This is a genomic window from Rothia nasisuis (assembly GCF_928381405.1).
Classification (GTDB): Bacteria; Actinomycetota; Actinomycetes; order Actinomycetales; family Micrococcaceae; genus Rothia; species Rothia nasisuis.
Genome location: NZ_CAKMSB010000008.1, coordinates 1 through 56,422 on the forward strand (window position 1 = coordinate 1; position 56,422 = coordinate 56,422).

The 56,422-nt window shown below is 58.7% G+C and carries 59 protein-coding genes (1 of these 59 cut by a window edge); 12 read left to right on the forward strand and 47 right to left on the reverse strand.

The genetic code is table 11. The features are described from left to right. The 3 genes from L6966_RS07650 to L6966_RS07660 form a co-directional block, all read left to right on the forward strand. The coding region (locus tag L6966_RS07650) for a hypothetical protein (RefSeq protein WP_237233157.1) at window positions 1-947 on the forward strand (947 nt) is incomplete at its 5' end. Next, window positions 940-1,485 carry a hypothetical protein gene (locus L6966_RS07655; protein WP_083090774.1) on the forward strand — a complete coding sequence of 182 codons (546 nt, stop codon included), beginning with the start codon at window positions 940-942 and terminating at the stop codon, window positions 1,483-1,485. The genes L6966_RS07650 and L6966_RS07655, both read left to right, overlap by 8 nt. 187 nt (window positions 1,486-1,672) lie before the next feature. After that, window positions 1,673-2,617: a hypothetical protein gene (locus tag L6966_RS07660; RefSeq protein ID WP_083090773.1), complete on the forward strand. Its 945-nt coding sequence runs from the start codon at window positions 1,673-1,675 to the stop codon at window positions 2,615-2,617. Window positions 2,618-3,102: 485 nt separating this feature from the next. On the opposite strand, the gene L6966_RS12240 is transcribed toward L6966_RS07660, so the two are convergent. The 9 genes from L6966_RS12240 to groES form a co-directional block, all read right to left on the reverse strand. After that, entirely contained in the window at window positions 3,103-3,480 is a 378-nt protein-coding gene (locus L6966_RS12240; protein WP_083090772.1) for a transposase family protein, read from the reverse strand. Between the two features lie 518 nt (window positions 3,481-3,998). Next, window positions 3,999-5,591, reverse strand: a complete 1,593-nt coding sequence (guaA, locus tag L6966_RS07665) for a glutamine-hydrolyzing GMP synthase (RefSeq protein ID WP_237233158.1) — start codon at window positions 5,589-5,591, stop codon at window positions 3,999-4,001. Window positions 5,592-5,701: 110 nt separating this feature from the next. Continuing rightward, the gene (locus tag L6966_RS07670) at window positions 5,702-6,253 is read right to left on the reverse strand and encodes a DUF3817 domain-containing protein (protein ID WP_237233159.1); all 552 of its coding nucleotides are present in this window, start codon (window positions 6,251-6,253) and stop codon (window positions 5,702-5,704) included. A 60-nt stretch (window positions 6,254-6,313) separates the two neighbouring features. Continuing rightward, the gene (locus L6966_RS07675; protein ID WP_237233160.1) at window positions 6,314-7,270 is read right to left on the reverse strand and encodes an SURF1 family protein; all 957 of its coding nucleotides are present in this window, start codon (window positions 7,268-7,270) and stop codon (window positions 6,314-6,316) included. 9 nt (window positions 7,271-7,279) lie between these two features. Further along, a complete protein-coding gene (locus L6966_RS07680) occupies window positions 7,280-8,407 on the reverse strand; it encodes a GuaB3 family IMP dehydrogenase-related protein (protein WP_083090768.1) in 1,128 nt (375 codons plus the stop codon). A 23-nt stretch (window positions 8,408-8,430) separates the two neighbouring features. Beyond that, the gene (gene guaB, locus L6966_RS07685) at window positions 8,431-9,948 is read right to left on the reverse strand and encodes an IMP dehydrogenase (RefSeq protein WP_237224773.1); all 1,518 of its coding nucleotides are present in this window, start codon (window positions 9,946-9,948) and stop codon (window positions 8,431-8,433) included. Between the two features lie 74 nt (window positions 9,949-10,022). Further along, entirely contained in the window at window positions 10,023-12,143 is a 2,121-nt protein-coding gene (locus L6966_RS07690; protein ID WP_237233161.1) for an acyltransferase family protein, read from the reverse strand. Between the two features lie 257 nt (window positions 12,144-12,400). Continuing rightward, on the reverse strand, window positions 12,401-13,996 hold the full coding sequence (groL, locus tag L6966_RS07695; RefSeq protein WP_083090765.1) for a chaperonin GroEL: 1,596 nt from the start codon (window positions 13,994-13,996) through the stop codon (window positions 12,401-12,403). A gap of 56 nt (window positions 13,997-14,052) precedes the next feature. Beyond that, window positions 14,053-14,340, reverse strand: coding sequence for a co-chaperone GroES (gene groES / locus L6966_RS07700; protein ID WP_083090764.1), 288 nt, complete (start codon window positions 14,338-14,340; stop codon window positions 14,053-14,055). Window positions 14,341-14,593: 253 nt separating this feature from the next. Between groES and L6966_RS07705 the strand changes: the two genes are divergently transcribed. Together L6966_RS07705 and L6966_RS07710 are read left to right on the forward strand one after the other, a co-directional pair. Further along, window positions 14,594-15,796: an MFS transporter gene (locus L6966_RS07705; RefSeq protein WP_083090763.1), complete on the forward strand. Its 1,203-nt coding sequence runs from the start codon at window positions 14,594-14,596 to the stop codon at window positions 15,794-15,796. Between the two features lie 71 nt (window positions 15,797-15,867). After that, complete coding sequence (locus tag L6966_RS07710; protein ID WP_237224778.1) at window positions 15,868-17,181, forward strand: class I SAM-dependent methyltransferase; 1,314 nt, start codon at window positions 15,868-15,870, stop codon at window positions 17,179-17,181. A gap of 172 nt (window positions 17,182-17,353) precedes the next feature. Here L6966_RS07710 and L6966_RS07715 read toward each other — a convergent pair whose 3' ends face one another. Beyond that, window positions 17,354-19,003 carry a DUF5979 domain-containing protein gene (locus L6966_RS07715; protein ID WP_083090761.1) on the reverse strand — a complete coding sequence of 550 codons (1,650 nt, stop codon included), beginning with the start codon at window positions 19,001-19,003 and terminating at the stop codon, window positions 17,354-17,356. Between the two features lie 258 nt (window positions 19,004-19,261). Between L6966_RS07715 and L6966_RS07720 the strand changes: the two genes are divergently transcribed. Next, window positions 19,262-20,410 carry a glutamate--cysteine ligase gene (locus L6966_RS07720; RefSeq protein WP_083090760.1) on the forward strand — a complete coding sequence of 383 codons (1,149 nt, stop codon included), beginning with the start codon at window positions 19,262-19,264 and terminating at the stop codon, window positions 20,408-20,410. Between the two features lie 37 nt (window positions 20,411-20,447). On the opposite strand, the gene tsaD is transcribed toward L6966_RS07720, so the two are convergent. The 5 genes from tsaD to alr are packed head-to-tail and all read right to left on the reverse strand — an operon-like array spanning window position 20,448 to window position 24,654. Next, a complete protein-coding gene (gene tsaD / locus L6966_RS07725) occupies window positions 20,448-21,554 on the reverse strand; it encodes a tRNA (adenosine(37)-N6)-threonylcarbamoyltransferase complex transferase subunit TsaD (protein WP_083090759.1) in 1,107 nt (368 codons plus the stop codon). After that, window positions 21,544-22,068 (reverse strand): ribosomal protein S18-alanine N-acetyltransferase, encoded by a 525-nt coding sequence (gene rimI / locus L6966_RS07730; protein WP_237233162.1) that lies wholly within the window; start codon window positions 22,066-22,068, stop codon window positions 21,544-21,546. Before rimI ends, tsaD begins: the two co-directional genes overlap by 11 nt. Next, entirely contained in the window at window positions 22,068-22,769 is a 702-nt protein-coding gene (gene tsaB, locus L6966_RS07735) for a tRNA (adenosine(37)-N6)-threonylcarbamoyltransferase complex dimerization subunit type 1 TsaB (protein WP_083090757.1), read from the reverse strand. The genes rimI and tsaB overlap by 1 nt, the downstream gene beginning before the upstream one ends. Window positions 22,770-22,778: 9 nt before the next feature. After that, on the reverse strand, window positions 22,779-23,372 hold the full coding sequence (tsaE, locus tag L6966_RS07740; protein ID WP_083090756.1) for a tRNA (adenosine(37)-N6)-threonylcarbamoyltransferase complex ATPase subunit type 1 TsaE: 594 nt from the start codon (window positions 23,370-23,372) through the stop codon (window positions 22,779-22,781). A gap of 4 nt (window positions 23,373-23,376) precedes the next feature. Next, window positions 23,377-24,654 (reverse strand): alanine racemase, encoded by a 1,278-nt coding sequence (gene alr / locus L6966_RS07745; RefSeq protein WP_237233163.1) that lies wholly within the window; start codon window positions 24,652-24,654, stop codon window positions 23,377-23,379. A 125-nt stretch (window positions 24,655-24,779) separates the two neighbouring features. Here alr and L6966_RS07750 point away from each other — a divergent pair, with 125 nt between their 5' ends. The 3 genes from L6966_RS07750 to L6966_RS07760 all read left to right on the forward strand — a co-directional run bounded on the left by L6966_RS07750 (window position 24,780) and on the right by L6966_RS07760 (window position 28,448). After that, entirely contained in the window at window positions 24,780-25,985 is a 1,206-nt protein-coding gene (locus L6966_RS07750; protein ID WP_237233164.1) for a glycosyltransferase, read from the forward strand. A gap of 14 nt (window positions 25,986-25,999) precedes the next feature. Next, entirely contained in the window at window positions 26,000-26,782 is a 783-nt protein-coding gene (locus tag L6966_RS07755) for a phosphatase (protein ID WP_237233165.1), read from the forward strand. A 193-nt stretch (window positions 26,783-26,975) separates the two neighbouring features. Beyond that, complete coding sequence (locus tag L6966_RS07760; RefSeq protein ID WP_237224783.1) at window positions 26,976-28,448, forward strand: sugar transferase; 1,473 nt, start codon at window positions 26,976-26,978, stop codon at window positions 28,446-28,448. Between the two features lie 75 nt (window positions 28,449-28,523). On the opposite strand, the gene L6966_RS07765 is transcribed toward L6966_RS07760, so the two are convergent. The 3 genes from L6966_RS07765 to glmS form a co-directional block, all read right to left on the reverse strand. After that, a complete protein-coding gene (locus L6966_RS07765) occupies window positions 28,524-29,447 on the reverse strand; it encodes an ADP-dependent NAD(P)H-hydrate dehydratase (RefSeq protein ID WP_237224784.1) in 924 nt (307 codons plus the stop codon). Between the two features lie 6 nt (window positions 29,448-29,453). Continuing rightward, window positions 29,454-29,888 carry a holo-ACP synthase gene (locus tag L6966_RS07770; protein ID WP_237233166.1) on the reverse strand — a complete coding sequence of 145 codons (435 nt, stop codon included), beginning with the start codon at window positions 29,886-29,888 and terminating at the stop codon, window positions 29,454-29,456. An 84-nt stretch (window positions 29,889-29,972) separates the two neighbouring features. Beyond that, the gene (gene glmS, locus L6966_RS07775; RefSeq protein ID WP_237224785.1) at window positions 29,973-31,856 is read right to left on the reverse strand and encodes a glutamine--fructose-6-phosphate transaminase (isomerizing); all 1,884 of its coding nucleotides are present in this window, start codon (window positions 31,854-31,856) and stop codon (window positions 29,973-29,975) included. A 125-nt stretch (window positions 31,857-31,981) separates the two neighbouring features. On the opposite strand from glmS, the gene coaA reads away from it, so the two are divergent. The 3 genes from coaA to mscL all read left to right on the forward strand — a co-directional run bounded on the left by coaA (window position 31,982) and on the right by mscL (window position 34,275). Next, window positions 31,982-32,938, forward strand: a complete 957-nt coding sequence (coaA, locus tag L6966_RS07780) for a type I pantothenate kinase (RefSeq protein WP_237224786.1) — start codon at window positions 31,982-31,984, stop codon at window positions 32,936-32,938. Between the two features lies 1 nt (window position 32,939). Beyond that, window positions 32,940-33,752 (forward strand): M15 family metallopeptidase, encoded by an 813-nt coding sequence (locus tag L6966_RS07785; RefSeq protein WP_237233167.1) that lies wholly within the window; start codon window positions 32,940-32,942, stop codon window positions 33,750-33,752. 145 nt (window positions 33,753-33,897) lie between these two features. Further along, the gene (gene mscL / locus L6966_RS07790) at window positions 33,898-34,275 is read left to right on the forward strand and encodes a large conductance mechanosensitive channel protein MscL (RefSeq protein ID WP_237224788.1); all 378 of its coding nucleotides are present in this window, start codon (window positions 33,898-33,900) and stop codon (window positions 34,273-34,275) included. An 87-nt stretch (window positions 34,276-34,362) separates the two neighbouring features. Here mscL and L6966_RS07795 read toward each other — a convergent pair whose 3' ends face one another. The 29 genes from L6966_RS07795 to rplP form a co-directional block, all read right to left on the reverse strand. Beyond that, the gene (locus tag L6966_RS07795) at window positions 34,363-35,514 is read right to left on the reverse strand and encodes a mannitol-1-phosphate 5-dehydrogenase (protein ID WP_237233186.1); all 1,152 of its coding nucleotides are present in this window, start codon (window positions 35,512-35,514) and stop codon (window positions 34,363-34,365) included. Then, a complete protein-coding gene (locus tag L6966_RS07800; protein WP_237233168.1) occupies window positions 35,514-37,499 on the reverse strand; it encodes a PTS mannitol transporter subunit IICBA in 1,986 nt (661 codons plus the stop codon). Before L6966_RS07800 ends, L6966_RS07795 begins: the two co-directional genes overlap by 1 nt. A gap of 240 nt (window positions 37,500-37,739) precedes the next feature. Beyond that, window positions 37,740-39,095: a phosphoglucosamine mutase gene (gene glmM, locus L6966_RS07805; protein WP_237224790.1), complete on the reverse strand. Its 1,356-nt coding sequence runs from the start codon at window positions 39,093-39,095 to the stop codon at window positions 37,740-37,742. Window positions 39,096-39,120: 25 nt separating this feature from the next. Continuing rightward, window positions 39,121-40,197, reverse strand: coding sequence for a polyphosphate kinase 2 (gene ppk2, locus L6966_RS07810; RefSeq protein WP_083090744.1), 1,077 nt, complete (start codon window positions 40,195-40,197; stop codon window positions 39,121-39,123). A gap of 228 nt (window positions 40,198-40,425) precedes the next feature. Then, window positions 40,426-40,914 (reverse strand): 30S ribosomal protein S9, encoded by a 489-nt coding sequence (gene rpsI / locus L6966_RS07815; RefSeq protein WP_083090743.1) that lies wholly within the window; start codon window positions 40,912-40,914, stop codon window positions 40,426-40,428. A 35-nt stretch (window positions 40,915-40,949) separates the two neighbouring features. Further along, window positions 40,950-41,393 (reverse strand): 50S ribosomal protein L13, encoded by a 444-nt coding sequence (rplM, locus tag L6966_RS07820; RefSeq protein WP_237224792.1) that lies wholly within the window; start codon window positions 41,391-41,393, stop codon window positions 40,950-40,952. A 292-nt stretch (window positions 41,394-41,685) separates the two neighbouring features. Further along, on the reverse strand, window positions 41,686-42,618 hold the full coding sequence (gene truA / locus L6966_RS07825; RefSeq protein ID WP_237233169.1) for a tRNA pseudouridine(38-40) synthase TruA: 933 nt from the start codon (window positions 42,616-42,618) through the stop codon (window positions 41,686-41,688). Between the two features lie 117 nt (window positions 42,619-42,735). Beyond that, on the reverse strand, window positions 42,736-43,455 hold the full coding sequence (gene rplQ, locus L6966_RS07830; RefSeq protein ID WP_237233170.1) for a 50S ribosomal protein L17, sunset domain variant: 720 nt from the start codon (window positions 43,453-43,455) through the stop codon (window positions 42,736-42,738). Window positions 43,456-43,554: 99 nt separating this feature from the next. Then, window positions 43,555-44,550 (reverse strand): DNA-directed RNA polymerase subunit alpha, encoded by a 996-nt coding sequence (locus tag L6966_RS07835; RefSeq protein WP_237224795.1) that lies wholly within the window; start codon window positions 44,548-44,550, stop codon window positions 43,555-43,557. 146 nt (window positions 44,551-44,696) lie between these two features. After that, a complete protein-coding gene (gene rpsK / locus L6966_RS07840) occupies window positions 44,697-45,101 on the reverse strand; it encodes a 30S ribosomal protein S11 (RefSeq protein WP_083090739.1) in 405 nt (134 codons plus the stop codon). A 72-nt stretch (window positions 45,102-45,173) separates the two neighbouring features. Next, a complete protein-coding gene (rpsM, locus tag L6966_RS07845) occupies window positions 45,174-45,542 on the reverse strand; it encodes a 30S ribosomal protein S13 (RefSeq protein WP_083090738.1) in 369 nt (122 codons plus the stop codon). Window positions 45,543-45,704: 162 nt separating this feature from the next. Then, complete coding sequence (rpmJ, locus tag L6966_RS07850; protein ID WP_004005257.1) at window positions 45,705-45,818, reverse strand: 50S ribosomal protein L36; 114 nt, start codon at window positions 45,816-45,818, stop codon at window positions 45,705-45,707. A 144-nt stretch (window positions 45,819-45,962) separates the two neighbouring features. After that, window positions 45,963-46,184, reverse strand: a complete 222-nt coding sequence (infA, locus tag L6966_RS07855; RefSeq protein WP_083090737.1) for a translation initiation factor IF-1 — start codon at window positions 46,182-46,184, stop codon at window positions 45,963-45,965. A gap of 637 nt (window positions 46,185-46,821) precedes the next feature. Beyond that, the gene (gene rlmN / locus L6966_RS07860; protein WP_237233171.1) at window positions 46,822-48,003 is read right to left on the reverse strand and encodes a 23S rRNA (adenine(2503)-C(2))-methyltransferase RlmN; all 1,182 of its coding nucleotides are present in this window, start codon (window positions 48,001-48,003) and stop codon (window positions 46,822-46,824) included. A gap of 54 nt (window positions 48,004-48,057) precedes the next feature. Further along, the gene (gene map / locus L6966_RS07865) at window positions 48,058-48,891 is read right to left on the reverse strand and encodes a type I methionyl aminopeptidase (RefSeq protein ID WP_237224797.1); all 834 of its coding nucleotides are present in this window, start codon (window positions 48,889-48,891) and stop codon (window positions 48,058-48,060) included. A gap of 116 nt (window positions 48,892-49,007) precedes the next feature. Continuing rightward, window positions 49,008-49,571 carry an adenylate kinase gene (locus L6966_RS07870; protein WP_083090734.1) on the reverse strand — a complete coding sequence of 188 codons (564 nt, stop codon included), beginning with the start codon at window positions 49,569-49,571 and terminating at the stop codon, window positions 49,008-49,010. Beyond that, entirely contained in the window at window positions 49,568-50,878 is a 1,311-nt protein-coding gene (secY, locus tag L6966_RS07875; protein ID WP_083090733.1) for a preprotein translocase subunit SecY, read from the reverse strand. The genes L6966_RS07870 and secY overlap by 4 nt, the downstream gene beginning before the upstream one ends. Before the next feature lie 294 nt (window positions 50,879-51,172). Next, a complete protein-coding gene (gene rplO / locus L6966_RS07880) occupies window positions 51,173-51,631 on the reverse strand; it encodes a 50S ribosomal protein L15 (RefSeq protein WP_083090732.1) in 459 nt (152 codons plus the stop codon). Window positions 51,632-51,633: 2 nt separating this feature from the next. Beyond that, window positions 51,634-51,843, reverse strand: a complete 210-nt coding sequence (rpmD, locus tag L6966_RS07885; RefSeq protein ID WP_180377785.1) for a 50S ribosomal protein L30 — start codon at window positions 51,841-51,843, stop codon at window positions 51,634-51,636. Next, a complete protein-coding gene (gene rpsE, locus L6966_RS07890) occupies window positions 51,843-52,526 on the reverse strand; it encodes a 30S ribosomal protein S5 (RefSeq protein WP_083090731.1) in 684 nt (227 codons plus the stop codon). Before rpsE ends, rpmD begins: the two co-directional genes overlap by 1 nt. Then, a complete protein-coding gene (gene rplR / locus L6966_RS07895; RefSeq protein ID WP_083090730.1) occupies window positions 52,526-52,885 on the reverse strand; it encodes a 50S ribosomal protein L18 in 360 nt (119 codons plus the stop codon). The genes rpsE and rplR overlap by 1 nt, the downstream gene beginning before the upstream one ends. A gap of 2 nt (window positions 52,886-52,887) precedes the next feature. Beyond that, window positions 52,888-53,424, reverse strand: a complete 537-nt coding sequence (gene rplF, locus L6966_RS07900) for a 50S ribosomal protein L6 (protein ID WP_083090729.1) — start codon at window positions 53,422-53,424, stop codon at window positions 52,888-52,890. A 24-nt stretch (window positions 53,425-53,448) separates the two neighbouring features. Beyond that, complete coding sequence (gene rpsH / locus L6966_RS07905) at window positions 53,449-53,847, reverse strand: 30S ribosomal protein S8 (RefSeq protein WP_083090728.1); 399 nt, start codon at window positions 53,845-53,847, stop codon at window positions 53,449-53,451. A gap of 68 nt (window positions 53,848-53,915) precedes the next feature. Further along, on the reverse strand, window positions 53,916-54,476 hold the full coding sequence (gene rplE / locus L6966_RS07910) for a 50S ribosomal protein L5 (RefSeq protein ID WP_083090727.1): 561 nt from the start codon (window positions 54,474-54,476) through the stop codon (window positions 53,916-53,918). Beyond that, window positions 54,476-54,811 carry a 50S ribosomal protein L24 gene (gene rplX / locus L6966_RS07915; protein ID WP_083090726.1) on the reverse strand — a complete coding sequence of 112 codons (336 nt, stop codon included), beginning with the start codon at window positions 54,809-54,811 and terminating at the stop codon, window positions 54,476-54,478. Before rplX ends, rplE begins: the two co-directional genes overlap by 1 nt. 3 nt (window positions 54,812-54,814) lie before the next feature. After that, entirely contained in the window at window positions 54,815-55,186 is a 372-nt protein-coding gene (gene rplN / locus L6966_RS07920; protein ID WP_083090725.1) for a 50S ribosomal protein L14, read from the reverse strand. Between the two features lie 423 nt (window positions 55,187-55,609). Next, the gene (gene rpsQ / locus L6966_RS07925; protein ID WP_083090724.1) at window positions 55,610-55,882 is read right to left on the reverse strand and encodes a 30S ribosomal protein S17; all 273 of its coding nucleotides are present in this window, start codon (window positions 55,880-55,882) and stop codon (window positions 55,610-55,612) included. Between the two features lie 5 nt (window positions 55,883-55,887). Further along, the gene (gene rpmC / locus L6966_RS07930) at window positions 55,888-56,121 is read right to left on the reverse strand and encodes a 50S ribosomal protein L29 (RefSeq protein ID WP_083090723.1); all 234 of its coding nucleotides are present in this window, start codon (window positions 56,119-56,121) and stop codon (window positions 55,888-55,890) included. Between the two features lie 2 nt (window positions 56,122-56,123). Then, window positions 56,124-56,422, reverse strand: partial view of a 50S ribosomal protein L16 gene (gene rplP, locus L6966_RS07935; protein ID WP_083090722.1) — the 3' portion only. The gene runs 118 nt beyond the window's last position; the window shows 299 of its 417 coding nt (coding positions 119-417); the start codon falls outside the window, past its right edge — the gene reads right to left on this strand; its stop codon occupies window positions 56,124-56,126.

Genomic DNA, 56,422 nt, shown 5'->3' on the forward strand with positions numbered 1-56,422 from the left:
GTGATCCGTGGGGGTTGCGGCCTGCTACGGATGCTGATTTGGCTGCTTATCGTGAGGCTAATCAGGGCGCGCTTGCTGATGCTGGTGATTGGGTTGCTGATAACTGGGAGTATGTTGCTGCTGGGGCGATGGTGGTTGCTGGTGTGGCGTTGATGGCTACGGGTGTGGGTGGGCCGGTTGGTGGCATGCTGGTCTCTGGTGGTATTTCCATGGGGATGCAGAAGGCGTCGACGGGGTCGGTGGATCCGGTGCAGTTGGCTTTGGATATGGTTCCTGGTGGGCTTCTTGTGCAGGGTTTGGTTGCTTCTGGGTCTGCTGCGTATTCGTATGTGAGGTCTCCTGGGCCGCATAATGTGGCTGGGTTTGTGGGGGATGTTGCGGTTGCTGGTGTGGGGGGTGTGTTGCCGGGGCCGTCGGTGGTGGGTCGGCGTGCGGTGGGTGGTGTTGCTGATGCAGCTGCTGATTCCGGGGGTAGGAGTGCTACTCGGGCTCTGAATGATAGGGTTTTGGAAGGTGAGGTTCTACCGCCTTCTGGTGCTGTTGTTTCGGTGGGTCAGCGGGCGATTGGGCCTGGGGTGTATGGAACTTTGCCGGAATTGATGCCTGCTGAGCAGAAATTACAGAACCTGTCTCCTAGCCCTCTTACGTCCTCCCAGATTGATGATTATTTGGGTGGGATGAAGGAGCGTGGGGTTTTCCATAAATCTAGTAAGTATGAACAATGGAATATGCCTGGTGGAAGTGAAACACTCGATAAAGATTTTACCCACCTAGCTCAGGGCCTAGAATATAGAGAAATATCAATTAAGGGGCAGAACTCTAGAATCGCTCAATTATCAGATGATACAAAAATAATTCAGAGGCCAAGCAGTGAAGGTAGCCCAACTCTAGAGCTGCAGCGACCTTCTGGAAGTAAAAATCTTAAATTTAGGTACCCAGATGAATAAATATTTTAAATACCAATTTGACCCCCAAGCTATAATCGAAGATTTTAACACCCTCAATAAAAACTATCTTCTGAAAAACAATTTATTCTGTATACCACAGGTAGCAGACGAATTCCATATAGATGAGAATTTTCTTAAGGGGATGGCCAGAGTTCTTACTTCCAACCCAACTAAATGTTTCACTGTCATACCATTTTTTGGAGATGGGTTTGAACATGCCGCAGACCCCCTAACTCTAAGCCGCGATGATGTGGACAAACTTGAAAAGATATTCAGAGAACTTTTTGGGGCGGCAATTTTAATTGTCAACACCGAAAAGGACTTTATACTATTTACTACGTATAATGACTATAGGCTAGTGGCAGGCAGTTTAAGAAATCTCAAATATTATTTTGAGGGAATTGATTCTGGAGTAAGTAATTTCGAAAACCATTTATCCAAAACCTGCGAGTTAGCCAAAAATGACATAGGCGCCGCTAATTTTCTAAAACTATTAGAGGTTGCCAAAAGTCAATACATTCTCCCAGAAGAACCGTGAAGGGCTCCTAACATGACTGAAGTAGACGGCAGTGTATGGAATAGGTAAACTGCTAACCCCGCAGCTAGACCCTTTGACGTGGAAACAAGTACAAATACCGCGAGACTTCGCTCCCGATTACCCGGGGCAGACTAGGAGTCAGTATGCGTCAAGTAGGAGCCACATATTATTTGAAGAGGAATAGTAAATGAAGAATACTTTGAACCAGAAAATAATTCTTGAGAGTTTCCCTTTCACAGTTAAGAAAGTCTTTACTCATCTAAAATCTCGTGTGTTCTATATCAATCTCACCAATCACCATGGCGATATCCTCACCTTGTCCTCAAATGATTTGTGGCAAATAGTCACTCCATCCCAAGCTTTTGGGTCCGAATACCATCGCGAGAACCAGGATGACCCTAGAATTGCAAGCTACATAGAAGCATTAGGGGATGCTTGTGATCAACTAGTAGGTACGCAAATTACTAATATTTGTGGCTACCATAATCTTTACGACAATACCTTTATCTTCAGCAACGGGTTTATCGTACGATTCATGACAGCAGGCGATGACTGGGTTGGTGAATTAGGAACTAGTGTAAAACTGGAAACTGCTTCTGGCGTAGTGCAAACAGAATATAGCTCCCCAAGATACCAACGCTTAGAATACTTTCCTCAGCCTTTAATTACCTCCCCCGAGAACAACCCCTTCGATAGACCACTTAGCCTTATTAATCAAGTATTAATTTATGCGATAGGTTCAACCATTACAAATGTTCTTTGTATGCAGAACGATAAACTAGCAGCTGCAGCATATAGCCTATTGATAACATTACAAAATGGTTCAGAAATTGTTATTAGTAATGCGTGGACAGTCAACAGTTCCACTGGAGTATGGTGTTCACAACAGGAGTTTCACGAAATTGAGGGGTTAAAATACAAAATATGCGCTAAAGAGTACGAGCAAATGGCACGAGAGATGGAAGGGAGAAGCCTTATCGGCTTTGCTGGTCCTGATGACTTATCCCAGCCAACTTTACTTTTCAGTGATGGTTTAAAAATCGATCAGATAGCTGAGCATTCAATTCAGGGTGCAAAGTTTGCCTATGGTGAGTGGTTAGTTGCGAACGAAGTTGGCACCTTCAAACGATAAAGAACCACCAGCCTATCCACCCAGGGAAACCACGCTTATTTCTGCCTCCTCTTTGTAAGAAGCTCTATAGCTAACTGCCCCAAACACATATCACTAGATCCAGAGTTTGGCGGCCTTGCCTTTAGACCCAGGACAGGGAAAGGGCTGCAGGTTGTGTCCTGATACAGATACTGAGCTTCGGCTGGTTAATCGTTCCAATACTCTTTTAGGGAGATTGATGAGAAACTTAAAATTAACCCATGACTTCCTCGATACCCATGGGCCTTTTTGGGTTACAGATGTACAAAGCTCCATATTTGCAAGTATTGAGATAACCCTCAAAAATAAACAAAGACAGCTTCTGCGATGGTCGTCAACGAATGATTGGGAATTTATTGCACCTCACAAAGTTTATACATGGGGTGATGAAGAATGCAATCACGAAATTGAAGAAATTCTAATAGGGACAAAACTAACTGGCGTAAGCGGCTTTCAAAGAGGGTTATTCATAAGGTCCCACCAGCCACCAAAAACAGCAACCCCCCGCACCAGAAGAAAACACCTGCCCATACGAGCTCAACGGCCGCCTGAACCCAGTATGCAGAACCCGCCAGCTTTTCACCTGAGCTTTTCCCCCGCTCCACCACCGACCGCAACCGATTGAGCACCCGGTTATTCTTCTTCTGCTCCCGACTAAGCCGCTGCCCCGGCCTGCGTTTGGTAGGGGTAGCTAGGTTCAAGCCAACATAACCCTTATCAGCCAGAGTCGAAACATCTAGCAGTTGATCTAACCCGTGAGCTTTGAAGGCATGGGCATCATGTCTGACAGTCCCGTGGTTAAACCCTGCGCGTTTGTGCCTTTCAGAAAAGTTTGTTTTGCCCAGTAAATGTCAGTTTCAGGTCGGCACTAGGGTGCCATCGACGACGAGGGGTCCAGGTGCTTTCAGGCTCTCTTTCAGGGGTTGGGCCATTGGGGTAAGTACTTTTTCTAGGGCTTTTTCGATGGTGCTGATGGTTCGTGAGATCGTCGGTTGTGAGACTTCAAAAAAGTGGGCTAGGGTTTCTTGGGTCATAGTTATAGCCAACCATGCCGCTCGCAAGCTCCTCGCCTCAACGCTTCGCTATGCTCGGCGAATAACTTGATTTTCTATTCCGCCCTTTGGCGGAAAATCAGGAAAGGAGCGAGCAAGCTCGCCCCCTCCCCCGAGACCCGCAAGCGGCAGCCGCACTGAGTCAACCAGCCGCTCGCAGGCTCGCGGACTAACAAAACGAGGAGCTCGCTACGCTCGCAAGCTCCTCGCCCGAGGCCCGCAAGCGGCAGCCACACTAAGTCAACTAAACCGCTCGCAGGCTCGCGGAATAAACCAAATTTTTATTTCCTCGCTCGCTCGGAAAATTTGGTTTATTCCCACTCAATCGTTCCCGGAGGCTTTGAAGTTACGTCCAGAACCACTCGGTTCACCTCAGCAACCTCATTGGTAATCCGGTTAGAAATCTTCGCCAGCAGGTCATAGGGCAAGCGTGACCAGTCAGCAGTCATCGCGTCCTCAGAAGAGACCGGGCGCAACACAATCGGGTGGCCATAAGTGCGGCCATCCCCCTGCACACCAACGGAACGGACGTCCGCCAGCAACACCACGGGGCACTGCCAGATCTCCTCGTCCATACCGGCTGCCCTCAGCTCCTCACGCACAATCGCATCAGCTACACGCAAGGTGCCCAAGTTACGCTCGGTAACCTCACCAATCACACGAATACCCAAGCCAGGGCCTGGGAAGGGCTGGCGGGCAACAATCTTCTCAGGAACCCCCAGCTCACGGCCAATAGCGCGAACCTCGTCCTTAAAAAGAGTGCGCAGGGGCTCAACCAGCTCAAACTGCAGGTCATCAGGCAGGCCACCCACATTATGGTGAGACTTAATATTGGCAGCGCCCTCGCCGCCGCCTGACTCAACCACGTCCGGATAAAGGGTTCCCTGCACCAAGAACTTAATATCAGCGCCGTCAGCACCAGCCTCTTCAATCAGCTTGCGCTGGGCAGCCTCAAAGGAGCGAATAAACTCGCGGCCAATAGCCTTACGCTTGGCCTCAGGCTCGGTGATACCCGCCAGAGCACCCAGGAAGCGCTCTGACTCGTCAATAGTCACAACCTTGATACCCATGGTTGAGGCGTAATCCTGCTCCACTTGCTCACGCTCACCCTCTCGCAGTAGACCGTGGTCAATGAAGAAGCAGGTCAGCTGGTCGCCCACAGCCTTGTGCACCAGGGCCGCAGCAACAGAGGAGTCTACACCGCCAGAGAGCGCGCAAATCACCTGGTCGTCACCGACCTGCTCACGGATCTTAGCGACCTGCTCATCGATGATATTGCCGGTGGACCAGGTCTTCTCAAGCCCTGCCACACCGAACAAAAAGTTCTCCAGGGCAACCTGGCCGTAGTCGGAGTGCTTGACCTCGGGGTGCCACTGCACGCCACCAAACTTACGCTTCTCATCCACAAAAGCGGCAACCGCCGCACCGGGAGTCTGGGCCAGAACCTCAAAGCCTTCGGGAGCCTGCGAAACAGAGTCACCGTGACTCATCCAGACCTTCTGGGTAGCCGGGGTGCCGGTGAGAAAGGATGAGTTCTCTGCACAAACCACTGCATCGGTCGCACCGTACTCACGCAGGCCAGTTTGAGCCACGGTACCGCCCAGGGTCTGAGCCATCACCTGAAACCCGTAGCAGATCCCGAATACGGGCACACCTGCCTCAAACAGGGCTGGATCCCCCTTGGGGGCGCCGTCCTCGTATACGGAAGAGGGGCCACCAGACAGGATAATGGCGGCAGGGTTCTTAGCCAGCATTTTATCGGTGGGCATAGTGTGAGGTACTAGCTCCGAGTAAACGCCGGCTTCTCGGACGCGGCGGGCGATGAGCTGGGCATACTGGGCACCATAGTCAACGACCAGGACGGGGCGCTCTTCGAGCTCCTCGACGGGGGTGTGAGTAGTCACAGGTATTTACCTTTTCGTTGGGTCACGTACCCGGTAGCAGGTCACAAGGACGCTGCCACCCGGGCCTGGAGGGGATTTTGAGTTCTATTCTAGTGGAGTCTCTCACGGCTTTAATAGCGTTTGGTGGCCTGAGGGTTAGCTTCAAGCAGGGCCAGGGTTTCGGCGTAGATACGACGCTCGACGATGAAGGAAAGGAAGGGCACAACACCGCCCAGGGCCATGACAATGAGCTGGGGTAGGCGCCAGCGCATGAGCAGCCACAGGCGGAAGCAGGAGAAGAGGTAAACCACGTAGAACCAGCCGTGAATAATCAGAATCCAGGTGGAGATGTTCACACCACCGTGCAGGTTGCCGGTTTCACGGTTGAGCCAGCCCAGGGCTACGGTATGACCGGTTTGTGCATCAGTACCGCCAGCGACCAGGTCGTGGCCAAAGATATAGCGGGTCACCATTTCGGTCACGAGCAGGAGCAGGAAGGTACCCGAAATCCAGGCGCACCACTTGTAAAAGGTCAGAGCGCCACGAATTTGGGCTTCGGTTCCGCCAAATTTTTTTCGCACAGTGAAGCCGGTCTGGGTCTTAGTTTCATCAGTACCGCTAGCTAGCGTGACCTTTTTACCGTCGGTTCGTTCGGTGGGGCGGGGGGTTATGTTCTCACTCACTGTTAGGGTTCTCTTTTCAGGGGTTGCTGGTGGATGTTCTACAAGGACGCTACTGTACGCCTAGGTGCCGGGCGGCAAGCGGCTGCCGCTAGCGTCCTTAATCTCATCAAAAAAATAGTAGGCCTGGTCAGCTGGGTCAAAGTAATAGGGGCGGCCGGTGGCTTCATCAACCCAGTACTCACCCTCGTATTCAAAGTAGAGGGTGGGGTCTTCTGCCTTCTCAACTGAGTCTTTGAGCATACGCCACCAGAGGTAGAGCGCAAATCCTGCGAAGACCAGCCACTCTAGCGCGTAGAAGATATTGAGCCAGTCGACAGAGTCGTCAGTGTACTGGGTAGCACGAATGGGCTGCAGGGTGCCGCTCTGCTCCAGCAGGCTGGCGTTCTCGGCAATGGTTCCTTGACCGGTGAGGGGGGTTGCTCCGTGGGTTTCTGAGTCGGCAGTGAGTATACCGTTGTAGAGGGCGGCGTTCCAGGTGTTGGTCAGGTAGGAGGAGTTAGCCGAGGCCAGCATGCGGTCATGGTTACGGTTCTCGTCCGTGATCAGGTCGGAGGTCAAAGGTGGGTCATTACCCACCAGCCGCCCGGCGACCGTCACGGTGCCCCCGGGCTCGGCGGGTAGCTCGGGGGTGGGAGTCCAGCCGCGGACCACAGCAATACCTCGCGGCCCCTCCCCCAGATTGGTCACTACGGTGCTCTCGCCGTCGGGAACGAAAAGGGAGATAACCCAAAACCCCTCCTGCCCGCCGTGGAGTTTCTCCTGCACCAGGTAGGAGGAGCCAGGGAGGTAGGAGCCGGTTGCCTCAATCACCGTGTCAACCTCAGTGGCGTCGAGGCTGTCATGAGCCTTGAGCACCTGGCTGTAGGGGCGCACCACGTCCTTAGCAGGGTCAGCAGTCAGCTGCCCCAGAGTAGAGGCGTTGAGTTGCCACTTGCTGAGCGCCACAAAACCACTGGCCAGGGCCAGCACCAGCAGGAGCCCTAGCAGCCAGCGGGGGGTGAGAGCGGTTTTCAGCACTGAAGCGACCTACTTGACGTAGGGGGTGATATTGACGTCGATGCGCTGGAAGGATTTCAAATCGGTGTACCCGCAGGTAGCTAGCGCACGTTTAAGGGCGCCCACGAGGTTAGCTGAACCGTTGGTGTCAGCGGAGGGGCCGTGCATGACTTCTTGCAGGGTGCCCACGGTGCCCTGGTAGGTACGAATCCCGCGGGGAAAGTCAGCTGAGTGAGCCTCATTGCCCCAGTACCAGCCCGCTCCGGGGGCTTCGGCCGCGCGGGCTAGGGGCGCGCCTATCATCACGGCATCCGCCCCCATAGCCAGGGCCTTAACCATATCGCCGGAGCGGCCCAGAGAGCCGTCCGCGATGACGTGCACGTAGCGGCCACCGGACTCGTCCAAGTAGTCGGATCGGGCGGCGGCCACATCAGAAATCGCGGTAGCCATGGCGGCCTGAATCCCCAGACCGCGGCGGGTGGTCAGGGTGGCACCGCCGCCAAAACCGACCAGCACACCGGCAGCACCGGTGCGCATCAGGTGCATGGCGGGGGTGTACCCGGTGACACCACCGACCATGACCGGCACGTCCAGCTCGTAAATGAACTTCTTGAGGTCAAGGGGCTCACGGCGGGATGAAACGTGTTGAGCTGAGACAGCGGCACCGCGGATTACGAAGAGGTCAACACCTGCTTTGACCACGGTCTCGTAGAACTCCTGGGTGTTTTGCGGGGTCAGCGACCCGGCAACGATGACGCCCGATTCCCGGATTTCTGCCAGGCGGGCGGTAATCAGCTCAGCCTTGATGGGCTCAGCGTAAATCTGCTGCATGCGGCGGGTTGCGGCCGGCGCGTCGTCAGCGCTCAGAGAAGTGATTTCGTCGAGGTAGGGTGCCGGGTCCTCGTAACGGGTCCATAAGCCCTCAAGGTTGAGTACCCCCAGGCCGCCGAGCTTGCCCAGGGCGATAACGGTCGCCGGTGACATGACCGAGTCCATAGGAGCACCGATGATGGGGGTGTCAAACTTGAAGGCGTCAATCTGCCAGCTCAGGTTTACGTCGTGAGCATCACGGGTGCGGCGGGTGGGCACCAGTGCGATTTCGTCGAGCGAATAGGTACGGCGGGCCCGCTTGGACATACCAATCTGGATGTCAGTCATAGTAATCCTTTATGTCTGCAGGGTTAGCGGCGGTAGTTAGGGGCTTCAACGGTCATGGTGATGTCGTGCGGGTGTGACTCCTTCAGCCCTGCCGAGGTGATACGCACGAATCGGCCCTTGTTCTTGAGCTCTTCAACGGTGTGAGCACCCACGTAGAACATGGTCTGACGCAGGCCGCCCTCAAGCTGATGTAGTACAGAGGAAAGGGGCCCGCGGTAGGGAACCTGCCCCTCAATGCCCTCGGGAATCAGCTTCTCCTCAGAAGAAACATCGGCCTGGAAGTAGCGGTCCTTTGAGAAGGACTTCTTACCGCCGCGGGACTGCATAGCGCCCAGTGAGCCCATGCCACGGTAGGCCTTGAACTGCTTACCGTTCACAAAAATCAGATCGCCGGGTGACTCAGCGGTACCGGCCAGCAGGGAGCCCAGCATAACAGAATCGGCACCCGCTACCAGGGCCTTACCAATTTCACCGGAGTGCTGCATACCGCCGTCCGCGATCAGGGGAACGCCTGCGGGAATGGCCGCCTTAGCGGATTCGTTGATGGCGGTAATCTGGGGCACGCCCACGCCAGCGATAATGCGGGTGGTGCAGATAGAGCCGGGGCCAACGCCCACCTTCACAGCGTCTGCGCCAGCGTCAATAATAGCCTGGGCGCCGACGCGGGTAGCCGCCTGGCCGCCTACCACATCAACGTGGGTGGCAGCGGGATCTTTCTTCAAGCGGGCGATCATATCGAGCACCCCCTGAGAGTGGCCGTTAGCAGTGTCAACGAAGAGGGCGTCAACTCCCGCCTCAACCAAGGTCATGGCCCGCTCGTAGCCGTCGCCAAAGAAGCCGATAGCGGCACCCACGCGCAGGCGGCCGTCATCGTCCTTGGTAGCGCGGGGGTACTGCTCACTCTTGGTGAAGTCCTTAACGGTAATCAGACCGGTCAGCTTACCCGCTTCGTCAATCAGGGGCAGCTTTTCAATCTTGTTTTCTGCCAGCAGGGCGAAGGCTTCGTCCTTGCTCATGCCCTCGTGGCCGGTGATGAGCGGCATCTTGGTCATGATGTCGCGCACGTAGGTGGTTTCAAACGCTGACTCGGGCAAGTAGCGGGTGTCGCGGTTAGTGATGATACCTACCAGCACCTTATCTTCGTCCACCACGGGCAGGCCAGAAACCTTGTAGTGGCCGCAGAGGGCATCGAGCTCGGCGATAGTGGCATCGGGGCCCACGGTCACGGGGTTGGTAATCATGCCGGACTCGGAACGTTTAACGCGGTCAACATGGTCGGCCTGATCTGCGACGGAAAGGTTGCGGTGGATGACGCCCATGCCACCCAGGCGAGCCATGGCAATGGCTAAGGCTGACTCGGTGACGGTATCCATGGCCGCCGAGATAATCGGTGAGGAGATGGAAATTCGCTTGGTTAGGCGGGTGGTGGTATCTGCATCTGACGGAATCACATTCGTGTTGCCGGGGAGCAACAGCACATCGTCATAGGTCAGGCCGGTGAAGCCGAAAGGGTCTTCGCTCAGTGCAGTGGGCGTAGTCATAAAGGGGTCGCTACCTTTCGAGGGGTTCAAGTGGGTGTGGAGCACGCTGTTCTTAATCTTAGTCGGGTTAGGCGCTAGTTGCGAGTGGCTGAAACGGTAGCCCCGGCGTCAGCCCGCTGAACTGCATCCAGCAGGCGGGGGTTGAAGTAGGAGCCCAAGGTCTCGATGTAGGTAGCTGTGATGTGGTCGTAGTCAAAGTAGGTGTAAATATTGCCAATAGCCGGTGGGCACTCATTGTCTGGGCAGATCAAATCGGAAAGATTCAGCGCCGAATAGCCGGGGTAGGCGCTTTCAAGATTGGTGAGCGGGTTGGTGTAGACGTCCTGGCCGGACTCCATCACGCAGTCGTCTGCTCCGGCCAGGGAGTCCAGGCAGTCCTTATGCATGGTTTCCATGCGCGGGGTGTCACGCAAGCCCACCACACCGACCCCGGCACCGGTCAGCTGCTCCGTGCGGGTCGTGGCATTCGGTAGCTGAACGTCGGGGACGCCCGGCTGCGACTTGGTGCCGTGAAGCAGGACGGTATCGGGGTGGAGGTCCTGAATGAAGGCAGCGCTATCTGCTGCCCAGGTATCGCAGTCGTAGCCCGTGGCGTAAGCGGCGTTATCGTCAGGGCCTAAGAAACACCCGGGGCGGATGATGGCGTAGACCGTCCAGCCCTGTTCCTCAGCGAGTGGCCGTAGAGCCGTCATCCACATCTGCATGTGTGAGTTTCCCCAGGCCACCACGACGCGGGTGGGCTTATCGCTGTGGGTCACCGCGGTACAGTTGCCCGCGAGAGTATCAGGGAGGTTCAGGGTCGGCTCGGCATCAGCGCAGCTGGCGCCCAGGTCAGCCCAGTCCGCGTCAAGTACAGCACGCATGGGAATGACGGTGGGGTCGCTCTCCCCCTGGTACTGGAAGTTGGGGTCAAAAACAGCGGCACCCACGTTGTTGAGGGAACGATTCGCTTCTGCCGCCTGCGCCTGCCGGTAGATGGTCTGCTTCCAGGCGTAGGAGGGTGCCAGGGCCAGAGCCGCACAGAGACCGCCGGTGGCAAGACCGGTGAGCAGGGAACGATTGGGCAGGGCCCAGTCGCGGAGGGGCTTCTCAACCAGCTGGTTCAAGGCCCAGGCAATCACACCAGAAACCAGCAGGAGACCCACCCCGGCAAGAAACCCGGCTTTCTCTTGCTTAGTTTGTGCCAGGTAGAAAACTAGAATCGGCCAGTGCACCAGGTAGAGGGCGTACGAAAATCCTCCCAGGGCCAGGAGCGGACGCGCGGTCAGTAGTTTTTCGGGGCCCCAACGTGTTTGTGTATCCCCTGCGATGATCACGAGGGAGGCCGCTAGGGTCGGCCAGAGCGCCACATAGCCGGGGAAGGTGCCGTTGACATCAAGCACAAAGCCGCAGGCCACTATTGCAACGATACCTGCCCACCCCAGCACGGCTCGCAGGTACCGGGGCAGGCGCAGAGCAGGGAGCCACAGGGCAACGATGGAACCCAGCGCAAACTCCCACAGCCTAGCTTCCGTATCAAAATAGGCGGTCTGCTGATGGGCGGCGGTGGCGGTGATTGAGTAGTGAAGCGAGTAGACAAAAATATAGCCGAACACAGCGGTCAGCGCCCAGCGCGCCAGGCCGCGTAATCTGCGTCCTAGGAGTAGCGCCACCCCCGCAAAGACCAGCGGCCACAGCATGTACATCTGCCCCTGCACCGACAGGGACCAGAAATGTCTGAACGGTGAGGCCTGCGAGGTATCTGCCGCATAGTAATCCACAGTGTTTTCGATAGACCACCAGTTGTGCTGGTAAAGGACCACGCTCTTGGCCTCGTCCAGAATCACCAGCCAGCGCTCCGCCGGGATAAAGAAATAGGTGCCCGCCAATGTCAGGGCTACGGTCAGCGAAGCCAGCGGTAGCAACCGTTTAAAGACGTGCACCCAGTAGGCCACCAGGGTTTTGGTACCCAACCAGGTGCCGGGGCCTGTAATCCTCCCCTGCTCCAGCCTGCGCACAAACGAACCCGTGAGGAGGAAGGCTGATACCAACAGGAAAACATCTACACCGCCGGAGACCCTGCCAAACCAGAGGTGGTAGGCGGCCACCAGTAGCAGGGCGAGCGCTCGCAACCCCTGAATCTCAGGGCGCCAGGTACGCTCAGCCATGAGCGTCACAGTTCTCACGGTACCGGTTTTGGGCCGTTTTTGATCCATGTGCTCACCTCCTGCCTACTTTTAACGTCGGGGATGCCGTTGAAACCCCCTCAATAGGTTAACCACAAGTAAGGTATGATACCGGCATCCGCTGGATATTTGCTCACAAAACTGAAATCTTTACCGGCGAGGGTAGCCGTGCGCCCAGGCTTTACCGCCTGCTACGAGTTGACCTTGTCTTTGAAAATGGGAGGCGCCCGCCTCCCCGGTACGGGGAAGGCGGGCGCCTGTGGGTTGGGATGAGCGAGGTTTTGACCCTAGTCGGTCTCGTTCTCGTCTTCCTCCGCGGGCTTTTCGACCACCAGGGTCTCGGTGGTCAGCACCAGGGCAGCGATGGAGGCTGCGTTTTCAAGGGCTGAGCGAGTCACCTTGACGGGGTCAATGATGCCGCGGGCAATCAGATCCTCGTACTCGCCGGTCGCTGCGTTGAAGCCGTGGCCGAGGGGCATTTCAGCAACACGAGAGGTGACCACGTAGCCGTCCTCACCGGCGTTTTCAGCGATCCAGCGCAGGGGCTGAACCAGGGAACGGCGCACGATCTCTACACCGACCGAAGCGTCACGAGAGTCGAGCTCCACACCGTCAAGAGCGGCCAGAGCGTGCACTAGAGCGGTGCCGCCACCTGCAACAATGCCCTCCTCGAGAGCGGCACGGGTGGATGATACGGCGTCCTCAATACGGTGCTTGCGTTCCTTGGCCTCAACCTCGGTAGCGGCACCGACCTTGATGACGCCGACGCCGCCGGCCAGCTTGGCCAGGCGTTCCTTGAGTTTCTCGCGGTCCCATTCAGAATCCACACGCTCAATTTCGGCGCGAATCTGGTCAACACGCTCGGCTACGGCCTCAGAAGTTCCGCCGCCATCAACGATGGTGGTGTTGTTCTTGGTGACGGTCACGCGGCGGGCCGAGCCAAGCTGGTCCAGGGTCACGGAATCGAGGGTAATACCGAGTTCGCCGGTGATGACGGTTCCACCGGTCAAGATAGCCAGGTCTTGGAAGATTGCCTTGCGGCGGTCGCCAAAACCGGGTGCCTTCAGCGCTACAACGTCAAGGTTGCCGCGCAGCTTGTTGACTACCAGGGTTGAGAGGGCCTCGCCGTCAACGTCCTCAGCGATGACGGTAATCGGTTTCTTAGCCTGAACAACCTTCTCAAGCACGGGCATAATCTCGGCAACGGTTGAAATCTTGCCCTGGTAGAGCAGAATCAGTGTGTTTTCGAGAACAGCTTCGGCGCGCTCAGGGTCGGTGACAAAGGAGGGTGAAAGGTAGCCCTTATCGAACTGCATACCCTCGGTCACTTCGAGTTCAATTTCGGTGGTGGAGCCGTCTTCGATGGTGATAACACCGTCCTGCCCCACCTTCGAAAAGGCCTCAGAGAGCAGATCACCGATGTGGGGTGACTGCGCCGAAATGGCTGCCACGTGCGCAACCTCGTCGCCGGAGACCTCACGGGCGTTCGCCAGCAGACGCTCGGAGACCAGCTTGGTAGCGATCTCGATACCGCGCTTGACTTCGCCGGGGGCAGCACCGGAGGTCACGTTGCGCAGGCCCTCAGAGACGAGTGCCTGGGCCAGTACGGTTGCGGTGGTGGTGCCGTCACCGGCAACGTCGTTGGTCTTGGTCGCTACTTCTTTGGCGAGCTGGGCACCCAAATTTTCGTAGGGGTTCTCCAACTCGATTTCGCGGGCGATGGAGACTCCGTCGTTGGTGATGATGGGGGCACCCCACTGCTTGTCAAGTACCACGTTGCGGCCGCGGGGGCCCAGAGTGACCTTGACGGCGTTGGCCAGCTTATCGACGCCGGTCTGCAGGTGCTTACGCGCATCATCGTTGAATTCAAGCTGTTTTGCCATGAATCCTTACTTCTTTCGTTGCTTGCTAACGGGTTGGGTCGGTGAGCCGTTAGAACCTAGGAGACAACAGCCAGTACGTCGCGGGCCGAGAGAATCAGGTATTCGGTGCCGCCGTACTTAACCTCAGTGCCGCCGTACTTGGAGAAAATTACCATGTCTCCCTCAGTGACGTCGACGGGTACGCGGTTGCCCTTGTCGTCGATACGGCCGGGGCCAACAGCAATGACCTTTGCCTCCTGCGGCTTTTCTTTGGCGGTGTCGGGAATAGCCAGGCCGGAGGCGGTAACCTGCTCCGCTTCAATAATCTGGACGACGATGCGGTCTTCAAGGGGCTTGATAGCCATGGTGAGGTACTCCTTCTAGTGAGTGCTCGGTGTACATTCAAGGGTGACCGTGTGCTGCCTGCGAGCCTGTGAACGGTATCGTCGCGGTGCTACCGACAGACCCCCATTTAGCACTGTAGGCGGTCAAGTGCTAACTCAAACTTTAGGCCCCTTGCAGGGGTGGGGGCAAGGCCGTGGACCAGTTTCGCACTCAGCGCACCCCAATTTGTGAACTACAATACAAAAGGTAGCGTCATGTAAGAGAGGGGAGCCCTTGCTTAAACTCATTTTCTGGCCGGTGCTCGTCCCCTCCTTTCTTTTCGCCGCAGGTTTCGGCGCTGTAGTTCCTATCCAGCTGCTGGCGGCTATCAGGCTGGGGGCTTCCCCGGAACTTGCCTCACTGCTGGTTGCCGCTACAGGGCTTCTCGCTATCGTGTGCACCGTCCCGGTCGGGGCTGCCATTGACCGCATCGGTGATAAACGTTCCATGACCGTAGCGACCACCTTTGCGGCAGCTGCCCTCACCGCCAGCGCCCTCTCCCTCGCCCTGCCACTTACCTGGGCTCTCGGCCTTTACGTGACAGCCCACATCGCCCGGGTACCCTCAACCGTAGCCTGGGGGCTGGCTCGCCAGTCCGTCCTGGCAGAAACCGTGGCCGCGGACGACCGCGGCAAGGCCATGACGGCCCTTGGCGGTGCCCAGCGGGCAGGCTCGCTGGCCGGGCCACTCGTCTCGGCTCTCCTCCTGCTGTGGCTGCCTATGTGGTCAGTCTTCGTTTGCGCCCTCATCCTCGTTGCAAGCGCAACTTTCTGCCTGCAGATCCGCCGCTTCAATGCCACCTTCGACTCCGCAACCGCCGCCGCTAAAAAAGCTCGAACAGATGCAGATCTAGCCCTCCAAGTGCGCTGGGGTGCCGTTATCGTTGCGGGCCTGAACATGGTCGTGCTTGCCATAGCCCGCGTCACCCAGCCCATTGTCGTCGCCCTCTGGGGCATGCACCTGGGCTGGACTGACTCCCACATCGCCCTGGCTATTGCCCTCGGTTCAGCTCTCGAAATGGTGATTATGGTTCCCGGTGGCTATCTCAAAGACCGTGTTGGCCGCTCCGCCGTCCTGGCCCTCTGCCTGACCATCTTCGGAGCAGGATTTCTTGTCACCCCACTCGTACCCACCAGCGGCAGCTTCATCATGGGCCTTGTTCTCATGGCCGTGGGCAACGGCTTTGGGGCAGGCATCAACATGACCATCGGCGCAGACCTTTCGCCCAACACCGGCCGCGCCACCTTCCTCTCCATCTGGTCGCTCTTCTCACAGGTAGCTATTGTCGCTGGGCCGGTTGGCGTATCGGTCACTATGGTCACCCTCTCCCTACCCGCAGTCTTTACCCTGGTTGGTTCCTGCGCCATCGGCGGGGCCGTCTGGGCCCTAGCCACCCAGCCCTACACCAAGCTACCCACCGGGCGTAGTAGCCTTTAGTTCAGGAGTGCAGGCGCTCGTGCGCAATTTATGCCAGCCCTAGCCGCTCGGCTCCATCTACACTTAAGCCCATGATGTCTTTTCCCCGCGCCAGTGCTCAGCCTTTCCCGGCAGAGCAGTTAGCTCTTCTTGACGAGCTAGTTCCCTACAACCCCGCTGATTCGCTCCGGGCCGTGACCACCCTGCGAGCGCGGGGTTTAAGCGCGGACGATGCCTCAGCCCTGCTCACCCAGGCCCGACTGCGCACCCTGGGAGCCACCAAGTTTGGGTCTGCCGCTACAACTATGCTCTTTACCGAGGCTGGCTACGAGCAGGCCACCCGGGCAGCCGTTGCTGACCACCACGCGCAGAGATTCGTGCAGGCTAATCTCACCTCGGTAGCAGACCTAGGCTGTGGTCTGGGTGCCGATTCCCTGGCCTTTGCCCGCGCTGGGCTAGCATTAACAGCCGTTGAGCGTGACCCGGCCACCGCAGCTCTCGCGGCCTACAACCTCTCTTCCTACACCACCGCGCAGGTACTGGTGGGCGATGTAAATGACCTTGGCCTTGACGGCCTATGCACGGTAGCGGGCGAGCGCATTGCGGCCCTCTGGCTTGACCCCGCCCGCCGTGAGGTTAACGGCGGTACAACCACCTCACGTATCTTTGACCCGGAGGGCTTCTCTCCGCCTTTCTCCCTCATCGAGAAACTGGCGGCAACCGGCCTTCCCATGGGCGTCAAGCTAGGCCCGGGCCTACCGCACGAGGCGGTTCCCGTAGGCGCCGAGGCCGAGTGGGTCAGCCACGGCGGTAGCGTGGTCGAAGTGGTGCTCTGGTTTAACGCCCTCGCACGCCCCGGCGTGGCACGCTCAGCAACGGTGTTGGGGGCTGGTGCCATCACCCGGCAGGTACTGGGAGAAATCCGATCGGGCCAGCGCTCCAGCACCTCAGAGGAGGCGGTTGCGGTGACCGGGCTGGGAGCCTACCTGATAGAACCTGATGGAGCTGTGGTGCGTTCTCACCTGGTTGCTGATTTTGCCCGCCAGGTGGGTGCAACCTTAATCGACGAACATATTGCCTATCTCACCTGTGATGTTCCCGTAACAAGCCCTCTGAGCCGAACCTACCGCGTCCTAGGCACTCTGCCCCTGCATGAGAAAAAGCTACGCCGCTGGGTCAAGGACGAGGGTATTACCGCCCTGACCATTAAGAAGCGGGGAGTCGATCTGGCGCCCGAGAAGCTACGGGCTACCCTGCTGGCCGGGGTCAAGAAAAAGAAGGGGGCACCGGTTAAAGAAGCCACTTTAATCCTCACCCGACTGGGTGTAGGTAGCACCTCGCAGCGGCTGGCTATTTGGGCTGAAGCGGTCGCAGAAGAAGATGCCCCCAAGGAACCCGGCGGGTAGAGGTTAGCAGGCCGAAGGGCTTATGCTACCGGGTCTGTGAGATGCAGGTGTTGGCCTTGATAGCGCTCAGTAGAGCCCCCTAACCAAGACTAAGGCCCCTCTCGCATTCACTGTGCGAGAGGGGCCTTGGCCTCGTCAAGAGCGGGAAGCGCCCTTACGGCATAACCGGGCTCTAGACGTCCTTGCGACGGCGGGCCACCACGATTGCGCCGGTGGTGAGCAACAGAGCAGCAACCGCTACCAGCACCACGACGTTTGCACCGGTGTTAGCCAGACTACCGCTCTGCTGAGACGGGGTTGCAGCGGCCTGCGGGGTCTCTGAAGCCTGCGGGCTGGGTTCTGTGGTCACAGCAGGGGTGGTTTCAGAGCTCTCGCTCGGGCTGGGCACAGAAGCTGCGCTAGGAGTCTCATCCTGAGTTGCGCTAGGTGAAGGCTCAGCAACAGGCTCGTAGGTGTTAACGAAGGTGGCGACGTTGGTGCCAGCACCGGTTGTAACATCTACCGGAGCGATCTCAGTGACAAACTTATAGCCCTCGATATCGGTGTCGTCAGCGACCTCGGTGACTGAGCACTTGGCCCCCAGTTCAAGGGGGGTCTTGGAGTACTGGGTCACACCGTTACCGTAGGCAGAAATCTCACCACTCGAGGTTGCACCGCTAGGCAGGGCGCACTCGTACTCGAAAGTGAATGACTTGCTCTGGGCAAGGTCGCTATCAGCTTCGGACAAGCCGGAGACGGTCTTGGTGACGCCCACGCGGCGCTCAGCGTCCGCAACGCCCTGGCCGGAGTTAATCTGTGCCTGTGCACTCTCAATCAGGTCTTCCTTGCCGTCAATCTGGAAGGAATTGATGAAGGTGCTACCTGCTGCCGGGATGATGTCCTCGGGGAAGAAGGTGAAGTAGTCAATCTGGTACTTATACTCAGGGTTCCAGCCCTCTGAGGGTTCAGGGACGGTCAGCTTGACGGACTTGCCGTCTTCGCTCACTGAGATGTCCTCCTGAGAAATTGCAAAGCTATCGACCCGGTTTACTCCGTCAGCGGTGTAGACGCTTAGGCGGAAGTAGGAGTTACCTTCAACTGCTGTACCCAGTCGGAACTCATGGTCGCCGCTCAGAGTGTCAGAGAAGGTGAGGGCACCGACCTCATTGTTGAGAAGTACAGGGCCAGGTACAGTGATGGACCATTCAACGCGCGGAGGCAGGCTACCAGCTGGAGCCAGGTTCACATTGCCACGCTTTGTAATCTTGCTTCCAAGCCCCTGCGCACGATCGCAGATAACGCAGCTAGTACCTTCACCAGCTACGGGCAGAGTCAGAGGGTTGCTAACACCGTTAACGGTGAAAGGCACTGTCGTCGACTCGGTTGAACGTACAGCACGACCTTCTACCTGAGCGCTTCCGTGGATGTTCTCTGCACCGTCACCTACAATATCTGACTCCACAAAGGTGCAAGAAATCTTAATTCTGTCCACAGAACAGTTGGCCGCAGCCTGACCTCGCGGGGTCATCAAATCAAAGGTAGGCGGGTTTTGGGTGAATACGACCGAAGAGTCTGAGCCGAATTCCATCTCAAGCACGTCGCCTACAGCGATGGTTTCACCTGGCTTGACCTTCCAGTCAAATTTAAAACCTACGGTGTCGTTTACCGTAATGGGGGTCTTGCCGGATTCCAGTACCGGGCTAACAATAAACTTATCTGCCCCCTCGGCGTGAGCCATGGGAGCAGTTACCAGGGTGCTCATTCCAAGAGCTGAAGTAGCGAGAAGACCCAGTGAAGCGATAGTAGCAGAGCGCTTTGCGCGTCTGGCGAATCCCAGATTCATTTCCCTCCAATGCAAATGTGTGTGTTGTCTCTGACTGTGAGCATGTTTCAGGGCAACCCATATATGGCTTGCTCATTTCAACCCTAGCCTTTGAGCATTTCGCCCGACAAGCAACACATATGACCACAGGATTCCTCTCATCAGGGCTCCCTGGGTCCCTCTCACAGGCGGGGTGTTTCTCGCTCAGTTCCAGCTAAATTACCTAGAACGAGGCCCTACCTCTAAGATGGAAACAGCACCGAACCCCAATTCTGGAGCCTGCTCATGTTTTTTCATCCCTCTGACCAGTCCACTCTCGGAGTGGAATGGGAGCTCGCGCTGGTAGACCCGCAGAGCCGTCAGTTGGTTTCTCGAGCTGACGAGGTGCTTCAGCTCTTACAGGAGCAAGAGCCCCACCTCCTTGAGCCCACCCTGCACCGAGCGCATATCACCGGGGAGTTCCTCAACAACACGGTCGAGCTGGTCACCGGAATTTGCCGAACCCCCGGTGAAGCCGCCGAGCAGCTGGCAGCTGCCACCGGTGCCCTCAAAGATATAACTGACCAGTTGGGACTAGCTTTCTTCTCAGCGGGAACCCACCCCTTCTCCCGTGCTCTGGAGCAGAAGGTCGTTGAGAAGGATCGCTACTTGCGGGTGCTAGACCGCTCCCAGTTTTGGGGACGCCGCCAGATTGTCTACGGGGTGCACGTACACACCGGGGTGAACTCCCGCGAGAAAGCTCTGCCGGTACTTAACGGGCTCACTAATTTTTACCCGCACCTGCTGGCCCTCTCAGCGTCCTCACCTTTTTGGGAGGGCGAAGACACCGGTTTCGCGTCGCAACGGGCGCAGATTTTCCAGCAGCTACCTACCTCGGGTTTGCCCTTCACCTTTGAACGGTGGGAGGACTACGAGGACTACCTCAACGACCTGGTGGTCACCGGCGTCATTGATGACCCCAGCGAGAACCGCTGGGACGTTCGCCCCGTGCCTAAGTACGGCACAGTGGAGATGCGGGCCTACGACGGGCTGGCCTCCATTCGCGACATTGCAGCGCTGACCGCCTTCACCCAGTGCCTGGTGGAGTGGTTCTCCCGCCAGCTCGATGCTGGCAAGCGTATTGAGCCCCTCAAGCCCTGGCACGTGCAGGAGAACAAGTGGCGGGCTGCCCGCTACGGCACCGAGGCCATCGTTATTCTCGATAACCAGAACACCGAGCGTCTAGTCAGGGACGATACCCTGGGGCTGCTCAACAAACTGGAGGGTATTGCCGCTGATCTGGGGTGCTCCACTGAACTAGCTGATGTGGAGCGAATCTGCCTGATCGGGGCGGGCTACCAGCGCCAGCGACGGGTGGCTGCCGAAAGCGGCGGGAACCTGCAAGCTGTGGTGGACGACCTGACCTCGCAAGCCACCGACGGGCTGTAGGCCTTACTACCCCGGCCCTCAGGCTTTTCCGCCCCGACTAGAGCGAAATTGTGGTTACCGGCAGGGACGAGTCGGCGGTGAAGTCCAGACCGGACGGTGGGCGCCCCTCCCTCACCAGACGGGCACCCAGTGCCGCCACCATGGCCCCGTTGTCGGTGCAGAGGCTCAGCTGAGGAATTACCAATCTGATACCGTGCTCAGCACAGCGGGAGGCGGTGAGCTGACGCAGACGGGAGTTCGCCGCTACTCCCCCGCCCAGCAGCAGGGTGGTGATGCCTCGCTCGGTGCAGGCCAGCATAGCCTTCTTAGTAATCACGTCCACCACAGCTTCCTGGAAGGAGGCCGCGATGTCGGCAACCGGTACCTCTTCACCACGGGCTTCGAAGCCTTCGACCACGCGGGCCACAGCGGTCTTGAGACCGGAGAAAGAAAAATCATAGCGATGGGGGCCGGGGGCTTCGGCCGTCCCCATAAACTTGCGGGTAGACAGGCCGCGGGGGAAGGCAAACGTGCCACCGTCACCACCAGCTGCGGCCCGATCAATGGCGGGGCCACCGGGGTAGGTCAGGCCGAGCAGGCGGGCCACCTTGTCGTAGGCCTCTCCTGCTGCGTCGTCCAGGGTGGCGCCCAACAGTTCTACGTCGCCGGTTATGTCTCGCACAGCCAGGATCTCGGTGTGGCCACCGGAGACAAGCAGGGCTCCGAGCCCGGTGCTGGGCAGAGTATCTAGAAAATCAGCGGTATGCCCCTCGATGCCGCAGTCATCCAGCAGGCCCACACTCACGTGGGCAACCAGGTGGTTAATGCCATAGAGGGGCTTGCCGGTGGCCGTGGCCAGGGCCTTAGCCGCAGAGACACCCACCATGAGGGCCCCGGCCAGCCCGGGCCCGGCTGTCACAGCGATGGCGTCCACCTCATCCAGGGTCACGTCCGCCTCATCCAGGGCGGCGCTCAGGGCCGGGATCAGAGCATCCAGGTGGGCCCGGGAGGCAATCTCGGGAATCACGCCGCCAAAACGCACGTGCTCGTTCATGGAGGACGAGACGGTATTGGTGAGTAGAGTAGAGCCACGCACGATGCCGATGCCGGTCTCATCGCAGGAGGACTCAATGCCCAGTACCAGCGGCTGGTTCTTATCGGCCATGAAAAGCTTCTCCTTGTAGACGGTCAGCAGGGGCGAGTGGCTTGCGCATTATCAGTGCGTCAACCCCGTCATTGTAGTAGCGGCGGCGCACATGAATGCGCTCGTACCCGTTTTTCAGGTAGAGGTTTTGGGCGCGGGGGTTATCGGCGCGCACCTCGAGCAGTATCTGCTCGGCTCCGCGGGCTTTCGCCTCACGGGCTAGAAAATCGAGCAGGGCCCGGCCGTAGCCGCGCCCTTCTGCTGCGGGCACAACCGCAATGGTCTGCACGTCGGCGGTCTCGGCCACGCTCATCACCCCGGCGTAGCCGATGACCTGTGGCTCTGGCCCGGCAGCTTCAAGGACGACGTAACCCCGGGTTTCGTGGGTTATTTCGGCCAGGAACATATCGAGGGGCCAGGCATCGGCCGGGAAGAGCTCACGTTCAAGGGCGTGAACGGCGGGCACATCGTCCAGGGCCATCTCCCGCACGGTGGCCCCATCCGCGAGGTGGGTAGGCAGGGTCGCGTACAGCATCAGGCACCGGCCTGGGCGGTGTCGGTGGGTGTGGCTTTCTTGCGGGCGGCCGGCACCTTGGCATCAGACTCCCGCAGGTAGAGAGCCGAAGTGTCGGTGCTGAGGTTTTCCACGCCGAGTCGGGCTGCCGCGCCCAGAAGGGCAGCGGCATCCGGCTGGGCGGTCTCAAAACCGGGGACGGCGTTCAGGTGATCGGGGTAAAGAGAAGCCCCCTGCCCAAAGACGGGCACATCAGGTAGCTGGTCAGCCGAACCCACGGTCGGACCGCTCACCAGCTGGTAGCCTGCTCCGGTTACCTCAAAAACAGCGGAGTAGATTTCGCGGCGGCGGGCGTCGGAGGCCACCAGAAAGCGGGTCTGACCGGACGCCGCCGCGGCAGCGTAGGCGCTCTCAGCTAGAGCGGTGAGGCTCATCAGCCCGTAAAGAGGCTTATTCCAGGCGAAGGCGAGTGCTCGAGCGGTGACGATACCGGCACGTAGGCCGGTGAAGGGGCCGGGGCCAGTGCCGGTGATGAGTGCATCCAGGTCTGTGCCAGCCACTCCGGCTTCTGCCAGCAGCTCAGCAACGAAAGGTGCCAGCACCTCAGCGTGAGAGCGGGTATGTTCGGTTGCACGGTGCGCCAGTAGGGTCAGCTGGCCGTTCTCGATGCGGCCGAGGGCGACGGAGGCGGTTGCTGATGAGTCCAAGGCAAGAATAAGCACCCGACCAGTCTAGCGTGCTTGAACCAGCGCGTCTGTGAGCTGGCCCCAGACTGCCTCCCAGCGGGGGCCGGTGCCTGTGATGCGGAGGCGGCGGGGTTCGGGGACGCCCTCGTCCTCCTCATCTGGTTCGCTGTCGGCACCGGGGGCGTAGAGAGCGTACGGGTCGCTCTCTGCCAGGTCGGCACCGGTCACGCGGGTGAACTCTAGATCAAGGATGGATTCTGAGAGGTGCTCTGCCTTCCCCCTGCCCCATTCAATGACGGTTACCGAGCGATCGAGCGAGTATTCCAGGTCAAGGTCGTCTAGTTCTTCGGCAGAAACCAGGCGGTAGGCGTCCACATGCACCAGGTCGGGTCCGCCGGGGTTCGGCCCGTCAGCCAGGTTGGGGTGAAGGCGGGAGAGCACGAACGTCGGTGATATAACCCCCTCGCGTACCCCCAGCCCCTCCCCCAGGGAGCGGGTGAAGGTGGTTTTACCGGCTCCTAGTTCACCGGCCAGGATCAGCACGTCTCCCGCGCTGAGCAGGGGGGCCAGGGCTAGGGCTAGTGCGCGGGTGTGCTCTGGCCCGGCCAGTTCAAGGTCAAGGACGTTCTCGGTCGCCACAGTCTTAGACCTCCACAGTGCGGGTAGGGTGTTCGTACGCGCTAGCCTTGCGCCAGGAGCCACCCACGCTGACGCGGGTGACGCGGGGTGAAATACGGGTGACGATTTCGTAGTTAATCGTTCCGGCAGCCTCAGCCCAGCGGGTTACCGGCGGGTTCTCCCCCGCACCGAAAAGCACGGCAGGGGCCCCCAGGTAGCCTGCGGCGGGATCGGCCAGGCCCGGTTCTCCCAGGTCAATCACGAGCTGGTCCATAGCGATGCGGCCTACCTCGCGATAGGTTCTGGGCTGGCCGCCCGCCGGGTAGATACGCACGGGGCCACCCGTGGCAACCCGGGGAACACCGTCCGCGTAGCCCATCGGTACCAGGGCCAGTGTTGTGGGTTTGTCGGTCATGTAGTTCAGACCGTAGGAGACCCCCTGACCAGCTGGAACTTCTTTGACGGCGCTGATATACGTTTGCAGGTGCATAACCGGGCTCAGTCCAAGCTCTTGCGGGCTCACCCCGCCTAGAGGCGAAAGCCCGTAAAGCCCTAGCCCCACACGAACCCCGTCACGGAGCAGGTTCTCTTCGGGCCCCTGAGAGGCCACGCTGAAAGTCGCAGGGGTATTAGCCAGGTGGCGGAGCTGTGGGTTCAGCCCCGCCCGCTGGAGCTGGCTAATCGCCTCGTCAAAAACCCGTGACTGCTCTGATGTTTCGGGGCGCTGGGGCTCATCGGCAACAGCCAGGTGTGAAAATACGCCCACAACCTGAACTACACCGATAATCTCCAATTCACGCGCCGCAGTAGCAAGCGCAGGTAGCTGCTCCATGGTCGCCCCGTTCCGCCCCAGCCCCGTGTCGATCTTCAGGTGTAGGCGGGCAGGCGCCAACTGCCCGGTAGCCCGGTGGGCCTCCGCGATTTTCTGTAGCTCCCAGCTACTTGATACGCCCAGCTCCAGGTCATCACGCAGAGCTGTTTCAAAGTCTGTGTGCGGGGTGTGCAACCAGACCACCATCGGGGCCCCAATACCAGCCTGCCGCAGAAGGTGAGCCTCCGTCACATGCGCCACACCCAGGTAGTCCGCCCCCGCAGCCAGCGCCGAGCGGGCAACGTCCACAGCTCCATGCCCGTACGCATCGGCCTTGACCACCGCAATCAGGGCGCGCCCACCGATGAGCTGTTTGATACGGCGCACGTTGCGTTCAACGGCATCCAGATCAATAAGGGCTAGACGCTCGGCAGCGCAGGGGGCCTCTAGAGGCACAAAACCATGCTCACGGTACAGGTTCTCAACCGACACGGGTATCTCCTCGAAAATAGGGGCTACTACTAGCTTAGTAGCATCCCACGCCCAGAGCTGTTCCCACAAGAGCGCCACCCAGTAGCTGGCAGTCTGCGCCCACTGCACCCGGTAAAGTTGTACCCGTGAAAGAATCACCCAGTGTGCCCTTGCACCTGCACATTATCTCGATGCACACCTCCCCCCTGGCCCAGCCCGGGAGCGGAGATGCCGGGGGCATGAACGTCTATATCGAGCGCTCCCTCAGCGCACTCCTTGAGATTAACCCGCAGCTGACCGTAGAAGTTTTTACCCTGGCGAGGTCGCCGCAGCAGGCGGGGCGGGTGCAGTATCACGACCGGGCCACCGTCACCGCACTCTTTATACCCGAGGCGGACGGGGCGGCCAGGGCTGACCTGCCGGATCTCGTCCCGGGTTTTGCTCTGGCGCTAAAAGCGGTTGCTGAACGCCCACCCCAGCTGATTCACGCCCACTATTGGCTCTCCGGCCTAGCGGCACTAGCGGCCTACCCGCAGGTACCCCTGGTGCAGACCATGCACACGACCGCAGCCGTCAAGAATACCCGCCTGGGAGAGGGCGAGTCTCCCGAGCCTGAGGTACGGGTTCGCGGTGAGCAGGCGCTGGTAGACCGCGCTGTAGCTCTAGTGGTGAACACGAGCAGTGAGGCCCAGCAGATGCGCGATTTCTACGGCGCTCGCAATGAACAGCTGGTGACGGTTACGCCGGGGGTTGACCGGTCTGTCTTTCATCCCAGCCCGTACAGGCGCCCTCGTCACATCGGCCACAACAGGGCCGCTTACCTGGTCTTTGCAGGCCGCCCTCAACCGCTCAAGGGGCCACAGCTTCTGGTGGAAGCCCTGGCTCTTTTACCCGAGGACTTGTCCATCACCCTGGCTATAGCCGGGTCATCGGCGACGGGCTACGAACAGGGCCTGCTCGCTAGGGCTCAAGAACTGGGTTTTGGCCACAGGGTGCAGCTACTCCCCTCAATGACACCGCAGCAGCTAGCCCAGACCTTCCAGCGGGCTGACCTTGTGGCCTGCCCTTCTTCCTCTGAGACATTCGGGCTGGTCGCCCTTGAGGCGGCCGCCTGCGGCACCCCGGTGCTCGCCAGCCGCGTAGACGGGTTGAGGGAGGCCGTAGCCGATGGGGTCACCGGGGTCCTGGTAGCCGAGCGCACTGCCCGGGCCTGGGCAGATGCCATCGAAGCCCTGGTGCGTGACCCGGACGCCCGGGCACGGCTGGGAGCCGCAGGGGCCGCCCGGGCCGCCCGCTTCACCTGGCAAGCAACCGCCCGCAAGCTCAATGCCCTCTATCTCCGCTCCCTCTAGTGACAGGAACACCCATGACCTTTTCGATGACCCGCCAAGAATTTGTCGACTATCTCAATGCCTCCGGTATCACCGGCAATGTTGCCACGCCCCGCGAGAATAACCTGGCCCATATGCAGGGTTTTGTAGACGGGAATGAGCACCTAGAGTTTGGTGTGACCTGGACCAGAGAGTGGGCGTACACCGACGTCTTTGAACTCATGGCCCGCCGCGTGGGTACCAGTGCAGACCCCACCCATGTTGAGGGGCAAGACACTATCAGCGCCGACCTCTGCGTCGACGCACTCACCGCCTACGCCCGGGTTTTCGGGCGGGCCGTACGCGATAAGAAATCCCTGCTCTTTGCTACCGGTCACCCTGCGGGCCTCTTCCCCATCTACGCCGAACTAGCCCGCGTAGCAGCCAGGGAGGGGGCAACCGTCCTCACCATTGATGAGGGCGATAGGTTCCTTGAGGGTGACATCCGCCAGATCTTCAAGGTCATCATGTTTCAGCAGTTCGGCAACCTGCAGCATACTCATTTTTCCGGCCCTATGCAGCTAGCCCTCAACCAGCTCAAGGCCCGCGGCACCACCCCCGATCTGGTCATCGCCGATCACGGCCTCGCCGGGTACGCCGCGTCTGCCGGTATCCCTACCCTCGGCATCGCTGACTGCAATGACCCAGGGCTCTTTGTCTCAGCCGAGCAGGGGCACATACTGGTAGCGGTGCCCATGGACGACAACCTAACTCCACACCTCTACGAGCCAGTGATTGATTTCATTGTGCATACGGCCGGCCTGGCACCAACAAGATGACCCACAAAGAATAAAAGGGCCTGTGTAGGCCAGACTTAATAGCACTGCTGGAGAAGTCTGAATGTGAAGCACTTATCAGTCTCTCAGTAGGCACATTACGCGGTTCACGCTGTACTATTAAAACCTAAACCATAGAGGTCTGCCCACTCACTCTCGCACCCGGAGCAGCCACCACAATAGGGGACACACAACCGTGAACAAACACATCTTCGAGCAGCGGTGGGCGGAAACGCGCAACCGCCGCACCTGGCACCCAAAAATTAGGGCTACCCTGCACCTGACAGACGCGCTATCCATTGCGCTCACCATCACCCTGTCGCATATCATCAGCTTTGGTTTTCAGAACTCAGAGGTCATGGGCAGAGCCGATTTACCCATGGGGTATATAGGCACGGGCGTGGTTTTAGGCTTTATTTGGTTTGCCGCGCTTTCCATCGCCAACAGCCGCAATATTCGTTACCTAGGCCAGGGCCCTGACGAATATCGGCTGGTCACCAAATCGACCACCTATTTCTTCGCGGTCATCGCGATTTTCTCTTATCTGACAAAGATTGACTTCGCCCGTACCTACGTCATACTGGCCTACCCCATCGGGCTGGGGCTCCTGCTCCTTGCCCGATGGTGTGTACGCCGTTGGCTGGTGAGCTGGCGCAACCGGGGCCGCGCTCTTTCGCGCGTTATGATTATCGGCGACCTCGCTTCAGGCAATCACCTCTACAAGACCTTGCTTGGCGCCCGCACCTCTGGCCTGTCACCTGTTGCCGCCTACCTGCCACGCTCCCGCCCTGGCACCCAGCTGGCCAACGGAGCGATACCTACCCTGGGCTACTCAGCCGATGCCGCAGATGTACTCCAGGTGGTGCGCGATCACAGTATCCATGCGGTCGCTGTCTCGACCGGTCACGGCCTCAATCCCACGGAGCTACGCCGCTTAGGCTGGGCCTTAGCGGCAGCCCATGTGGCCCTGATTATGGCCCCCGCTATGACAGATATTGCGGGCCCTCGCATCCACACCCAGCCCCTCAACGGGGTCCCCCTCATTCACGTGCACACACCGCGTATCGAGGGAGCGAAAGCTTTCATCAAGCGGTTTATTGACGTGGTTGCTTCGGGGCTGGGCCTGATTATGCTGGCCCCCCTGCTTATTCCAGTCGCCTTACTCGTTAAAAAGGACGGCGGCCCCATCTTCTTCTTACAGGAGCGAGTTGGCTTTCGCGGTACCCCATTCAACATGGTCAAGTTCCGTTCCATGGTCACTAACGCTGAGGAACTAAAGAAGGAGCTGATGGACCGGAACGAGGGCAACGGTGTGCTGTTCAAGATGGCAGATGACCCCCGCATCACCTCAATCGGTAAGTTCATCCGCAAGTATTCCATTGACGAACTGCCTCAGCTCTGGAACGTTTTTGTGGGCGACATGTCGCTGGTTGGCCCTCGCCCTCCCCTACCATCTGAGGTTGAGCAGTACGAAGAGGATGCCTACCGCCGTCTCCTTGTCAAACCGGGCATCACCGGCCTCTGGCAGGTCTCTGGCCGCTCTAATCTCTCGTGGGAGGAGTCCATTCGGCTAGATCTCTACTACGTTGAGAACTGGTCGGTTATGAACGACTTCATCATCCTCTTCCGCACCGTGCGCGCTGTTTTCGCCAAGGACGGTGCCTACTAAACCCCACTTCCGAATCCCACTATGCCCGGTGATCGGTAGCACCGCCGGGCGGTGTGGGTGAGATGTGGGTAGCAACTATCGGGTCACCTGTGAAACAGCAATACCCATTGCTGCGGGGAGCTTCTGAGCTACCAGCGTGGGTGGCACCGGGCCCCTGGGGCCCCCTTCATGTACCAGCTCTGCGGCAAGACCGTGTACCAGTGCCCCTGCACCCGCCAGGTAGGCGTAATCGGTTTCTCTACCGCCGTGGGCAGATGAACGCGCCCGGTAGCCTGCAAGCAGGGCCCCCAGCACGCCGGTGAGGGTATCACCGCTGCCTGCGGTAGCCAGCCAGGGGGTGTTGCCACCCACGCTCAACAGTTCACCGCAGGGGCTAGCGACGGTGGTGACTCCTCCCTTGAGGAGCACTGTGGCCCCCAGCGCCCGCGCAGCGATGAGAGCGTATTCGGCGGGGCTTTCTTCAACATCGCGCCGCTCCGGAGGCTCCTTGAGACCCGGTAGAGTGTGCGGGGCAAGGGCTACCAGCCAGGCGAGTGCTTCGGTAAGTTCACCGGCGTGAGGGGTCATTATCTGGTGGGGGCCTAGCTTAAGGCCGTCTGTAACCAGTCGGGCAGCCAGGGGCACGGCCCCGGCATCGACAATGGCGGCCGCACCGGTTTCTAGCACCTGGGTCACCTGCCGCTCGCGGGTTTGCCCATGCAGACCGCTCCCTAGCCCCCAGGCATCCACGCGCACAGCTGAGGGCTCAGTAAAACTACTGCACACGGTCTCAGGAACAGCAAGCTGCACCTTGAACGCGAGTGCCTCAGAGCCCACAAACCGTACCAGGCCAGCGCCCGTATTGACCGCAGCCCGCGCAGACATCAGCGCGGCCCCCGGGTAGGTATCAGAACCGGTCACCAGCCCCAGCACCCCACGCGTGTACTTGTGAGAGGTTTCGTTGGGGGCGACAAGGACGCTGGCGCAACGTTTAAGGGTCAGGGCTGTGGGTGTGGGCATCGGCGTCTACCTTTCGGGGTGAGAAGAGGTTGTCAGCAGGCCCCGCCCGGCAGGGTCGTGTCGGAGTACAAGAAGTAGCTCAGCGTCGGTGAGATGCTCGGCGGTTACCACTGCGGTAGCGATAGGGTCATCGTGGCTGAGGGTCAGGTGCCAGCGGTTGATGCTCAACTCAGCGGCCCGGGCAGCTACGGTCCCGGTGGCAACAAGGTGGGGGGCGCCGTCCGCGTCATTATCCACCCAGCAGTGTTGCCACACAAGCCCGACGGGGGCCCGTAAAGCCTTGGCCGCTGCCTCCTTGGCGGCGAACCGTGCAGCCAAAGAGCGCAGGGACTTGCCACGCTCGGCAGGAACAAAAAGACGCTCAAGAAGCCTGGGGTTTTTCTGCACCAGGCGCTCAAACCTGTCGATGTTCACAACATCGACACCGGTGCCGATGATCATCAATAAAGCTCCTTATATCGCAAGACCCCCGACCCATAGAAAGGGTACGGGGGTCTATTCTAGTTACCGGCTCAGGCGAACACCTTATTCAACGGTCACTGACTTGGCCAGGTTACGGGGCTGGTCAACGTCGTAGCCCTTGGCGTGGGCAACCGCGCAGGCAAAAATCTGCAGGGGCACGGTTGAGAGTAGGGGCTGCAACAGGCTGGGTGAGGCAGGAATGCGGATGATGTGATCTGCGTGTTCCTCAACAGCGGTATCGCCCTCTTCAGCAATCACGATGGTCACTGCACCGCGTGCGCGCACCTCCTGAATGTTAGAAACAACCTTGGAGTGCAGAGAGTCACGGCCGTTAGGTGAAGGAACAATCACGAAAATCGGCTGGCCTTCTTCAACCAGGGCGATGGGGCCGTGCTTGAGCTCGCCGGCGGCGAAGCCTTCAGCGTGCAGGTAGGCGATCTCCTTGAGCTTCAGAGCGCCTTCGAGGGCAACCGGGAAGCCTACGTGACGGCCCAGGAAGAGCACGGACTTAGCGTCCTTCATGGAGGTGCCCAAATCTTTAACCTGCTGCTCGCCGTCAATCACGGTCTGAATCTTCTCGGGCATCTTCTGCAGCTCTTCAAGGATGGAGCGAATCTCGTCCTTGTACATATTGCCGCGCAGTTGAGCCAGGTAGAGGCCGAGCAGGTAGGCAGCAGCAATCTGTGAAAGGAAGGCCTTGGTAGAGGCAACAGCAATCTCGGGGCCCGCGTGGGTGTAGAGAGCTGCATCAGATTCACGGGGCAGAGTGGAACCGTTGGTGTTACAGATTGAAACTACCTTGGCGCCCTGTTCCTGGGCGTGGCGCACAGCCATGAGAGTGTCCATGGTTTCACCGGACTGAGAGAGGGCAACGACAAGGGTTTTCTCGTCTACGATGGGGTCACGGTAGCGGAACTCGTGGGCCAGCTCTACCTCGGTGGGGATGCGGCACCAGTGCTCGATAGCGTAACGGGCCACCTGCCCTGCATAGGCTGCGGTGCCACAGGCTACAACGATAATCTTGTTGACCGAACGCAAGGTTGCGTCGTCAATCTTGAGCTCGTCGAGGGTCAGGTTACCCTTTTCGTCCAGGCGGCCCAGCAGGGTGTCACGCACAGCGGCGGGCTGTTCGTGGATCTCCTTCTCCATGAAGGAGTCGAAACCGCCCTTTTCAACGGCTGCTGCGTCCCACTCGATGGTGAATTCCTTACCGTGGGCGGGGAAGCCGTCAAAGTCAATGATGGAGTAGTCGCTACCGGTGATGGTAACAATCTGATCCTGCCCCATCTCTACAGCCTTCTTGGTGTAGTCAATGAAGCCTGAGACGTCAGAGCCCAGAAAGTTCTCGTTCTCACCCAGGCCAATAACCAGGGGCGAGTTGCGGCGGGTGGCAACGACCCGGTCGGGGCAGTCGACGTGAGTTGCCAGAATCGTGAAGGCACCCTCAAGGCGATTGGAGGCCTGACGCACGGCCTCAGTCAAATCCTTGGTTTCGAGCTTGTTATAGATTGAAGCAATCAGGTTTGCCGCGATTTCGGTGTCGGTCTCAGACTTGAATTCACACCCCTCAGCAAGAAGCTCAGCGCGCAGTTCAGCAAAGTTTTCAATAATGCCGTTGTGCACCACAGCCAGGCGTCCGTTATCAACCACGTGGGGGTGGGCGTTGTTATCGGTGGGGCCACCGTGAGTAGCCCATCGGGTGTGACCGATACCGATGGTGGTCTCAGGAAGGGGCTTGGCCTCTACCTCTGATTCCAGATTTACCAGCTTGCCTGACTTTTTACGGAACTCAATACCGTTATCTCCGATGAGAGCTACGCCAGCCGAGTCGTAGCCACGGTATTCCTGGCGGCGCAGACCTTCAAGAACCACATCGTACGCGGTATGGTCAAATTTCTTACCGTCTGCGGCAGTGCCGAGACTTACGTATCCTACAATTCCACACATGCTTTCATCTTACCCCCAAGTGTCAGTAGGTGATTTGCAGTGTGCACCACAGTGTCGCGAGCTACCCTTGGGGGAATGATGCGTCATATTAGGTAGGATTCAGGGGCGCCCGTAAACTAAATGCAATGACTGTCTCACCCCTTTCAGCTAAGTACTCCCCCTTCAGGGAGCTCGACCGCGACACCTGGGCGCGGCTGGCAAACGAGATTTCTGTGCCCCTTACCGAGGACGAGCTGGTGCAGTTGCGTGGGTTGGGTGAACGGATTGACATGGACGAGGTCGCCCAGGTCTATCTGCCCATTTCGCGGCTGCTTAACCTCTATGTCAATGCTGCCGCCAGCACCAACCATATGACCAACGATTTTTTGGGTATTCGCGGTCAGAAGGTGCCTTTTATTATCGGTGTGGCTGGCTCGGTCGCCGTAGGTAAGTCAACAACGGCTCGAGTACTCCAGGAATTGCTACGCCGCTGGCCCTCAACCCCAGACGTCCAACTGGTGACCACCGACGGGTTCCTCTACCCCAACGCTGAGTTAGAGCGCCGCGGCCTCATGGGGCGCAAGGGCTTCCCCGAATCCTACGACCGCCGGGCGCTGCTACGCTTTGTCTCAGAGGTTAAGTCGGGCGCCCCCCTGGTAACGGCACCCAAGTATTCCCACCTCTACTATGACATTGTGCCCAACGCGCAGATTAAGGTTACCCGCCCTGACGTGCTAATCATTGAGGGCCTGAATGTGCTTGCCCCCGCTAAGCTGGGCCACGATGACTCCTCCGCGATGAGCCTGGCGGATTATTTTGACTTCTCTATTTACGTTGATGCCTCAACCCGCGACATTGAAAACTGGTATGTACAGCGTTTTCTGAAGCTACAGCGTTCAGCATTCACCAACCCCGACTCCTACTTCAAGCGCTACGCAGACCTCTCTGAAGAGGCTGCGGTTGAGCTGGCCCTGAGTATTTGGCGCTCTATCAATGAGCCTAACCTACGCGAAAATGTGCGCCCCACACGTGGCCGAGCCCGGCTCATCCTCAAGAAGTCCCATGACCACAAGATCCGCAAGGTTTTGCTACGAAAGAACTAGCATGTCAACTTCACCTCGTACAGTTCTGATTTTTGCCGCTCTGGTTACCCTCGGCATCTCCGCCTGCTCCTCGGTCGAGCAGGGCACTAGCACCCCCTCCCCCACACATGAGCAGGGAGGTAGTACGGTACCTGCCTCAGCTACTGGCACTAGTAGCGGATCCCCGGCTGCCAGCACATCGCCCTCCTTGACCTCCTTGAGTGCTTCGCCTGCAGCCAGCGGGGAACCCCGCCGCCCAGCTGACACAACAACCGCCAGTTCGCTCACTGTGCTGGTCAACAAACAGCACCCGCTCACTCCCCTGACTTACGCACCAACGGACTTGGTTCCCTTTGGGCCAATCATGCTTCGGGCTGAGGCCGCTACCGCAGCTGACGCTATGTTTGCAGATGCGGCAGCCGCCGGGGTACCTATGACGGCGATGAGCGGTTACCGCTCCTATGAAACTCAGCAGGCCACCTATAGCAATTGGGTTGCTCAGCAAGGGCAGGACTACGCTGATACCGCGTCGGCCCGCCCTGGCTACTCCGAACACCAGACCGGGCTGGCACTAGACATCGGCGATGGCAGCGGCTGTGACCTACAGCCCTGCTTCAAAGATACCTCCGCAGCAAATTGGGTGGTTGAGAACGGCTACAAGTACGGGTTTGTGGTGCGCTACCCCTGGTGGCAGCACGAGACCACTGGCTACTGGTACGAGCCCTGGCATCTACGCTATGTCGGGGTTGAAGAGGCCCAAGCCCTTAAAGATTCGGGGTTCGAAACCCTTGAAGACTTCTGGGGTGCAGGGGCCGCGCCAACCTACAGTCAGTAGCGGGCAGACCGCTGCCGAGAGTACCCCCACCGACCCCAAGCCCTCTAAATAAACCAATCAGCTGTGAGTAACTCCACTGGTTTACCGGTAGATTTTCGGTGTCCATCGGTGTTCTTCGTGGGCAGAAGCCGCTATTCTGGAACACATGCTTAGTGGATTTAAAGATTTCATCACCCGCGGTAACGTCATCGACCTCGCAGTAGGTCTCATCATTGGTACCGCCTTCACCGCCGTTGTCAGCGCACTCGTTGACTCTATTCTGATGCCTGCTATCTCCATGCTGGTTGGCTCACCGTCCTTCGACGACTTCTTCGTTTTCGGTCAGATTAAGGTCGGCGTCTTCCTGACCGCAGTTGTTAACTTCCTTTTGGTTGCAGCAGCTCTCTACTTCTGCATCGTTATGCCCATTAACAAGCTCAACGAGCGCCGCGCTGCCAAGCTGGCACTCGAAGACGAAGTTGAAGAAGAAGATCCCCAGGTCGCTCTTCTCAAGGAAATTCGCGACGCTCTGACCGTCAAGTAAATAAACATTCGATTACACACTAAACAAAAACCCCCGGTAGGTTGAACCTACCGGGGGTTTCTTCTAGGCACTCTGCGTCAGAGCCATCTAGGTGGTGCGGGCCTCAATCTGGGCTAGCGCACCCGCGAAAAGCGGGTGTTCAGCGGTGAGGCCGGTGATAGCCTCGGTGACCTCAGCGGCACTCTTCTCACCCCGACGCACCGCAGCCAGGATTGCCTGGAGCTCCACTGACTCGGGGTCCTCCGCTACATCGAACTCCAGTAGGGCACCGATGGTCGCCAGCAGGGCCTCGGTGGGGCGGCCCAGCTCGGCCAACTCAGCGGCAGGCCCGATAAAGCGCTCGTGACGAGATACCTTACGGAGTGGCGAACGGCCCACACGTTCAGTGGTGTCAGGCAAATCCGGGTTAGCAAAGCGCGCCAGAATCTTTTCAATATAGGCCTGCTGCACTTCAGGCTCAAAACCGAACCTACGAACAATCAGGTCTTTGGTTTCAGCCAAAGTTGCCTCTACCTTAGCCCGAATCTCGGGGTTATCCAGAGCCTCTGAGAGCTTGGAGATACCGGCCTGCTGGCCAAAGTAGGCGGCGGTGGCGTGACCGGTGTTAACGGTGAAGAGCTTACGGGTGATGTAGGGGGCGAGGTCCTCAACAAAGGTTGCCCCAGGAATCTCGGGAACAGCACCGCCAAAGGGGCCGGTTTCGACGGCCCATTCGTAGTAGTTCTCTACGGTCACGTCAAGGCCCGTGTCGGGAGCCTGATTAGGCACGATGCGGTCGACGGCGGTGTTGGCAAAGATAGCTACAGCATCGGCCTCAGGGTAGTGCTTGCGCACTTCTTCTGCCAGGATGTCAGTGGCGTTGATGGCGTTTTCACAGGCCATCACCGCAACCTTAGCGGAAGACCCCCGATCTGCTCGCAGTTTCAGGCCCTCAGCAATGTTAACGGCGACGAACTTGAGCACGGTGGGCCCTACAGCGGTGGTTACCACATCAGCGGTAGCAATCTCTTCAGCCAGTTCCCGAGGGTTCTCGGCGGAGTTGATTCCCCGAAAGTTCGTGATGGTCAGGTCTCTTGGGGCCTGTCCTACCTCGTGAACGGTGTAGGCCTCCTGCTCATTGAGGGCATCAATGAGGGGGGCAGCTACATCCGAAAAAACCAGCTCGTAGCCAGCTTCGTTGAGGATGACCCCCACAAAACCGCGGCCAATATTGCCGGCACCAAAGTGTACTGCCTTCATCATGACTGTTCCTTCCCGAAGATGTCGAGAATCTCCTGCTCGGTTGTAGCTGCTTCAAGCTCAGCGACCTTCTGCTTGTTAGAGAAAATCTTGGCGACCTTCTGCAGTAGCTCTAGGTGGGTGCCGCCAGCACCGGCGATACCGATGACGAAGGTGACCGGCTTGCCATTCCACTCAACAGGCTCACTGAGACGAACCAGCGACATGGTGGAGCTGTGAATAGCGTCCTTAGCCTCATTGGTACCGTGAGGAATAGCCAGACCATTACCCATGTAGGTCGAAACGGAGGCTTCACGTTCGTGCATAGCAGCCACATAGGACTCATCGACCTTACCGGTAGCAACCAGTAGAGCACCTGCCTGGTCAATGGCATCTGCCCGGTCAGCTACGCGAGCGCCCAGCCTAATGGTAGAAGCAGTCAGTACCTGCTCCTCAGTGACTACTGCGGTGGCGGCAGGTACGGGAGCCGGTGTTTGAGTTGTTGCGGGAGCGGCCTCAGCCGCGGAGCTGGAGGCCTGCTGCTCACGGATCATCTCAACAATCTCGTCGTAGCGCGGTGAGCTCATGAAGTTGTCGACCGCTACGTGAACCGCGCTGGGAGTGGGGGTGGCTGCCCGGTCAGCCAAATCCTGGTGGGAGACCAGCAGATCGTACTCATCCTTGAGGTTGCTGATGGCAGAATTCACCACGGTCACGCGGTCGCCGAATCCGGCGTCCTTAATCTTGTTGCGTAGCACCGAAGCGCCCATAGCGGAGGAACCCATACCGGCATCGCAGGCGAAGACGATGGAACGGATCTCCTGGTTCTTGTGACCGGTAGCGAAGGCATCGGCAACGGAGGACTTCTTGCCCTTCATCTCCTGCATCTTGGCAGCGGCTGACTCCAGGTCATCCTCCCCCTTCTTTGAGAACCTCAGGATCGGGGCTGCCACCACGAAGGACACCAGGGTAGCTGCAAGAACACCGGCATAAATCTTCAGGTGGTCACCGGGTGCCGCAACCGCCGAGATAGCCAGGATAGAGCCGGGGGCAGCCGCGCTGGTAAGACCTACATTCAGACTCAGGAAGGTAAAGGTACCGGCCATACCGCCTGCGATAGCAGCAAGGACGAGCTGAGGCTTCATGAGCACGTAGGGGAAGTAGATTTCGTGGATACCACCGACAAAGTGAATCAGAGCCGCACCGGGTGCCGTTGCCTTAGCGGAGCCACGGCCGAAGAAGCAGTAAGCCAGTAGAATACCCAGACCGGGGCCAGGGTTTGCCTCAAGCAGGAAGAGGATGGACTTGCCCTGCTCCAGCGCCTGGGCGGTACCCAGAGGGGTAATGATGCCGTGGTTGATGGCGTTGTTCAAGAAGAGAACCTTGGCAGGTTCGATCAGTAGGGCGGTCAGCGGTAGGAATCCGGTAGAAACCAGCCAGTTAACGGCGGCCTCGGCGGCGCCTGAGAAGGCGCGCATCACGGGAGTCAGGAGGAACATTGACCCCAGGGCAGCGACAACAGCGAAGATACCGGCTGAGAAGTTGTTGACCAGCATTTCAAAACCGGGCTTGATTTTACCGTCCCACAGGCCATCTAACTTCTTCATGCACCAGGCTGCCAGTGGGCCCATGACCATAGCGCCCAGGAACATGGGAGAGCCGCTCAGTTCACCAATGAACAGGGGGTCGCTCGTGCCCATGATGACGCCCATGGTCGCGGTAGCGCCGACCACGCCACCTCGGTGATCGTAGACGATTTTACCGCCGGTATAGGCGATAAGGATGGGGAGCAGGTAGGTGACCATAGGGCCTACCATGGTCGCAACGAGAGCACTGAAATCGGTGAGGGCAGGGATGTACTTGGGTACAAGGCCATCGGGGATAAAGAGCGCGGTGATAATACCCCACGCAATGAGGGCACCGATATTCGGCATAATCATGCTCGAAAGGAAGGTGCCAAATTTCTGCACGCGCACGCGCAGAGAAGGTGACTGTGTCTCTGCCATAGAGTCCTTCTTAGAATTGTGTTTGAGAGTGTAAAGACTACAAGCCCCGCCCACCTGCCAGCGCTGGTAGGGGTAAGAGCTGAGTGTTCTCAGTCTACCCACCCGGTGTGCTGGCTCCTACAGAAAACTTTGCCCAATATCTCACACCTGTTAGACATGTTTGGGCACCTGGTCAAGACAGACAACAACGGGCCTTCCCCCTGCTGGGGAAGGCCCGTTGCGATGGTGTGCCGGTCTACATCACATAGCCAGTTCTCGCGCCACAACATCTGCTAAATGCTGGGCGGTCAGGTCGGCTACCTCCTGGCTTTGCGCCTCGACCATAACCCGCACCAGAGGTTCAGTGCCCGAGGGTCGCAGCAACACACGCCCGGTCTCCCCCAGCTGGGCCTCAGCCTCCTCAACTGCTGCCTGCAAGGGCTGGCAGGTAGCCACGCCCGCGCGGTCAACGCCCTTAACGTTAATAAGCTTCTGCGGGGTGGCCTGCATACGATTGGCCAGCTCTGACAGAGGTAGCCCCGTGCGGGCGACCTCAGCTGCCAGGTGCAACCCGGTCAGCACACCGTCACCGGTAGTCGCGTGGTCAGACATAATCACGTGACCCGACTGCTCCCCGCCCAGGTTAAAACCGTTCTTGTTCATGGACTCCAGCACATAGCGATCGCCCACCGATGTGCGCTCTAGCCTGATACCGTGCTCTTTGAGGAAAATCTCCAGGCCCAGGGAACTCATGACGGTGGCCACCAGCGTGTCGTCCTTCAGCGCGCCGGCCTCCTTCATCGACAGAGCCAGAATCGACATGATCTGGTCACCGTCTACCAGGTTGCCCTGCTCGTCAACAGCCATGCACCGGTCAGCGTCGCCGTCATGGGCAATGCCCAAGTCGGCACTGTAGCGCACCACAGCCTCCTGGAGCTTCTCGGGGTGGGTTGACCCCACACCGTCGTTGATGTTCACACCATCTGGCTCCGCACCAATCACAAACACCTTGGCGCCCAGAGCATGGAAGGCATCGGGTGATACCCCCGAGGCCGCGCCGTTAGCACAGTCCAGCACAACCTTCAGGCCGCTAAGGCGGCGGTGGTTCGGCATGGTCGAGATAAGGTGCGTCACGTAACGGTCTTCGCCATCAGTGAGGGGGCGGACGCGGCCTACCTCACCGTGGGTGGGGAACCGGAAGATCTTAGAGTGGTAAAGTTCCTCTATCGCGTCTTCTAGAGCGTCATCAAGCTTTTTCCCCCCACGGGCCAAGAACTTGATGCCGTTATCTTCAGCCGCGTTGTGCGAGGCCGATATCATCACACCAAAATCTGCTTCAGTGCTGGCTACCAGGTAGGCAGCTGCGGGGGTGGGCACCATGCCCGCATCGAGCACGTCAACCCCCGATGCAGCGAAGCCGGCGGTCATGGCAGCACCAATAAACTCACCTGAAATACGCGAGTCGTGGGCGATAACAGCCTTAGGACGAACACCTTCATGTACCGTATTGAACCCAAGGACGATGGAGGCGGCCTGCGCAAGCTCCATAGCAAGAGCAGGGGTAATCACTTCGTTAGCGAGGCCGCGAACACCGTCGGTTCCGAATAATCTAGTCATTACAGATTATTCTACGCGTAAGGTTCTATTTTTCTTCGCGTAGTACGGGGAAACCCTCAGGGTTTTCGGGCACATCGTCCTCAAGCACGTCCGAGCCCTTGCCCACAATCAGAGGGTCAGTTGCGCCCACCAAGGCACGCTCTTTATCAGGGTAGTCGAACTGAGCTAACACATGGCGCATGGCTTCCAGCCGGGCCCGTTTCTTGTCGTTGGATTTCACCACGGTCCAGGGGGCGTCCCCCGTATCGGTATAGAAGAACATGGCCTCCTTAGCTGCTGTGTAGTCGTCCCACTTATCAAGCGAGGCCAGGTCGGTGGGCGAGAGCTTCCACTGGCGCACAGGATCGGTTCGGCGGGAGTTAAACCGAGCCAGCTGCTCAGCACGCGTGACCGAGAACCAGAATTTAATGAGCTTGACCCCGGAGTTAACCAGCATTCGCTCTAGCTCAGGGACCTCGCGCATGAACTCGTAGTACTGCTGGGAGGTGCAGTACCCCATCACGCGTTCAACACCGGCACGGTTGTACCAGGAACGGTCCATGAGCACAATCTCACCGCCCGAGGGCAGGTGCTGGATGTAACGCTGAAAGTACCACTGGGTCTGCTCGATGTCGGTGGGCTTCTCCAGCGCCACCACGCGGGCGCCGCGGGGGTTCAGGTGCTCCATAAAGCGCTTGATCGCACCGCCCTTACCAGCTGCGTCACGACCCTCAAAAATGATAAGAACCTTTTGCCCGGTTTCTTTAATCCAGAGTTGAAGCTTCAGTAGCTCAATTTGCAGGGCCCGCTTTTCTTTCTCGTACTCCTTACGTGAAAGCTTCTTGTCGTAGGGGTAGCCGGCCTTCCAAGCATCTGACTTCTCGGTGTCCCCCGAGATTTTCTTGGTCAGTGATGAAATCTCATCGAGCTCAGCTGAGTAATCTTCAACCACAGAAACACGGCGGGTTGCTTTAGCCAGTGCCGCTTTCACGGCCTCTCTCTTGGGGTCGGAGGTAGTCTCCTGTTCAGCATCGGTGACGGTAACCTCTTCAGGGTTGGGCCCGGCGTCCTTGTCGGTGGCCCGGGTGGCTCGGGTGGCGCGAGTCGTGCTTGAAGATGCCATGGGCACCCTTTCTCTCGTAGGATTTTCCACCCCTCATTCTAAACCGTTGTAGTGACACCAACCACTGTTACACAGGTTTTTACCCTAACCGGACCTTGCCTCACCGGCGGCTGCGAGACCGGGGCAGGCGTCCTTGCACACAAGAGCTTAAACGGGCAGGTGCCCCACTCTCTGGTGGGAGTGGGGCACCTGCACATTTTCAATGGATACACAGCCGCTGGGCAAAGCCTAACGCTTTGAGAACTGTGAGGCCTTGCGGGCCTTCTTCAGGCCGGCCTTCTTGCGCTCAATCACGCGAGCGTCGCGGGTCAGGAAGCCTGCCTTCTTGAGGGCGGGGCGGTTGTTCTCGGCGTCGATTTCGTTCAGCGCACGAGCAACGCCAAGACGCAGAGCGCCAGCCTGACCGGAGGGGCCGCCACCCGAGATACGTGCGAAGACGTCGTAGGCGCCCTCGAGTTCAAGTAGCTTGAAGGGGTCGTTGACTTCCTGCTGGTGTAGCTTGTTGGGGAAGTAGTTATCGAGCTGGCGACCGTTAACGGTCCACTTGCCAGTACCGGGCACCAGGCGGACGCGGGCAACGGCCTCCTTGCGACGGCCAACAGCCTGACCGCCAACGGTCAGTGCGGGGCGGGCAGCCTTCTCAGCAACGGGTGCTGAGGACTCGGAAGTGTAGCTGGTGAGCTCTTCTTCAGTGGTGTACTCTTCGTTCTGAGCCACGATGTCTCCTTTAATAGTTCTTTCGTAGGCCCGAATTACTGGGCAACCTGGGTGAATTCGTAGGTCTTGGGCTGCTGGGCAGCGTGAGGGTGCTCGCTCCCTGCGTAGACCTTAAGGTTCTTGAGCTGCTGGGCAGCCAGCTTGTTCTTGGGGAGCATGCCCTTAACGGCCTTTTCTACAGCGCGAACGGGGTTAGTTTCCAACAGTTCGGCGTAGTTAACTGACTTGAGGCCACCGGGGTAACCGGAGTGGCGGTAGGCCCGCTTCTGTTCTAGCTTTGCACCGGTCAGTGCAACCTTTTCGGCGTTGATGATGATGACGGAGTCACCCATATCAACGTGAGGTGCGAAGGTGGGCTTGTGCTTGCCGCGCAGCAGGATTGCGGTCTGGCTTGCGAGACGGCCAAGAACAACATCAGAGGCATCAATGACGTGCCACTGGCGGTTGTTGTCGCCTGACTTCGGAGTGTAAGTGCGCAAAATTTCGCCTTTTCTCGTTTTCTGGTAGCGCTAGTTGGGTGTCGCGCTGGTTGACATAGGTGCGTTGCGCAGGGTTTGGGTGAGGGCCAAACGCAGCTGCGGTACCAGGCCCTCAGACCTCATGTTCCCCGTTGATGTCCTGCAACTAGACCGAAGAACAGGGTACGAAATGAGGGCGGTTGACGCACAACGTATGAAACTATACCTAAATACATCGCTTTAAGCCAGATGTTTGACCTTTAAACTTATAGGTTTTGACCGACCTCACGTTTAAAGCACAGGGATGTAATTTTTAGAGGCTCCGCAGGTTGCGGGCTTTCTCGCTCTGTGTTTTGTAGGCGGACGCAGGTGGGTAGGCAATAGCCGCTAGGGCCAGGCCGCGCGGGGCAGCCAGGCGCACCTGGGAGTCACGCACCGGTGAGGTAATACGTGAGATGAGCCAGGCTTCGTCTTTTTTACCCTCCCCCACCATAACCAGTGAGGCGATAAGTGTGCGCACCATGTTGTGGCAGAAGGCATCAGCGCGGATTTTTGCCTCAACTACACCGTCAGCGCGGCGGGTGAAGGTGAGCTCTCGTAGCTCTCGGATTGTAGTGGACCCTTCGCGGGGCTTGCAGAAAGAAAGAAAGTCGTGCAGCCCCAGCAGGTTGCTGGCGGCGGCATTCATGAGGCCGAGGTCCAGCGACCCGTTGATTTGCCAGGCCTGTAGGCGGGTCAGGGGGTTAGCCCCCCGCTCTGCTACCCGGTCTTCGAGCAGGTAACGGTAGGAGCGTTCCAGGGCAGAGAAGCGGGCATCGAAGCTCCTCGGTACCTGCTCAACCGTGCTGACCGTAATGGCCTGCTGCAGGTAGCCTTGCAGGCGGGAGGGTACACCCAGCTGAGCTTCAGCATCAGCCAGGGCCCGGCTGAGCGCGCCACGCAGTTTGCGGCGCAGAGCTACAGCCGGTGCTTCCTGGCTACGCCCCGGCAGCTGCTCCCAGCTACCCTGAGTCACGTCAAAGTGTGCTACCTGGTGCAGGGCGTGCACACCAGCATCGGTACGACCAGCCACCGTGGTGAAGATGGGGTGGCGGAATACGTAGGCCAGGGCCTCTTCGAGGACGCCCTGTACCGTTACCAGACCGGGTTGCTTGGCCCAGCCTGCGAATGGGCCGCCGTCGTAGGCGAAGTCAATGCGCACACGCACGCGCGGCTCATAGAGCTTTTGCTCGTTATCAGCGGTCACGGTACTCCTCACTCTCCGTGGCGGATGCACTCAACTTTACCCTGCGCCCACACAGAACGGCGGCCCTCCCCTGCATCAGGGAAGGGCCGCCGCCTAGCTATTTCTGAGACCGAGTGGTTAGTCTTCTGAAATGGTCTGTGCTGCTGCGCCGCCGGCAGGTGCGTAACCTGCTGCCTCAGCTGATTCCTTGGTGTCGAACCAGATTTCAGCCTGGGTGTTTGCGTACCAGCGTGAGCCGGGCACATGGTACTTCATGGAGTCGGCGTTACCTTTGATCTCGAAACCCTTGGGAGCTTCGCCGTCCTCGGTTGCTGCATGTGCGCCTGCGGGCAGGTCTGAGCTTGAAGCTGCTGCTGCGGGTGCTGCTGCCTTGGTCTCTTCTGCAGCGGGTGCTGCTTCTTTTTCGGCTGCTGCTTCTTCTTTGGCTGCTGCTTTCTCAGTCACTGATGTAGCTTCTGACACAGCGGCGGCGGTTGCAACGGGTTCCATGACCAGTTCAATCACTGCCATGGGGGCGTTGTCGCCCTTGCGGTTGCCGATCTTGGTGATGCGGGTGTAGCCACCGGGGCGCTCGGCCATTGCTGGTGCAATGACCGTGAAGAGCTCGTGGACTACTGACTTGTTGCCGATGGAGCGCAGGACGCGGCGGCGAGCGTTGAGGTCACCCTTCTTAGCGAAGGTGATGAGGCGCTCGGCGACGGGGCGCATACGCTTTGCCTTGGTAACAGTGGTGGTGATGCGCTTGTGCTCGAAGAGCTGCTGAGACAGGTTGTTCAGCATGATGCGCTCGTGGGTCGGTGATCCGCCGAGGCGGGGACCCTTAGTGGGAGTAGGCATAATTTTTTCTCCTGGTAAGCCGTTCCTCACTGCCTCACGGCAGGGGAACCAAAGATATTTGACGGGTGTAACGCTGTCTGAGCGTTGACTGCCGGTGTCTTAGTAGTCGCTACCGTAGGTTTCGTCGTCCTGCAGGCGGGCTGAGAGGTCCATTCCGGCGGGTGAATCCTTGAGGGATAGGCCCAGCTCGGTGAGCTTTGCCTTGACTTCGTCGATGGACTTGGCACCGAAGTTACGGATGTCCATGAGGTCTGCTTCGCTGCGGGTCACGAGTTCACCCACGGTGTGGATGCCTTCGCGCTTGAGGCAGTTGTAGGAGCGGACGGTCATGTCTAGGTCTTCGATGGGCAGAGCAAGGTCTGCGGCCATTGACTCGTCAGCGGGTGACGGGCCAACTTCGATGCCTTCAGCGGCGGTGTTGAGTTCGCGGGCCAGGCCGAAGAGCTCAACGAGGGTATTGCCTGCTGATGCGACTGCGTCGCGGGGAGCAATTGCTTCCTTGGTTTCGACGTCCAGGGTGAGGGAGTCGAAGTCGGTGCGCTGCTCAACGCGGGTTGCGCTCACGCGGAAGGTGACCTTGAGAACGGGTGAGTAGATGGAGTCAACCGGGATGCGGCCGATTTCTGCGTCACCTGACTTGTTCTGCGCTGCCGAAACGTAGCCGCGGCCGCGTTCGATGGTCAGTTCTGCGTTGAAGTTTGCGCGGTCGTTGAGGGTTGCGATGTGAAGATCCGGGTTGTGGATTTCTACGCCTGCGGGCACCTCGATGTCGCCTGCGGTGAGTTCGCCTTCGCCCTGCTTACGCAGGTAGGCGATGACGGGCTCGTCGTTCTCTGAAGAGATGGAGAGCTTCTTGATGTTCAAGATGATCTCGGTGACGTCCTCGGCCACACCTTCTACAGTGCTGAATTCGTGCAGCACACCGTCGATGCGGATGCTGGTTACAGCGGCACCGGGGATGGATGAGAGAAGGGTGCGGCGCAGGGAGTTGCCCAGGGTGTAGCCGAAGCCGGGTTCGAGGGGCTCGATGGTGAAGCGTGAACGGTTTTCCGATACGTGTTCTTCACGCAGGATGGGGCGCTGTGCAATGAGCACTATGTTTCCTTTCGGTGAGCATCCGCTATATGAGCTCACAGGTTGGGAAAAACGAGTGAGGAAGCAGACGAAGCAGTCTGTTCATTGACCTGCAACCGGTGGGTTGCGGGTCGCCCGATGTTCGGGACGCGTCTAGCCGGTGGGGCTTAGACGTGGCGGCGCTTCGGAGGACGGCAACCGTTGTGGGCAACGGGGGTGACGTCCTGGATGGAGCCAACTTCGAGGCCGGTGGCCTGGAGTGAGCGGATAGCGGTTTCGCGGCCGGGGCCGGGGCCCTTGACGAAAACGTCTACCTTGCGGACACCGTGTTCCTGAGCGCGCTTTGCAGCGGTCTCAGCGGCCATCTGAGCTGCGTAGGGGGTTGATTTACGTGAACCCTTGAAGCCCATTTCGCCGGCGGATGACCAGGAAATAACAGCACCAGAGGGATCAGTGATTGAAACGATGGTGTTGTTGAAGGTTGACTTGATGTGTGCCTGACCGGCAACAATGTTCTTGGAAACCTTGCGGCGGCCGGTACGCTTGGCCGCTGCGCGAGTCTTGGGAGGCATTTTTGTTCTCTCCTACAAAGTTTTGGTTGACGTGTTGGTCTTACGCGATGTGCAAGACTGAGGCAACACTGTTTACTTCTTCTTACCGGCGACGGTACGCTTGGGGCCCTTGCGGGTACGTGCGTTGGTCTTGGTGCGCTGGCCGTGTACGGGAAGGCCACGGCGGTGACGCAGACCCTGGTAGCTACCGATTTCTACCTTGCGGCGGATGTCGGCAGCAACCTCGCGGCGAAGGTCACCTTCAACCTTGTAGTTGCCTTCGATGAAGTCACGAAGTGCTACGAGCTGGGTATCGTCAAGGTCCTTGACGCGGGTGTTGGGGTCAACACCGGTTGCAGCTAGCGCTTCTTTTGCACGGGTCTTGCCCACGCCGTAGATGTAAGTAAGAGCAATTTCCACGCGCTTTTCGCGGGGAATATCGACTCCAGCGAGACGTGCCATGGGGCGTTCTCCTTGTTTTCGCAGAGGTCTGTGACATCACTGCCCGGTTGCCCCGGTCCCCGGCCTCTGTGCCCAGGGGTACCCTGCCGCATGTGGGGCAGGAGCGGTGCCATTTTCTGTTGTGCCACCCGGTGTGGTGGTCTTGTCAGCGTCGGCTAGTGTTTAGCCCTGGCGCTGCTTGTGGCGCGGGTTTTCGCAGATCACCATGACCACACCGTGACGGCGGATCACTTTGCACTTGTCGCAGATCGGCTTAACGCTCGGCTTGACCTTCATCGCATTCCTTTGCGTTGATGTTTCAGCTAATGCTTTGGACGGGCGGGATAAGAGGTTCTGTGTCCGGCGAGGCCGGTGGGAGAACTGTTTACCCCTTTTTACACGGCGTAAACGCCGCTACTTAGCGACGTTTGGTGCTCGTGTTTACTTGTAGCGGTAGACGATACGACCGCGTGAGAGGTCGTAGGGGCTGAGCTCGACTACTACTCGGTCCTCAGGCAGGATTCGAATGTAGTGCTGACGCATCTTGCCTGAGATGTGGGCAAGTACCTTGTGTCCGTTGTCCAGCTCAACGCGGAATGATGCGTTGGGCAGTGCTTCGACCACGGTACCTTCAATCTCGATGACGCCGTCTTTCTTGGCCATATCCTCCGCTTTACTTTCGTGCGCATCAGGTTTTGTGCGCTCTTGGTAGTGTTTTTCTGTGTTTCGGTGCGTTCTCCCGTATAAGCCGGGCCGCTCCGTGCGCGCAAACGCAATGGCACAGACAACCAACAAACTAATATACGGCAAAAGCACCTAAATGTTAATGGTTTTGATAAAACATAGCGAGCTTCACATTAAGGCCCGGGGCTTAAGCTCAGGGGCAGGACGCTTCCGTAGCCTGCTGACCAGACTCCACACCACTGAGCGCAGCGGATGCGCTGTCAGCCTGCTGGCTGGGATGAAGTGAGCGGGTGCGAGCGCGCGAGCACATAGGAGCGAACAGAATCCGCCGCAAGGCGGGTCGTAAATCGGTAGCGCCCCAGCGCGAGGTCAAGAAGGTTAGTCGGCTAAGGAGCGTCCTGCCCTGCGTATTTCGGTTAGTCTTCCTTAGCTGCAAGCTGGCCGCAGGACGAAAGCAAAAATTCCGAGCGCGCGAGGAAATAAATTTTTGCTGAAGTCGGTGCCGCAGGCCAGGCCTTAGTCTTCCTTAGCTGCAAGCTGGCCGCAGGACGAAGGCAAAAATTCCGAGCGCGCGAGGAAATAAATTTTTGCTGAAGTCGGTGCCGCAGGCCAGGCCTTAGTCTTCCTTAGCTGCAAGCTGGCCGCAGGCACCGTCGATATCGCTTCCCCGGGTATCGCGCACGGTGGTGGGGATGCCGTGGGCGCGCAGGCGTTCGACGAAGTTCTGCTCAACGCCCTTGCGGGAGGCCGTCCATTTGGAGCCGGGGGTGGGGTTGAGCGGGATGGGGTTGACGTGGACCCAGCCACGCCCGCGGGAGGCGAGTTTTTTGCCGAGCAGGTCGGCGCGCCAGCCCTGGTCGTTGATGTCGCGGATGAGGGCGTATTCGATGGAGATGCGACGGCCGGTGGTGCGGTAGTAGTCGTAGGCGGCGTCGAGGGTTTCGTCGACTTTCCAGCGCTGGTTGATGGGGATGAGTTCGTCGCGGAGTTCGTCGTCGGGGGCGTGCAGGGAGAGGGCGAGGGTGATGGGGAGTTTTTCGAGTTCGAATTTGCGGATGCCGGGGACGAGGCCGACGGTGGACATGGTGATACCGCGCGCTGAGATGCCAAGTCCTTCGGGGGCGGGGTCAATCAGGCGGTGCACGGCGCCCATGGTGGCCTTGTAGTTGGCGAGGGCCTCACCCATGCCCATGAAGACGATGTTGGAGACGCGCAGGGGGCGGGTGTCTTCGGAGCCGCCTTCGGCCTGGTCAAGGCCTTTCATGTCTTTGAGGTAGCGGGCGCCGGCAACCACCTGTTCGACGATTTCGGCGGTGGAGAGGTTGCGGGTGAGGCCCTGTTGGCCGGTGGCGCAGAAGGGGCAGTTCATGCCGCAGCCTGCTTGGGAGGAGATGCACATGGTGACGCGGTTGTCGTAGCGCATGATGACGGATTCGACCAGGGCGCCGTCGAAGAGGCGGTGCACGACTTTGAGGGTGTCTCCCCCATCGGCTTCTAAAGTGCGGACGGTGGTGAGTAGCTGGGGCATGGCGTCTGCAACCATTGTGCCGCGTTCGGCGGCGGGTAGGTCGGTCATCGCATCCGGGTCGGTGGCCAGGCGTTCGAAGTAGTGCTTGGAGAGTTGGGCCGCGCGGAAGGGCTTGTAGCCGAGTTCTTCGAGGAAGGCGCGGCGGCCGGCCATATCGAAGTCTGCGATGTGACGCGGGGGTTTGCCGCGGCGGGGGGCTTTGAGAATGATTTGGCCGGGTTCAGGGCGGGCGCTGGAGATGTCCAGGGGGACGCTGGGGGCTTCAGTCATGGTGGGTGCTTTCGGTGCGATGTGGGGCAGATACGGTGGGTTGGGGTGCGTGCTTTAGGCTGGGATGGGTGTGACGGTGACGCCGAGTTTGGAGAGTTCGGAGGCTCCGCCGTCTTCGGCGGTGAGAACCCAGATGCCTTCGGAGTGGACGGCCACGGAGTGCTCCCACTGGCAGGCGTCTCCCCCGTCGACGGTTTTGATGGTCCACTCGTCATCGAGGGTGACGGTTTCAATGGTGCCGGTCACGAGCATTGGTTCGATGGCGAAGGCCATGCCTTTTTTGACGCGGGGGCCCAGGTCGCGGGCGGCGTAGTTGAGTACGTCGGGGGCCATGTGCATGGAGGTGCCGATACCGTGGCCGACAAAGTCTTCAATGATGCCGTACTTATCCCCAGTTTCTTGGCGAACGAAGTTTTCGATGGCGAAGCCGACTTCGCCGATTTTTTTGGCGGTGGCCAGAGCTGCGATACCGTGCCAGAGGGCGGCGCGGGTGATCTCGGAGAGCTCACGGCGGGCGTCCGACACCTCACCGATGAGGGCGGTGCGGGCTGAGTCGCCGTGCCAGGTGGTGCCGCGGGCGTCTTGCACTGTGGCACCGCCGTCAATAGAGATCAAATCCCCTTCAACTAGAGCTTGATCACCGGGTATGCCGTGAACAACGACATCGTTGATGGAGGTGCAGATAGCTGCGGGGTAGTCGTAGTAGCCCAGGAAGTTGGACCCTGCCCCGTATTCGGCAAGGACGCCGCGAAAGACTGTATCGAGTTCAGCGGTAGTCACACCGGGGGCAGCGGCTGCTACCGCGGCATCTAGGGCGCGCGAAGTAATTCCACCGGCCCGTGCCATCTCGGCAAGCTGGTGGTCGGTCTTGTACTCAATACGGCGCATGGTTCTCTTTCACCTTGTGTGTGCGGCAGGGCTGACTCACGGAGTCAAACTACACCAGTGTCTATTAAAAGCCTGTGCCCCCGCAATGACCGGGGGCACAGGCTAGGCTCGCGCTCTTATCTCAGGGCGTTCATAATGCGCTCAGTTACCTCGTCGATGTCACCTAGACCGTCGATTTGTGTGACCAGGCCGCGTTCGCTGTAGAGAGCAATGAGGGGTGCGGTCTCCTCTTCGTAGACCTTCAGACGGTGACGGATAACTTCTTCGTTGTCGTCCGAGCGGCCTTCCTTAGCGGCGCGGCCCAGCAGGCGTTCAACGAGCTCGTCATTGTCCGCCACGAGGAGTAGCACCTGGCCGATTTCCTGGCCCATGTCAGCCAGGATCGAGTCGAGCTCACCCACCTGGGCGGTGTTGCGGGGGTAGCCATCGAGCAGAAAGCCGTTCGCGGTGTCGCTCTCAGTCAGGCGGGCGCGTACCATGCGGTTGGTGACGGAGTCTGGAACCAGGTTGCCGGAGTCGATGTAGGACTTGGCTTCCTTTCCCAGTTCGGTTTCTTCCTTGATGTTTTTACGGAAGATATCGCCGGTTGAGATGGCTGGGATATTGAGCTTTTCAGCAATTTTGACGGCCTGGGTGCCCTTTCCAGCACCGGGAGGGCCAATGATGAGAAGACGGTTCATCGCAGTAGTCCTTCGTAGTTGCGTTGTTGGAGCTGGGCGTCAATCTGCTTGACGGTGTCAAGACCAACGCCGATAACGATCAGCAGTGAAGCACCGCCGAGTGGGAAGTTCTGGTTAGCGCCGAAGAGCACAAAGGCAATCAGCGGGAGGAGCGCCAGGATGCCGACGTAGAGGGCGCCGGGGAGGGTGATGCGGTTGAGTACGTAGCTCAGGTACTCCTGGGTGGGTCGGCCCGCACGGATGCCGGGGATGAAACCGCCGTACTTCTTCATGTTGCCTGCAACCTCTTCGGTGTTGAAGGTGATGGAGACGTAGAAGTAGGCGAAGCCGATAATGAGCAGGAAGTAGAGCGCCATGTACAGCGGGTGGTCGCCCATGGTCAGGTAGGTATTGATCCAGTTGACCCATTCCGGTGGCGGGGTGCCGTCGGAGGGGGTGTTGAACTGGGCGATGAGGCCGGGGACCATCAGCATGGAGGAGGCAAAGATGATGGGGATAACACCGGCCATATTGACCTTGAGCGGGATGTAGGTGGTGGTGCCTCCAATGGTACGTCGGCCAATCATACGTTTGGCGTACTGCACCGGGATACGGCGCTGGGACTGCTCAACAAAGACAACGGCCACGATGACCAGCAGGCCGACCGCTACGACTGCCGAGAAGATACCCCAGCCCTGGGTCTGCAAGATAGCACCAAAGGCGGAGGGGAAGGAGGCCGCGATTGAGGTGAAGATGAGCAGCGACATACCGTTGCCCACACCCTTCTCGGTGATTTGCTCACCCAGCCACATCACCACGCCGGTACCGGCGGTCAAAGCGGTGATAATCAGCAGGATGTTCCAGATGCTCTCATCAGGAATAATCGGCAGGGTGCACCCCTGGAGCAGCAAACCGGAGCGAGCCAGAGACACAATGGTGGTTGCGTTGAGCAGAGCCAGCAGAATGGTGAGATAGCGGGTGTATTGGGTGAGCTTGGTCTGCCCTTGAGCACCTTCCTCGTGAAGTTGCTGGAAGCGCGGAATCACCACGCGCAGCAGCTGCACAATAATACTCGCGGTAATGTATGGCATAACGCCCAGGGCAAAAATCGACAGCTGGAGCAGCGCGCCACCGCTAAAGAGGTTAATCATGTCGTAGACGCCACCGGTTGCGGTGACGGTTGACAGGCACTGCTGCACGTTTCCGTAGGAGACACCGGGGGCGGGAATGAACACGCCCACACGGTAAATCACGATAATACCCAGGGTGAACAGCAGCTTATTTCGCAGGTCGGGCGTCTTGAAGGCCCGTCCGAAAGCGGTCAGCACATGTCCTCCTGTGAGACAGTCTAGGTGGCCCCGGGCGCGCAAAACCTTGCGTCAGCGCCGGAGCTTTTTCACAATCTCATCAAGTCTATCTCTTAAAGCCGAGGAATGCTCGGACTGTTTTGCTCTCGGCACCTTATCGCAGGCCACTTTCTGAATATGGTTGGGGACGTCTTACCCCGCTCCCCTACCCTCGGGTAGAAAAGCGGTGGTCAGGCGTCCTGGCAAAGGTACCTTTGAGATAAGACAAAGCGGTGCCCCTCACCTCAGGGTGAGGGGCACCGCTTATTCAAGGGGCTACTTGACGGTTACAGAACCACCAGCTGCCTCAATCTTAGCTTTGGCCGACTCAGAAACCTTATCAACGGTTACCTTGTAGGCTGCTGAGATTTCACCGGTACCCAGAACCTTAACCAGTTCGTTCTTGCGAACTGCGCCAGCTGCCACCAGGGCGTCAACGGTGATGTCGCCGCCCTCGGGGAACAGTTCCGCAATGCGGCCCAGGTTAACAACCTGGTACTCGGTGCGGAAGGGGTTCTTGAAGCCACGCAGCTTGGGAAGGCGCATGTGCAGCGGTAGCTGACCGCCTTCGAAGCCGGCGCGAACCTGGTAACGAGCCTTGGTACCCTTGGTACCGCGACCTGCGGTCTTACCCTTTGAGCCTTCACCGCGGCCTACGCGGGTCTTAGCCTTGTGGGCACCCGGTGCCGGGCGCAGATCGTGAATCTTGATAGCATCGTTGTTTTCTACTGCCATCTTTACTTGACCTCCTCAACCTGAACCAGGTGAGCTACGGTATTGATCATGCCGCAGGTGACAGGGTCAGCAGTGCGAACAACCTTGTTTCCGGGGCGCTTGAGGCCCAGGGAACGAAGGGTGTCGCGCATGTTCTGCTTCTCACCAACATAGGACTTGATCTGGGTGATTTCCAGCTTTGCGTCGCTGGGCTGAATACGCTTGCCAATCATTACGCACCTGCCTTTTCAGACTGAGTGTTACGCAGGAAGCCGGGGATAACCTCGTCCTGGGGCAGACCACGGCGGGCGGCAACTGCTACGGGCTCTTCGAGCTGACGCAGAGCCTCGATGGTCGCGTGAACAATGTTGATCTGGTTGGACGAACCGAGCGACTTGGACAGAACATCGTGGATGCCCGCTGCCTCAAGTACGGCACGAACGGGGCCACCGGCGATCACACCGGTACCGGCGGTGGCGGGGCGGAGCATGACTACGCCCGCTGCTGCTTCACCCTGAACGCGGTGAGGAATGGTGCGGCCCTCAATACGGGGTACGCGGAAGAAGTTCTTCTTGGCTTCTTCAACACCCTTTGAGATGGCTGCGGGAACTTCCTTAGCCTTGCCGTAGCCCACGCCAACCATACCGTTGCCGTCGCCAACGACGACGAGCGCGGTGAAGCTGAAGCGACGACCACCCTTGACGACCTTGGAGACGCGGTTGATGGTAACAACGCGCTCGATGAACTTGTCTTTCTCTTCTTCGCGGCCGCGGTTGTTGCGGCGCTCACCGCGGTTGCCGCGGCGTTCGCCACGCTCGTTGCGGCGGGCTTCGCGCTTCTCGGAGGTTTCTGCGGTAGCTTCTGCGGTTGCTTCAGTCACCTGAGTTTCCTTTTCATTTACAGTCTGCTCGCTCATTAGAGTGCCAGACCTCCTTCGCGTGCGCCTTCTGCAACTGCTGCGACACGGCCGTGGTACTTGTTGCCACCGCGGTCGAAGACAACTGCTTCGATGCCTGCTGCCTTGGCACGTTCGGCAACGAGTTCGCCAACGCGTTTTGCCTTAGCGGTCTTGTCTAGCTCTGCTGCGCGCAGGTCTGCCTCCATAGTAGAAGCTGATGCCAGGGTCAGGCCCTTGGTATCGTCGATGACCTGAACGAACATGTGGCGAGCTGAGCGGGTGACGGACAGGCGGGGGCGGGACGCGGTGCCTGAAACGTACTTGCGCACGCGCGCGTGGCGGCGTGCACGCTGTGCTGACTTAGTCTTTACAGCCATTTTTATTTACCAGCCTTTCCGACCTTGCGACGGATCTGCTCGCCTTCGTAGCGAACGCCCTTGCCCTTGTAGGGGTCGGGCTTACGCAGACCGCGGATGTTAGCGGCTACCTGGCCTACCTGCTGCTTGCTGATACCGGAAACGGTCAGCTTGTTAGCGCCCTCAACAGCGAAGCTGATACCCTCGGGTGCTTCAACAGTGATGGGGTGTGAGTAGCCAAGTGCGAACTCGAGGCCGGAACCCTTAGAGGCTACCCGGTAACCGGTACCAACGATTTCGAGCTTCTTGGAGTAGCCTTCGGTAACACCGATGATCATGTTCTGAATCAGGGTGCGGGTCAGGCCGTGTAGTGAACGTGATGCACGCTCATCGTTCGGGCGGGAGACGGTGATAACACCGTCTTCGAGTGCAACCTCAATGGGAGCGGCAACCTCGTGGGTCAGTTCGCCCTTTGCACCCTTAACCGCAACTAGGTTACCGTCAATTTTTACCTCAACGCCGGCAGGAACCGAGATGGGGAGACGTCCAATACGTGACATTCTTCTTCCTTTCTCTTCTACCGACTACCAGATGTAAGCGACGACTTCGCCGCCAACACCCTTCTTCGCAGCCTGCTTATCAGTGAGCAGACCTGAAGAGGTTGACAGGATTGCGATGCCGAGGCCACCGTGTACCTGGGGCAGGTTGGTGGACTTTGCGTAGACACGCAGACCCGGCTTGGAAATACGGCGAACGCCTACAATGGAGCGCTCACGTGAGGGGCCGAACTTCAGTTCGAGGGTCAGGGTCTTACCGACCCTTGCTTCCTCTTCCTTGAAGTCAGCGATGTAGCCTTCGGCCTTGAGGATCTCGGCGATGCGAGCCTTGAGCTTGGAGTAAGGCATTGACACGGTGTCGTGATGCGCTGAGTTTGCGTTACGCAAACGGGTCAGCATATCTGCGACAGGATCTGTCATAGTCATGGTGGGCTGAGCCCTTCCTCGTTATGGTTTCCTCACCGAGGGTTCGGTGCGGACCTATAACGTAGTCGTTACTGGGTCTTGAAAGGGAAGCCGAGTGCCTTCAGAAGCGCACGGCCTTCATCGTCGGTCTTTGCGGTGGTTACTACGGTGATGTCCATACCGCGAACACGATCGATTGAGTCCTGATCGATTTCGTGGAACATGGACTGTTCGGTCAGACCGAAGGTGTAGTTGCCGTTGCCGTCAAACTGGCGGTCTGAAAGCCCGCGGAAGTCGCGGATGCGGGGCAGAGCCAAGGTAACCAGACGGTCGAGGAATTCCCACATGCGGTCACCGCGGAGGGTGACGTGTGCGCCGATGGGCATACCTTCACGCAGCTTGAACTGGGCGATGGACTTCTTGGCACGGGTAACGAGCGGCTTCTGACCGGTGATGGCGGTAAGGTCGCGGATAGCCCCGTCCATGAGCTTTGCGTCCTTAGCAGCTTCACCAACACCCATGTTAACGACGACCTTAACGATCTTCGGAGCCTGCATGGCGTTCTCGTACTTGAACTCTTCCTGCAGGGCGGGGGTGACTACGTCGTTGAACTTAGTCTTGAAACGAGGGGTAATCTTTGCTTCGGTCATTAGATGTCCTTACCCGAGCTCTTGGCAACGCGCACGCGAGCGGTGCGTTCCTTGCCATTGCGCTCTACGGTCTCGAGGCGGTAACCAACGCGGGTCGGCTTCTTGGTTTCGGGGTCAACGATTGCAACGTTAGAAACGTGAATCGGTGCCTCAACCTTTTCGATGCCGCCGGCTTCGCCGGTCATGGGGTTAGCCTTCTTGTGCTTGGTGACGATCTTAACGCCTTCTACCAGCACGCGCTCGGTCTTGGGGAACACCCGAAGAACCTTGCCCTGCTTACCCTTATCTGCACCTGAAATAACCTGTACCAGGTCACCAGACTTGATCTTAGCCATGAGTTAGAGCACCTCCGGAGCAAGTGAAATGATCTTCATGAACTTCTTGTCGCGCAGTTCGCGGCCAACAGGTCCGAAGATACGGGTGCCACGGGGGTCACCATCGGTGTTCTTGAGAATCACTGCTGAGTTCTCGTCGAACTTGATGTAGGAGCCGTCGGGGCGGCGGACTTCCTTCTTAGTGCGAACGACGACTGCCTTGACGACGTCGCCCTTCTTAACGGTACCGCCGGGAATTGCGTCCTTGACGGTTGCGACGATGATGTCGCCAATGCTTGCGTAACGACGCTTGGAGCCGCCGAGAACACGGATGGTCAGGATTTCCTTCGCACCGGTGTTATCAGCAACCTTGAGTCGTGACTCCTGCTGAATCATATTTCTCCTGTCGTCTCGCCGGTTCCGACACGCGGTATCTTGCGAGCCAGCCTTGCGGAACATTTCTACGGGATGTTGACGCGCCGGTCTCTCGCAGCTCAAAAGCGTTGGGTGGAGAGTTGGCGGACACGCCTGGGCCCCTATCATGCCAACGAGCATCTGGACCCGCGCTAGCGGGCGAACCCCGCATGGTGAGCGGCATTATGCTGTGGCACGAAAAGAACCGTGGTCGTGCGACTATCAAGAATCACACAGAATAAAAACTTTACCATAATGGCGCTTGGGCTACCAGAGAGATGGGCCACTCTTACCCCCTAAGGTAGCTCCTGTAAAAACAAGTAGATATACAGAAAACTCCCCTCCTCTCACGTGGAGGGGAAGGGAGTTAGGGCTGGCGCTTAGCCTCAAGGTAAACCGCAGGGTTTACTTAGCCTTTTCGAGAATTTCGACGATGCGCCAACGCTTTGATGCGGAGAGCGGACGAGTCTCGGCCAGAAGAACGAGGTCACCGATACCAGCAGTGTTCTGCTCGTCGTGTGCCTTGATCTTTGAGCTACGGCGCATAACCTTGCCGTACAGGGCGTGCTTTACGCGGTCCTCGACCTCGACGACTACGGTCTTGTCCATCTTGTCTGAGACAACGTAGCCGCGGCGAGTCTTGCGGTAGCCGCGCTCTTCAGTCTTTACTTCACTCATGTGATTTAACCTTCGGTTGCGGGACGAATACCGAGCTCGCGTTCACGCAGCACGGTGTAAATACGTGCGATGTCGCGCTTGACCGAGCGAATACGACCGGGATTTTCAAGCTGACCGGTGGCTGCCTGGAAACGGAGGTTGAACAGCTCCTCCTTCGACTCACGCAGCTTCTCTACCAGATTCTCATTGGAGAGCTCTGCCAGCTTGTCGATGCTCAGATCCTTTGATCCAACTGCCATTTCTATTCACCACCTTCACGGCGCACAACACGTGCCTTCATGGGGAGCTTGTGGATTGCAAGGCGCATAGCTTCGCGAGCCACTTCTTCAGATACACCGGAGAGTTCAAACATGACTCGACCGGGCTTTACGTTTGCGACCCACCATTCGGGTGAACCCTTACCGGAACCCATACGGGTTTCGGCAGGCTTCTTGGTCAGCGGGCGGTCGGGGTAAATGTTGATCCAGACCTTACCGCCACGCTTGATGTGACGGGTCATTGCAATACGGGCAGCCTCAATCTGGCGGTTGGTGACGTAGG

Excerpts from the sequence above, each read along its gene's own strand:
- L6966_RS07710 (WP_237224778.1), top strand. The coding sequence starts at position 15,868 with ATGATGTCTTTTCCCCGCGCCAGTGCTCAGCCTTTCCCGGCAGAGCAG.
- L6966_RS07870 (WP_083090734.1), bottom strand. The coding sequence starts at position 49,571 with ATGAACCGTCTTCTCATCATTGGCCCTCCCGGTGCTGGAAAGGGCACC.
- rpsM (WP_083090738.1), bottom strand. The coding sequence starts at position 45,542 with ATGGCACGTCTCGCTGGAGTCGATATTCCCCGCGAAAAGCGCGTGGAA.
- rplE (WP_083090727.1), bottom strand. The coding sequence starts at position 54,476 with ATGACCGAAGCAAAGATTACCCCTCGTTTCAAGACTAAGTTCAACGAC.
- rpmJ (WP_004005257.1), bottom strand. The coding sequence starts at position 45,818 with ATGAAGGTCAAGCCGAGCGTTAAGCCGATCTGCGACAAGTGCAAAGTG.
- rplR (WP_083090730.1), bottom strand. The coding sequence starts at position 52,885 with ATGGCTGTAAAGACTAAGTCAGCACAGCGTGCACGCCGCCACGCGCGC.
- L6966_RS07785 (WP_237233167.1), top strand. The coding sequence starts at position 32,940 with ATGTCAACTTCACCTCGTACAGTTCTGATTTTTGCCGCTCTGGTTACC.
- L6966_RS07715 (WP_083090761.1), bottom strand. The coding sequence starts at position 19,003 with ATGAATCTGGGATTCGCCAGACGCGCAAAGCGCTCTGCTACTATCGCT.
- infA (WP_083090737.1), bottom strand. The coding sequence starts at position 46,184 with ATGGCCAAGAAAGACGGCGTCATCGAGATTGAAGGTACCGTGGTCGAA.
- rpsQ (WP_083090724.1), bottom strand. The coding sequence starts at position 55,882 with ATGAGTGAAGTAAAGACTGAAGAGCGCGGCTACCGCAAGACTCGCCGC.
- groL (WP_083090765.1), bottom strand. The coding sequence starts at position 13,996 with ATGGCAAAACAGCTTGAATTCAACGATGATGCGCGTAAGCACCTGCAG.
- L6966_RS07765 (WP_237224784.1), bottom strand. The coding sequence starts at position 29,447 with ATGCCCACACCCACAGCCCTGACCCTTAAACGTTGCGCCAGCGTCCTT.
- L6966_RS07660 (WP_083090773.1), top strand. The coding sequence starts at position 1,673 with ATGAAGAATACTTTGAACCAGAAAATAATTCTTGAGAGTTTCCCTTTC.
- rplN (WP_083090725.1), bottom strand. The coding sequence starts at position 55,186 with ATGATTCAGCAGGAGTCACGACTCAAGGTTGCTGATAACACCGGTGCG.
- rpsK (WP_083090739.1), bottom strand. The coding sequence starts at position 45,101 with ATGCCTCCCAAGACTCGCGCAGCGGCCAAGCGTACCGGCCGCCGCAAG.
- L6966_RS07755 (WP_237233165.1), top strand. The coding sequence starts at position 26,000 with ATGACCTTTTCGATGACCCGCCAAGAATTTGTCGACTATCTCAATGCC.
- mscL (WP_237224788.1), top strand. The coding sequence starts at position 33,898 with ATGCTTAGTGGATTTAAAGATTTCATCACCCGCGGTAACGTCATCGAC.
- rpsH (WP_083090728.1), bottom strand. The coding sequence starts at position 53,847 with ATGACTATGACAGATCCTGTCGCAGATATGCTGACCCGTTTGCGTAAC.
- rplX (WP_083090726.1), bottom strand. The coding sequence starts at position 54,811 with ATGGCTAAGATCAAGTCTGGTGACCTGGTACAGGTTATTTCAGGTGCA.
- rplF (WP_083090729.1), bottom strand. The coding sequence starts at position 53,424 with ATGTCACGTATTGGACGTCTCCCCATCTCGGTTCCTGCCGGCGTTGAG.
- rplO (WP_083090732.1), bottom strand. The coding sequence starts at position 51,631 with ATGGCAGTAGAAAACAACGATGCTATCAAGATTCACGATCTGCGCCCG.
- glmS (WP_237224785.1), bottom strand. The coding sequence starts at position 31,856 with ATGTGTGGAATTGTAGGATACGTAAGTCTCGGCACTGCCGCAGACGGT.
- L6966_RS07655 (WP_083090774.1), top strand. The coding sequence starts at position 940 with ATGAATAAATATTTTAAATACCAATTTGACCCCCAAGCTATAATCGAA.
- L6966_RS07690 (WP_237233161.1), bottom strand. The coding sequence starts at position 12,143 with ATGGATCAAAAACGGCCCAAAACCGGTACCGTGAGAACTGTGACGCTC.
- glmM (WP_237224790.1), bottom strand. The coding sequence starts at position 39,095 with ATGACTAGATTATTCGGAACCGACGGTGTTCGCGGCCTCGCTAACGAA.
- rplQ (WP_237233170.1), bottom strand. The coding sequence starts at position 43,455 with ATGCCTACTCCCACTAAGGGTCCCCGCCTCGGCGGATCACCGACCCAC.
- rimI (WP_237233162.1), bottom strand. The coding sequence starts at position 22,068 with ATGCTGTACGCGACCCTGCCTACCCACCTCGCGGATGGGGCCACCGTG.
- map (WP_237224797.1), bottom strand. The coding sequence starts at position 48,891 with ATGCGCCGTATTGAGTACAAGACCGACCACCAGCTTGCCGAGATGGCA.
- rlmN (WP_237233171.1), bottom strand. The coding sequence starts at position 48,003 with ATGACTGAAGCCCCCAGCGTCCCCCTGGACATCTCCAGCGCCCGCCCT.
- L6966_RS07770 (WP_237233166.1), bottom strand. The coding sequence starts at position 29,888 with ATGATCATCGGCACCGGTGTCGATGTTGTGAACATCGACAGGTTTGAG.
- rpmC (WP_083090723.1), bottom strand. The coding sequence starts at position 56,121 with ATGGCAGTTGGATCAAAGGATCTGAGCATCGACAAGCTGGCAGAGCTC.
- tsaD (WP_083090759.1), bottom strand. The coding sequence starts at position 21,554 with ATGGCCGATAAGAACCAGCCGCTGGTACTGGGCATTGAGTCCTCCTGC.
- L6966_RS07680 (WP_083090768.1), bottom strand. The coding sequence starts at position 8,407 with ATGACTGACATCCAGATTGGTATGTCCAAGCGGGCCCGCCGTACCTAT.
- coaA (WP_237224786.1), top strand. The coding sequence starts at position 31,982 with ATGACTGTCTCACCCCTTTCAGCTAAGTACTCCCCCTTCAGGGAGCTC.
- rpsE (WP_083090731.1), bottom strand. The coding sequence starts at position 52,526 with ATGAGCGAGCAGACTGTAAATGAAAAGGAAACTCAGGTGACTGAAGCA.
- ppk2 (WP_083090744.1), bottom strand. The coding sequence starts at position 40,197 with ATGGCATCTTCAAGCACGACTCGCGCCACCCGAGCCACCCGGGCCACC.
- L6966_RS07800 (WP_237233168.1), bottom strand. The coding sequence starts at position 37,499 with ATGGCAGAGACACAGTCACCTTCTCTGCGCGTGCGCGTGCAGAAATTT.
- groES (WP_083090764.1), bottom strand. The coding sequence starts at position 14,340 with ATGGCTATCAAGCCCCTTGAAGACCGCATCGTCGTCCAGATTATTGAA.
- rpmD (WP_180377785.1), bottom strand. The coding sequence starts at position 51,843 with ATGATTGGCAAGCGTATTCAGCCCAGCGACGCAAAGCTGGAAATCACC.
- guaB (WP_237224773.1), bottom strand. The coding sequence starts at position 9,948 with ATGACTACGCCCACTGCACTGAGCGAAGACCCTTTCGGCTTCACCGGC.
- L6966_RS07795 (WP_237233186.1), bottom strand. The coding sequence starts at position 35,514 with ATGAAGGCAGTACACTTTGGTGCCGGCAATATTGGCCGCGGTTTTGTG.